The organism is Streptomyces sp. GESEQ-35 (assembly GCF_017948485.1).
GTDB lineage: Bacteria > Actinomycetota > Actinomycetes > Streptomycetales > Streptomycetaceae > Streptomyces.
Genome location: NZ_JAFFSX010000004.1, coordinates 397166 through 454836, shown reverse-complemented (window position 1 = coordinate 454836; position 57671 = coordinate 397166). Strand labels below are relative to the sequence as shown.

49 protein-coding genes and 1 pseudogene (2 of these 50 running past the window's edge) are annotated in these 57671 nt (G+C 69.8%); 25 read left to right on the top strand and 25 right to left on the bottom strand.

Annotated elements, in window-relative coordinates:
• Both KCH87_RS11415 and KCH87_RS11410 read left to right on the top strand, forming a co-directional pair.
• A protein-coding gene (locus tag KCH87_RS11415; RefSeq protein ID WP_308298809.1) for a sigma-70 family RNA polymerase sigma factor crosses the window boundary here: on the top strand, nucleotides 1–297 show its 3' portion. It extends 315 nt beyond the left edge of the window; only the last 297 of its 612 coding nucleotides appear in the window; the start codon falls outside the window, past its left edge; its stop codon occupies nucleotides 295–297.
• On the top strand, nucleotides 294–1055 hold the full coding sequence (locus KCH87_RS11410) for a hypothetical protein (protein WP_210585858.1): 762 nt from the start codon (nucleotides 294–296) through the stop codon (nucleotides 1053–1055). Before KCH87_RS11415 ends, KCH87_RS11410 begins: the two co-directional genes overlap by 4 nt.
• 171 nt (nucleotides 1056–1226) lie before the next feature.
• Here KCH87_RS11410 and KCH87_RS11405 read toward each other — a convergent pair whose 3' ends face one another.
• From KCH87_RS11405 to KCH87_RS11375, 8 genes and pseudogenes are all read right to left on the bottom strand, one after another.
• Nucleotides 1227–2099 carry a hypothetical protein gene (locus KCH87_RS11405; RefSeq protein ID WP_210585857.1) on the bottom strand — a complete coding sequence of 291 codons (873 nt, stop codon included), beginning with the start codon at nucleotides 2097–2099 and terminating at the stop codon, nucleotides 1227–1229.
• Nucleotides 2096–2527, bottom strand: coding sequence for a hypothetical protein (locus tag KCH87_RS11400; protein WP_210585856.1), 432 nt, complete (start codon nucleotides 2525–2527; stop codon nucleotides 2096–2098). Before KCH87_RS11400 ends, KCH87_RS11405 begins: the two co-directional genes overlap by 4 nt.
• A gap of 528 nt (nucleotides 2528–3055) precedes the next feature.
• Nucleotides 3056–3439 carry a hypothetical protein gene (locus KCH87_RS11395; protein ID WP_210585855.1) on the bottom strand — a complete coding sequence of 128 codons (384 nt, stop codon included), beginning with the start codon at nucleotides 3437–3439 and terminating at the stop codon, nucleotides 3056–3058.
• 162 nt (nucleotides 3440–3601) lie between these two features.
• Nucleotides 3602–3823, bottom strand: coding sequence for a hypothetical protein (locus tag KCH87_RS11390; protein WP_210585854.1), 222 nt, complete (start codon nucleotides 3821–3823; stop codon nucleotides 3602–3604).
• Nucleotides 3824–4000: 177 nt separating this feature from the next.
• Nucleotides 4001–4309 (bottom strand): hypothetical protein, encoded by a 309-nt coding sequence (locus KCH87_RS11385; protein WP_210585853.1) that lies wholly within the window; start codon nucleotides 4307–4309, stop codon nucleotides 4001–4003.
• 38 nt (nucleotides 4310–4347) lie between these two features.
• Nucleotides 4348–4536 (bottom strand): annotated as a pseudogene (locus KCH87_RS48985) (hypothetical protein); the annotation flags it as partial.
• Nucleotides 4537–4810: 274 nt separating this feature from the next.
• Entirely contained in the window at nucleotides 4811–5278 is a 468-nt protein-coding gene (locus KCH87_RS11380; RefSeq protein WP_247196022.1) for a DUF5959 family protein, read from the bottom strand.
• A gap of 98 nt (nucleotides 5279–5376) precedes the next feature.
• On the bottom strand, nucleotides 5377–14121 hold the full coding sequence (locus KCH87_RS11375) for a DNRLRE domain-containing protein (RefSeq protein WP_210585852.1): 8745 nt from the start codon (nucleotides 14119–14121) through the stop codon (nucleotides 5377–5379).
• 236 nt (nucleotides 14122–14357) lie between these two features.
• On the opposite strand from KCH87_RS11375, the gene KCH87_RS11370 reads away from it, so the two are divergent.
• Nucleotides 14358–14825, top strand: coding sequence for a hypothetical protein (locus KCH87_RS11370; protein ID WP_247196021.1), 468 nt, complete (start codon nucleotides 14358–14360; stop codon nucleotides 14823–14825).
• A gap of 32 nt (nucleotides 14826–14857) precedes the next feature.
• The gene (locus KCH87_RS11365) at nucleotides 14858–15796 is read left to right on the top strand and encodes a L,D-transpeptidase family protein (protein ID WP_210585851.1); all 939 of its coding nucleotides are present in this window, start codon (nucleotides 14858–14860) and stop codon (nucleotides 15794–15796) included.
• Between the two features lie 144 nt (nucleotides 15797–15940).
• On the opposite strand, the gene KCH87_RS11360 is transcribed toward KCH87_RS11365, so the two are convergent.
• Nucleotides 15941–17137 carry a macrolide family glycosyltransferase gene (locus KCH87_RS11360; protein WP_247196020.1) on the bottom strand — a complete coding sequence of 399 codons (1197 nt, stop codon included), beginning with the start codon at nucleotides 17135–17137 and terminating at the stop codon, nucleotides 15941–15943.
• Nucleotides 17138–17422: 285 nt separating this feature from the next.
• Between KCH87_RS11360 and KCH87_RS11355 the strand changes: the two genes are divergently transcribed.
• Nucleotides 17423–17923, top strand: coding sequence for a CBS domain-containing protein (locus tag KCH87_RS11355; RefSeq protein ID WP_210585850.1), 501 nt, complete (start codon nucleotides 17423–17425; stop codon nucleotides 17921–17923).
• Nucleotides 17924–18037: 114 nt separating this feature from the next.
• A complete protein-coding gene (locus KCH87_RS11350; RefSeq protein ID WP_210585849.1) occupies nucleotides 18038–18778 on the top strand; it encodes a DUF4142 domain-containing protein in 741 nt (246 codons plus the stop codon).
• A 33-nt stretch (nucleotides 18779–18811) separates the two neighbouring features.
• On the opposite strand, the gene KCH87_RS11345 is transcribed toward KCH87_RS11350, so the two are convergent.
• From KCH87_RS11345 to KCH87_RS11330, 4 genes are all read right to left on the bottom strand, one after another.
• Nucleotides 18812–20104, bottom strand: coding sequence for an SLC13 family permease (locus tag KCH87_RS11345; protein WP_210585848.1), 1293 nt, complete (start codon nucleotides 20102–20104; stop codon nucleotides 18812–18814).
• Nucleotides 20105–20231: 127 nt separating this feature from the next.
• Nucleotides 20232–22211: an arabinofuranosyltransferase gene (locus KCH87_RS50405; protein ID WP_210585847.1), complete on the bottom strand. Its 1980-nt coding sequence runs from the start codon at nucleotides 22209–22211 to the stop codon at nucleotides 20232–20234.
• Between the two features lie 92 nt (nucleotides 22212–22303).
• Nucleotides 22304–23695, bottom strand: a complete 1392-nt coding sequence (locus tag KCH87_RS11335; RefSeq protein WP_210585900.1) for a polysialyltransferase family glycosyltransferase — start codon at nucleotides 23693–23695, stop codon at nucleotides 22304–22306.
• A complete protein-coding gene (locus KCH87_RS11330; protein WP_210585846.1) occupies nucleotides 23692–24663 on the bottom strand; it encodes a glycosyltransferase family 2 protein in 972 nt (323 codons plus the stop codon). Before KCH87_RS11330 ends, KCH87_RS11335 begins: the two co-directional genes overlap by 4 nt.
• A 428-nt stretch (nucleotides 24664–25091) precedes the next feature.
• Between KCH87_RS11330 and KCH87_RS11325 the strand changes: the two genes are divergently transcribed.
• Complete coding sequence (locus tag KCH87_RS11325; RefSeq protein WP_210585845.1) at nucleotides 25092–26864, top strand: beta-ketoacyl synthase; 1773 nt, start codon at nucleotides 25092–25094, stop codon at nucleotides 26862–26864.
• A 26-nt stretch (nucleotides 26865–26890) separates the two neighbouring features.
• Nucleotides 26891–27772 carry a non-homologous end-joining DNA ligase gene (ligD, locus tag KCH87_RS11320; RefSeq protein ID WP_210585844.1) on the top strand — a complete coding sequence of 294 codons (882 nt, stop codon included), beginning with the start codon at nucleotides 26891–26893 and terminating at the stop codon, nucleotides 27770–27772.
• Between the two features lie 98 nt (nucleotides 27773–27870).
• Here the strand turns inward: ligD and KCH87_RS11315 are convergent, their stop codons facing one another.
• Entirely contained in the window at nucleotides 27871–28674 is an 804-nt protein-coding gene (locus KCH87_RS11315; protein WP_210585843.1) for a nuclease-related domain-containing protein, read from the bottom strand.
• A 98-nt stretch (nucleotides 28675–28772) separates the two neighbouring features.
• Here KCH87_RS11315 and KCH87_RS11310 point away from each other — a divergent pair, with 98 nt between their 5' ends.
• The 7 genes from KCH87_RS11310 to KCH87_RS11280 all read left to right on the top strand — a co-directional run bounded on the left by KCH87_RS11310 (nucleotide 28773) and on the right by KCH87_RS11280 (nucleotide 35422).
• Nucleotides 28773–29279 (top strand): dual specificity protein phosphatase family protein, encoded by a 507-nt coding sequence (locus KCH87_RS11310; RefSeq protein WP_210585842.1) that lies wholly within the window; start codon nucleotides 28773–28775, stop codon nucleotides 29277–29279.
• Between the two features lie 97 nt (nucleotides 29280–29376).
• Nucleotides 29377–30111, top strand: coding sequence for a hypothetical protein (locus KCH87_RS11305; RefSeq protein WP_210585841.1), 735 nt, complete (start codon nucleotides 29377–29379; stop codon nucleotides 30109–30111).
• Nucleotides 30108–31343, top strand: coding sequence for a HAMP domain-containing sensor histidine kinase (locus KCH87_RS11300; RefSeq protein WP_210585840.1), 1236 nt, complete (start codon nucleotides 30108–30110; stop codon nucleotides 31341–31343). The genes KCH87_RS11305 and KCH87_RS11300 overlap by 4 nt, the downstream gene beginning before the upstream one ends.
• 206 nt (nucleotides 31344–31549) lie before the next feature.
• Nucleotides 31550–31987: an SH3 domain-containing protein gene (locus KCH87_RS11295; RefSeq protein ID WP_210585839.1), complete on the top strand. Its 438-nt coding sequence runs from the start codon at nucleotides 31550–31552 to the stop codon at nucleotides 31985–31987.
• 43 nt (nucleotides 31988–32030) lie between these two features.
• Nucleotides 32031–33395 carry an FtsW/RodA/SpoVE family cell cycle protein gene (locus tag KCH87_RS11290; RefSeq protein WP_210585838.1) on the top strand — a complete coding sequence of 455 codons (1365 nt, stop codon included), beginning with the start codon at nucleotides 32031–32033 and terminating at the stop codon, nucleotides 33393–33395.
• Entirely contained in the window at nucleotides 33392–34849 is a 1458-nt protein-coding gene (locus KCH87_RS11285; RefSeq protein WP_210585837.1) for a penicillin-binding transpeptidase domain-containing protein, read from the top strand. Before KCH87_RS11290 ends, KCH87_RS11285 begins: the two co-directional genes overlap by 4 nt.
• 66 nt (nucleotides 34850–34915) lie before the next feature.
• A complete protein-coding gene (locus KCH87_RS11280; protein ID WP_210585836.1) occupies nucleotides 34916–35422 on the top strand; it encodes a DUF3291 domain-containing protein in 507 nt (168 codons plus the stop codon).
• A gap of 83 nt (nucleotides 35423–35505) precedes the next feature.
• Here KCH87_RS11280 and KCH87_RS11275 read toward each other — a convergent pair whose 3' ends face one another.
• The gene (locus KCH87_RS11275) at nucleotides 35506–36615 is read right to left on the bottom strand and encodes a ferritin-like domain-containing protein (RefSeq protein WP_210585835.1); all 1110 of its coding nucleotides are present in this window, start codon (nucleotides 36613–36615) and stop codon (nucleotides 35506–35508) included.
• Between the two features lie 89 nt (nucleotides 36616–36704).
• Here KCH87_RS11275 and KCH87_RS11270 point away from each other — a divergent pair, with 89 nt between their 5' ends.
• The 4 genes from KCH87_RS11270 to KCH87_RS11255 all read left to right on the top strand — a co-directional run bounded on the left by KCH87_RS11270 (nucleotide 36705) and on the right by KCH87_RS11255 (nucleotide 40011).
• Nucleotides 36705–37643, top strand: coding sequence for a diiron oxygenase (locus tag KCH87_RS11270; RefSeq protein ID WP_210585834.1), 939 nt, complete (start codon nucleotides 36705–36707; stop codon nucleotides 37641–37643).
• Nucleotides 37644–37744: 101 nt separating this feature from the next.
• Nucleotides 37745–38392 carry a TetR/AcrR family transcriptional regulator gene (locus tag KCH87_RS11265; RefSeq protein WP_210585833.1) on the top strand — a complete coding sequence of 216 codons (648 nt, stop codon included), beginning with the start codon at nucleotides 37745–37747 and terminating at the stop codon, nucleotides 38390–38392.
• 10 nt (nucleotides 38393–38402) lie between these two features.
• Nucleotides 38403–38720 (top strand): hypothetical protein, encoded by a 318-nt coding sequence (locus KCH87_RS11260; RefSeq protein WP_308298808.1) that lies wholly within the window; start codon nucleotides 38403–38405, stop codon nucleotides 38718–38720.
• Nucleotides 38721–38823: 103 nt separating this feature from the next.
• On the top strand, nucleotides 38824–40011 hold the full coding sequence (locus KCH87_RS11255; RefSeq protein ID WP_210585831.1) for a C40 family peptidase: 1188 nt from the start codon (nucleotides 38824–38826) through the stop codon (nucleotides 40009–40011).
• Here KCH87_RS11255 and KCH87_RS11250 read toward each other — a convergent pair.
• From KCH87_RS11250 to KCH87_RS11230, 5 genes are read right to left on the bottom strand one after another with little or no spacing between them, the layout of a single operon-like run.
• On the bottom strand, nucleotides 39935–41182 hold the full coding sequence (locus tag KCH87_RS11250; protein ID WP_210585830.1) for a styrene monooxygenase/indole monooxygenase family protein: 1248 nt from the start codon (nucleotides 41180–41182) through the stop codon (nucleotides 39935–39937). The two genes, KCH87_RS11255 and KCH87_RS11250, sit on opposite strands and share 77 nt — an antisense overlap.
• A 14-nt stretch (nucleotides 41183–41196) precedes the next feature.
• Nucleotides 41197–41841 (bottom strand): ATP/GTP-binding protein, encoded by a 645-nt coding sequence (locus KCH87_RS11245; protein WP_210585829.1) that lies wholly within the window; start codon nucleotides 41839–41841, stop codon nucleotides 41197–41199.
• On the bottom strand, nucleotides 41822–42244 hold the full coding sequence (locus tag KCH87_RS11240; protein ID WP_210585828.1) for a DUF742 domain-containing protein: 423 nt from the start codon (nucleotides 42242–42244) through the stop codon (nucleotides 41822–41824). The genes KCH87_RS11245 and KCH87_RS11240 overlap by 20 nt, the downstream gene beginning before the upstream one ends.
• On the bottom strand, nucleotides 42241–42744 hold the full coding sequence (locus KCH87_RS11235; RefSeq protein ID WP_210585827.1) for a roadblock/LC7 domain-containing protein: 504 nt from the start codon (nucleotides 42742–42744) through the stop codon (nucleotides 42241–42243). Before KCH87_RS11235 ends, KCH87_RS11240 begins: the two co-directional genes overlap by 4 nt.
• Nucleotides 42741–45491 carry a nitrate- and nitrite sensing domain-containing protein gene (locus tag KCH87_RS11230; protein WP_308298807.1) on the bottom strand — a complete coding sequence of 917 codons (2751 nt, stop codon included), beginning with the start codon at nucleotides 45489–45491 and terminating at the stop codon, nucleotides 42741–42743. Before KCH87_RS11230 ends, KCH87_RS11235 begins: the two co-directional genes overlap by 4 nt.
• Nucleotides 45492–45884: 393 nt before the next feature.
• Here KCH87_RS11230 and KCH87_RS11225 point away from each other — a divergent pair, with 393 nt between their 5' ends.
• Complete coding sequence (locus tag KCH87_RS11225; protein ID WP_210585825.1) at nucleotides 45885–46670, top strand: protein phosphatase 2C domain-containing protein; 786 nt, start codon at nucleotides 45885–45887, stop codon at nucleotides 46668–46670.
• A gap of 136 nt (nucleotides 46671–46806) precedes the next feature.
• Here KCH87_RS11225 and KCH87_RS11220 read toward each other — a convergent pair whose 3' ends face one another.
• Nucleotides 46807–47298, bottom strand: a complete 492-nt coding sequence (locus KCH87_RS11220; RefSeq protein ID WP_210585824.1) for a MarR family transcriptional regulator — start codon at nucleotides 47296–47298, stop codon at nucleotides 46807–46809.
• A gap of 256 nt (nucleotides 47299–47554) precedes the next feature.
• On the opposite strand from KCH87_RS11220, the gene KCH87_RS11215 reads away from it, so the two are divergent.
• On the top strand, nucleotides 47555–48400 hold the full coding sequence (locus KCH87_RS11215; protein WP_210585823.1) for a lysozyme: 846 nt from the start codon (nucleotides 47555–47557) through the stop codon (nucleotides 48398–48400).
• A 165-nt stretch (nucleotides 48401–48565) separates the two neighbouring features.
• On the opposite strand, the gene lon is transcribed toward KCH87_RS11215, so the two are convergent.
• The 3 genes from lon to KCH87_RS11200 all read right to left on the bottom strand — a co-directional run bounded on the left by lon (nucleotide 48566) and on the right by KCH87_RS11200 (nucleotide 53220).
• Complete coding sequence (gene lon, locus KCH87_RS11210; protein WP_210585822.1) at nucleotides 48566–50980, bottom strand: endopeptidase La; 2415 nt, start codon at nucleotides 50978–50980, stop codon at nucleotides 48566–48568.
• Nucleotides 50981–51172: 192 nt separating this feature from the next.
• Complete coding sequence (locus tag KCH87_RS11205) at nucleotides 51173–52015, bottom strand: hypothetical protein (RefSeq protein WP_210585899.1); 843 nt, start codon at nucleotides 52013–52015, stop codon at nucleotides 51173–51175.
• 452 nt (nucleotides 52016–52467) lie between these two features.
• Complete coding sequence (locus KCH87_RS11200; RefSeq protein WP_210585821.1) at nucleotides 52468–53220, bottom strand: hypothetical protein; 753 nt, start codon at nucleotides 53218–53220, stop codon at nucleotides 52468–52470.
• A 203-nt stretch (nucleotides 53221–53423) separates the two neighbouring features.
• Here KCH87_RS11200 and KCH87_RS11195 point away from each other — a divergent pair, with 203 nt between their 5' ends.
• On the top strand, nucleotides 53424–54896 hold the full coding sequence (locus tag KCH87_RS11195) for a sulfatase (protein ID WP_210585820.1): 1473 nt from the start codon (nucleotides 53424–53426) through the stop codon (nucleotides 54894–54896).
• Nucleotides 54897–54994: 98 nt separating this feature from the next.
• Here the strand turns inward: KCH87_RS11195 and KCH87_RS11190 are convergent, their stop codons facing one another.
• Nucleotides 54995–55711, bottom strand: coding sequence for a rhomboid-like protein (locus KCH87_RS11190; protein ID WP_210585819.1), 717 nt, complete (start codon nucleotides 55709–55711; stop codon nucleotides 54995–54997).
• Between the two features lie 218 nt (nucleotides 55712–55929).
• Between KCH87_RS11190 and KCH87_RS11185 the strand changes: the two genes are divergently transcribed.
• The 3 genes from KCH87_RS11185 to KCH87_RS11175 form a co-directional block, all read left to right on the top strand.
• Nucleotides 55930–56607, top strand: coding sequence for a spermidine synthase (locus tag KCH87_RS11185; RefSeq protein WP_210585818.1), 678 nt, complete (start codon nucleotides 55930–55932; stop codon nucleotides 56605–56607).
• Nucleotides 56608–56731: 124 nt separating this feature from the next.
• Nucleotides 56732–57472 carry a response regulator transcription factor gene (locus tag KCH87_RS11180; protein ID WP_210585817.1) on the top strand — a complete coding sequence of 247 codons (741 nt, stop codon included), beginning with the start codon at nucleotides 56732–56734 and terminating at the stop codon, nucleotides 57470–57472.
• Nucleotides 57469–57671, top strand: partial view of a cell wall metabolism sensor histidine kinase WalK gene (locus tag KCH87_RS11175; RefSeq protein WP_210585816.1) — the start only. It continues 904 nt past the right edge of the window; only the first 203 of its 1107 coding nucleotides appear in the window; it begins with the start codon at nucleotides 57469–57471; its stop codon lies off the right edge, out of view. Before KCH87_RS11180 ends, KCH87_RS11175 begins: the two co-directional genes overlap by 4 nt.

The window sequence follows — 57671 nt, the reverse complement described above, 5'->3', positions numbered from 1 at the left end:
GCAGGAAGTCCCTTGACGCCGCAGGCCGGAGAGCACATCGCCTACACCCTGCCCGGAGCCGCGCTGTCCGCCGCGACGGCCCAGACCCTCATCACCCGGCTGCCCCGCGCCCAGGCCGAGGCGGTCCTCCTGCGCCATGTCGTGCGCCTGGACGAGGCTGCGGTCGCCCGGGTGATGGGCAGGCCCAGCGCCGTCATACGGGTGCTGGCCCGCCGTGGCGTGAGGAACCTGGCCCGTCTGCTCGGCACCGACGATGTGACACACGAGGTCGCGCGGACGCTGGGGGAACCGAGATGAACACCCCTCGAAACGGAGACGAACCGTTGAGCGGCGAGGCCCGCCACCCCAAGGCCGCCCCACGCCCCGGCCACACGACCGAACGTGACGACACGTCCGGCCTGGACAGCATGGCCGTACGGATCGGTGAGGCACTGCGCCGGCAGCCCGTGGACGACCGTGCGGAGCAGGCCGCCCTTGCCGCGTTCCGCAGCGCACGCACAGCGAGCGATGGGGCTCGCCTGCGTACCCGGCGCCGGGACGACTGGCGCCCGAGGACCCGGAAGCAACGCTGGGCGCGCGGCGGCGCACTCACCCTCGCGACGAGCACGCTGCTCGGCGGCATCGCCTTCGCCTCCATCGGCGTGATGGACAGCGGCCGGCCCCGCCCTCCCCAGGCCGACACCAACCACAGCACACCTCGGCCGCCCGCACCCACGCCTGGCGAACAGGGCTCTCCCTTCACCGGGTCCGCCACGGCACCCACCGCCTCTTCCTCACGCCCCGGCACGGCGAAGGACGTCGAGGCACACTGCCGCGCCTACGAGAACGTCAAGGACCGTGGCAACGCCCTGAATGCCACGGCATGGCAGCGCCTCGTCCGCGCCGCGGGCGGTGAACGACAAGTCGCGGCCTACTGCGCCCAGTTGACGGCATCTGCGGGCAAGGCCACGCCAGCGCCGACGAAAACGAACAAGACCGAAAAGACAGTCGAGCCCGGGAAGGGCCAAGGCAAGCCGAGCGCCGAGGCCAAGCCGTCGAAGGGGAAACCAAGGTAGACACCCAGCCGGCGCCGCGGTGCCTGTCTGAAGCACCGCGTGGCCGGAAGAGCGAGCACGACTGTGACAGGTCTGCCCTCCCCGACGCCGGTGTCAGCGGGACTCGTAGCGGACTCGGCCGCACTCGTCGAGGAGGCACAGCCTGGTCTCAGGGACTTGCGTCTCGCCCCCTCACAGGGCGGCTGTCGCCCCTTCCGGCAGCATGACAGCCCCGTTGTACGTCCCCGAGGTCCGCTCGGTCACCTCCTGGTCGTACCGGATGCGCTGCCCGTCGTAGGGGATCTGGAGGCCGAAGGCGAAGCGGTGAGAGGTGATACGGAAGGTGGCGGCGTCCAGGACCAGGACCTCTTCCAGCCGGCCCAGCACGATCTCGCGCTCGCTCGCGGTGACCCCCGCCGCGCGCAGCTGGTCCAACGTCGAGCGGAACTCGCGCGCCGCCTTCTCGAGGGCGGGCTGGTGCCGACGGTCGGACAACCGGCCGGAGGGGATGTGGACGCGCAGTTCGACTTGGCCGTCCCGGCCGTCCTCCGAGGCGGTGAGGGTGACCTCGTCGCCGTATCCCCGGAACGCGTCGAGCGCAGCGAGGGGGTCCTCCACCTTGTCCGCGAAATCCGGGTCGTTGAGGGGCCCGTGTTCCCAGGCGGCCGTGCCCTTCTTGACGTAGGCCGTCCCGTCGGCGACGTAGATCTCCTCGGGCTTGCTCACGCCTTTGCTGAGGGTGGTGCCGGTGGAGTGCAGCGCCCACGGGTCGCCGGTGGTCCGGTGCACGGTGGCCGTGTAGGTCGCCGCATTCTCCTGGCCCCGCAGGACCAGGCCCTCGCGGCCCTTCACCGCGAACGTCCAGCCCTTCTGCCCGGCCATCGCCTCTTCGGCACGGGCGAGGAACTCGGCGGCGGTGCGGGGCTCGGGGTCGGCGGGGACGGCCTGCGGGCTCTGGGCGGTGGGCTGTGCGGACTCGACGGGCTTCCCCTCGTCCGTCGAGTCCGCACAGCCGGTCAACGCGGCGGCGAGGAGCACCGCCGGCACGGCAATGGTCCGTCTCACGCGACAGCCCTCCTGGCCCGGCCGTGCAGCGTCAGATAGAAGGTCTGGAGCGATTCCCCGGGCCCGCCGAGGTCGAAGCGGTTGCAGACCTTGCCGAGCGGGTTCCAGACCCGGCCGTCCGGCATCCGCACCCCGACCGGCTCGCCGAAGTAGGCGCGCTGGTCGGCGTCGAAGTCCACCCACACCGCCCCGGCGCGACGCACGAGCACCTCACCGACGTAGGCGCCGAGCCCGAACAACGGGTCCCGCACCCTCTCGCGCTCGGCCTCGCCCTTGCGCAGCCCGTCGATCAGGAAATCCACCACCCGCAGACTGGCCACGGAGTAGTCCAGCGGCAGCCGATTGCGGGCGGTGACGCGGGCGACGAACCCCCCGGCCCACGACCGCATCTCTCCCGCACACGGGACACGTTCGTCCACTCGACCCATGGGACCCCACCCCTCCGCTCGGTACGTCGGAAGACCTGCGTGTGGCCCTCCCGACCGATCAAGCGGATGCCGCAGCACCAACATCACGGGTTACAGGCGTGTTGATTGACACACAAGAAAGTCACAGCAGACGTACAACCTTTTGCACTTTGGCTAGTTGGTGACGGCGTGACCCGGGAAGCGTCGCCCCCCGAGGGACGGAGCACAGCGGCGGGCGCCACTGTCGAGCTCAGATACGAGCCGGGGCAGCCGGACTGGTCCAGCCTGCCGCGTCGTCGAGCCAGCCGTGGCCGTCGCATTCGATGCCAGAGGTGGAGTTGCCGCCGGTGAAGGCCCTACCGGTTACCTGCGTACGGGTCCGCGCGGCCAGGGTCGTGGTCGCGGAAACCCATGCCGTAGGTGCCGAACTGGGCGTCCCAGCGCTTGGCGTTTAACCGGTGGTGGCTGTATGCCTCCTTCCCGCCGTTGATCCTGCGTCAGCCGGAGGGGGTGCGGATGGAGGTCAGCCGGCGTGGTTCGAGACCGCGATCAGCCCGCCTGCCACATGACGTACGCATCCCGGGTGTCCGGGTCGCCGGTGAAGAAGTAGATCTCCAGGCGGCCCTTCTCGCCATGCCGCGCCTTGAACTGCCAGCGGTATTCCTTGGGGAATTCCTCCGGATTCGGGCTCGGCAGGGGCACGCCGGGGTCATCGGCGGATCTGGGCCTTTCCGCGACGTCGTTCGCTTTGACGGAGACGACGAGGATGTTCTGCTCGTGGCGCCAGGTCCCTTTTCCGGTCATCCGCCAGCCGTCGTCGAAGTCCCAGGACTGCCCGTCGAGCTTTGTCACAGTCGCCCGTCCGCCGGAGACCAGCTCCAGCGCACTCCCCCGCCAGCCCTTCCAGTCTCCTGTCAGCTCGCCCGATTTCACCGGTTCCGGGGCGGGCTCCCGTTCATATCTGGCATCCGGGGCAATACACGCCGTAGTCCCGAGTGTCATGGCGGTCAACAAGGCCATGGCGGCGATTCGAGCAAACCTGACGTACCGCACAATTAACTCCACATCGTGTGAACGGGGCGCCCTGCGCCGAGATTAGCTCAGCGCATCATCCATGTTGATCCAGGTGGACCAGGTCACGATGATCTGGATGGACCGCTGACCGTTCGGGAAATAGCTCTGGAACCTGCCGAACGCCGAGGCCAAGAGGATCTGAAGGAAGCCAGAGAAGAGCCCCTTGCCGAAGACCGCGGCAAGGCGCTTGTAGTCCTCAGGTAGCGACAGACCGACACGTTCTCCGGTCTCACCCCAGGACATCTCCGCCTGACGCGGCCCCCCAATGAGCGACTTCCACCACCGGAAGGGGCGGATTCAGGTAGGGCGCACCGCCCCTTCCGCTAAGGCGTGTTCGGTATTGGGACGGTGTTTCCCGCCCCGTGTCGCCGCTGCACCACGTGACCGTCACGGTGTCCGGAATGTGCGTCCTGGGGAGGATCACTGCAGGAATTCCGCCAACGCATCACGCATCGGAGCTGACAGCCGGTCGGGGTCCAGTTCGCTCAGGGTGAGCCGGAGGGTTTCCGGCCGCACCAACGGAACGGCCGCGCCCAGGAGTTCCTCGCTGCCGAAGCGCGGCTCCACGAACTGGAAGTACGCGGCAGAGCTCACGGACGGGACGGGGTCCAGCAGCAGGGTCTCGGTGATCTCCGCGCACCGGGCGACCAACTCCGTGTCCTTGACCGGCGCCTGGAGCGCCGGGAGGGCGGACATGGTCTCGATGCCGGCCCGGGACTCCGGAACCATGCGCAGCAGCAGTCCGGGAATGCGGCGCCGCCCGCCTGCGCCCCCGCGCGACGCACCAGCACCTCACCGACGTAGGCGCCGAGCCCGAACAACGGGTCCCGCACCCGCTCGCGCTCGGCCCCGCCCTTGCGCAGCCCGTCGATCAGGAAATCCACCACCCGCAGACCGGCCACCGAGCAGTGCAGCGGCAGCCGATTGCGGGCAGCGGATGTCGGCATCACAAACATCACGGGTTACAGGCGTATCGATCCTTTTGCCGCTCACGGAGCGAGACGCACGAAGTCTGGCCGAAGTGGAGGAGCAGGCGAAGGCCATCAGGGAGACGGCGACGGCCTTGCCCGGCCACCGCGCACTGTTCCGGCCGAAGGCCCACCACTACGGCGATGCTGGGTGGGCGGATGTTCTGCCGCTCTTCCCGTGCTCGCGCTCGGGGAGGGAACCCCGCTCACGATGTCCGCCGCATCACGAACGACGTGTGCGAGGCGCCAGTCGGTCCGGGCTTCAGCCGCCTTCGGCCGGAGGCAAGGTCTTCCAGACCTGTTCGAGGCGGTGGTAGGCGTCGTCGAACCAGGAGTCGGCCAGCGGTACCGTCACGGTCACCGTTGTCAGAGTCATCACATTGTCCCTGATGGTGACACGGAGTCGCTCGTCGGCCTCGTCGCGTTCGATCGACAGGGAGGGGCCTCGTGCGGCCTCACGCCAGGTGATGGGCTGTCCGGCATCGAGTGCGTCGAGACATTCCTGCCATTCGGTCAAGTCAGCAGGAAACAACCAGTCATTGAGGGTTCCGCTGATGAACGGCGTGTCGACCACGAACTCGCTCGTCAGCACGTCGGTCGTGCGCGCCCCTCCCCCGGTCTCCCTTCCCGTGACCCGAAGGACGACGCTATTGCCTCCGCCGACCAGGCGGATCAGGTCGATCGGCCCTTGTGCCATCGTTGCCCCTTCCGAGACGTTCGTAGTGGCCAAATTCTATCCCTGCAGGTGGCAGGCAGGCCGGGGGCCAACCAGCGGCCCCCGGCCTGCCGCCGCTTCACGCGGTCACAGTCGCTTCATTCTCGGGTCCTTTACGGGTACACGCCGCTCGGCACGAAGGTCGACGTGGTGTATCCGCTGCTCGTCATCATGAACATATGGACACCGGTCGGGCGAATGGAGCGCACGTTGTAGGCCGGTATGGAGGAGTAGAAGACTCGCTCGTTCTGGGCCAGGCGGTTCTCGATGTCCCTCTCGAACTCCCGCATGCCCACCCGGTTCGCCGTCGGGCTGGTGGGGACGATGTTGATCCTCTCGTGGGTGCCGCCGAACTCCCTGGCTATGAGGTGCGCCCGGTCCATGCCCGCCTCCCAGCCGACCGGATCCTGGGGATCGGTGGTGTTGAACCCCCTGATGGTGGGGTTGAGGCAGGCCCATGCGCCGGTCGCGCGGCCCTTGTCATCGGGGTTGTTGTAGAAGATCGTGCTCGTGGACGAGGTGTCCTTCAGGCACTCGTTGCCTTCCTCCTTGTTGTCCAGGTTCCACTTCTGGTCCTGCGGTGTGTCACCGGCCAGAAGCTGGGACATGGCGATGAGGATTCCGGTCAGTCCGCTTCCACGGCCGCCACCTCGGCCGCCGCCCCCGGTTACCGGGCGGGTTGCGGGGGTGAGCACCCGCAGGGGCGGAGCTGTCGGCGGTGCGAGGAACATCGGGTTGCCGCCGCTCCCGTAGCCGGAGCAGTCCAGCACCACCAACGGGCAGGATTCCGGTCGCCTCGCCTGAACGTCCCAACCTCCGGCGTCGGTCATCGAGCAGGTGTAACCCGACTCGTTGCACTCAGCCGGACGGTGCCCATCCAGTTCCACCATGCTCACGGGGTTGCCCCCGGTGAAGGCATACCGATTGCCGGTGTAGGGGTCGGCGCCGAGCCCCATGTCGGCAAGGGCGCCGTTGTACATGTCCCGGGTCGTGAAGCGGTTCAGGCCCGGGTTGTAGTCGCGGAAGCCCATGTCGTAGGTGCTGGACTGGGCGTCCCAACGCTTGGCGTTGAAGCGGTACGGGTTGTATGCCTCCTTGGTGGGATCGGCCGCGTCCGGCTTGTCGATGCCGGTGAACTCGGAACTGTCGTCCGAACCGTAGGCGGTGTAGCCGTATGTCGCCTTGGTGTCGCCGGTGTCGTTCGTGAGGGTTTCGACGTCGGTGTGGCTGTTGTAGCCGTAGTAGCCGTCCTCGGTCGTGCCGTCGCTGTCGTGCTTGATCTGCGAAAGGCGCTCGCCCCACGGGCTGTACTGGTACGACTTGGTCAGCGCACCCGAGACCTCTTCGTTCAGCACCTCGCTGGACAGACCCAGGTAGTTGAAGGTGGTGGTCTTGCCGTCCGCCGTCTTCGACGTCGTGCGGTCCAGCGGGTCGAAGGCGTACTTCGTCGACTTCATCAGACCTGCGGAGTCCATCTTCTGGGATTCCACGACGTGGTCGAAGCCGTCGTACACGCTCCGCTCGATGACCTGGCCGCCCGACGTAACTGACTCCTGGCGACCGAACGGGTCGTAGGTGTAGTTCGCGGTCACGCCGCCGATGACGGCGCTCAACAGCCGGTTGCGGTCGTAGTTGTACGTGGTGCTCGTGCCGTTGACCGACTGGCTGACGACGTTGGCGTTGTCGTCGTGGACGTAGGTCTCCGTGCCGGCTCCGTTGCCGGTCTTGACCGCCTTGGCCAGCCGGTCGGCCGGGTCGTAGGTGTAGTCCGTGGTGGAGTCGAGGTACGCCGCGTGGTTGTCGGCGTTCATCTTCCTCGCGACGTCCTGCGCCTTGTTGCCGTTCGGGTCGTAGGCGTTGGTGTGCGAGGCGACGAGGGTGCCGTTGCCCTTCTTCTCCACCGAGGTCTTGAGCGCGCCGTCGAGGTAGTAGGTGTGGTCGACGGTGTTGCCGTTGGCCTTGGTCTCCTTCAGCCTCTGGCTGCGGTCGGTGTAGGTGTACGACGTCACCTTCGGCGAGGCGTCGGTGGACGACTTGCCGACCGAGACCGTCTTGACCAGCTCACGCAGGTCGTAGGTGTACTTGGAGAACTGATCGGGGTGCGCGACCGTCTCCGGCTGGCCGTTCGTGTCGTAGGTATATGACGTGGACTTCTTCTCCTGGGCGGCCAGCGCCTCGGTGACCTTCTGGACCTGGTTGAGTCCCGTGTACGTGACCGTGTACGCGTCGATCTTCGCACCGGAGGAGGTGTCGTCGATCGAGGTCAGGTTGCCGTTGACGTCGTACGCGTAGGCGAGGGTCTTCTTCTCGTTGTCGGTCTCGCCCGTGGTATCGCGGACCAGCTTGACGGCGTCGGCGACGGCGATGCCGCCGCTGTTCTGGTCCAGCTTCAGCTCGGTGTCCTCGCCCTGTTCGAGGCTATAGGTGCCGAGGCTGACCCAGGAGCCGGTGTTCGCCGTCTGGTCCTTGGTGGCCGAGGGCTCGGTCGTCGTACCGTGCGTGAGGGTGTACTTCGCCGTCGTCGCGGCGCCCGTCACCTTCGGGTACTTCACGTACGCCGCGTAAGTGCCGTCCTTGGGGACGTTGAGCGTCCATGTGAAAGCGTCCGTACCCGTGCCCGCCGCGTGCGTGACATGGTTGTAGCCCTGCTGACCGGCGATGTCTCCCTTCGTCCAGGTACCGGTCTGCGCGGTGTTCTGGGTGTCGGAGTTGTCCACCAGGACCACCGACTGGCCCACCGGGACGCCGTCGTCCGCGCGGGACTTGAGGCTGCCGTCCGAGTAGTACGACCACGTCATGGTGCGGTTCGACGACCCGTCGGCCGCCGAGATGGTCCGCTTGGTCTGGGAACCGAGGTCGTCGTAGTCGTAGTCGGTGACGATTGCCCACGGATCCGTGGACTTCCTCACCCAGCCAGTGTCGTAGTACTCGTGGGTCGTGTCGTTTCGGACCGTCTCGCCCTCCGAGGGGGGAAGCGAGGTTTTCGCCACCCGGCCCACCTTGTCGTAAGTGGTCTCCGTGTACACGTTCGGGTCGTTGTAGCGCGCGTCAGCAGGGTCGTAGGGCTGGTACTGCTTGACCGGGCGGTTCAGCGCGTCGTACTCGGTGCGCTGCGTGAACGCCGTGGTCGTGCCGGCTGCAACGGCCCGCGGGGTGATCACCTTCGTCGTACTGCCGACCTGGTCGTACTCGTACTTGGTCGTGCGGTACGTGACGGACGTGGTGCCGTCGTGCGGCACCTTGACCTCGGCCTGCTTGCCGCGCTCGTCGTAGGTGATGAGCGTGGCGTTGTTCTCGGCGTCCGTGGCGGTGGTGACCAGCGAGTCCTTGTCGTAGCCCCGCTTGGTGGTCTTGCCGGCCGCGTCCGTGACAACCGTGACCCGGTGGTTCAGGTCATAGTCGGTCTTGGTCGTGTAGTCAGTGGTGTCGGTCGTCGCGTTCTTCTTCGGGTCGATGACCTTGGTGACATTGCCGACGTCGTCGTACTCGTACGAGACCTTGTCGCCCTTCGCGTTGACCACGGAGGTGAGCTGGTGGATCTCGTCGTAGTAGTTCGTCGTGAGGTAGTCGGTCGTGTCCGTCGTCGTCGCCGTGCCCTTGGGCTCAGTCGTCGTCTTCAGGTTGCCGACCTTGTCGTAGGTGTAGGTCGAGGTGCGCGGGGCGGTCTGGTTGTTCGCCGGCGCCGTCGCCGACGTGACCTGATCCCCGTTGTCGTACACCGCCGCCGACACAGCACCGTTGGGCGCCGTCGCCTTGGTGATGTTGTCGTTGGCGTCGTACTCCGGCGCGGGGGTGGTGATCAGGACGCCCGCCGCCTGGTCCTTGGGCACGGTGTTGATCAGTGGACGCCCGAACGTGTCGTACGTCTGCGTGGTCACCTTCTGGTTGGCGTCGGTGACCTTGGTGACCTGGCCGCGCTCGTCGTAGACGAAGGTCGTCGAGTTGGACTTCGCGTCCGTGCTCGTCTTCGGGTAGCCGACCGGGTCGAAGCCGCTGTACGTCGTCGGGTTGCCGTTGGCGTCAGTCACCTTGGTCAACTGACCGTAGGAGTCGTACTCGTACGAGGTGGTGTAGTCCCCCGCAACCGTGGTGGTCGCGACGCCCTTGGGGTCGGTGACCGTCTTCAGGTTGCCGAACGTGTCATACCCGAACTGCCACTTGCGGCCCTCGGGGGAGGTCTTGCGGAACAGGTCCGCTGAATAGCCGTCGGCGCGCGTCTGGTACTCGTACTTCGCGGCGTTGGCCGGCCACTTGGACGTGTCCGTCAGGCAGGTCGTGGTCTGGTCCGGGACCCCGGTCTTGTTGTTCTCCGCGTCGCGCTGCCAGAGCGGGTAGCCCGTCTTCTGGTCGTAGCAGTACGCGGTCTTCGCCCCGTTGTCCTCCTCCAGGTACGTGACGTTGTTGTCTGCGTCCCAGCTCATCTTGGTCGCCTGGGACTTGGCGTTGGTCGTCTGCACGGGGCGGCCGAAGTCGTCCGTCACGTACTTCGTGGCGTGCGCCTCGGCGTCCGAGACGGTGGTGTCAATGAACTTCGTGTTCGTGGTGTTCGCCGCGTACGCGAAGCCGGTGTTGCCCTGCAGACGGTCCGTGATCGTCTTCGTCCACCAGTGGTACTTCGGGTCGTCACCGGTCTGCGGGGCGTAGTACGCCAGCTTGGTGTCGTGGCCGCGCGGGTCGGTGGCGGTGACCAGCTTGACGTTCTTGTTGCCCTGGGTGGCGTCGTAGGTGAACTTGAAGACCTTCGGCTGCGACGAACCGTCACCGTCGGTGAACTGACCCAGCAGACCCTTGGTCGTGTAGAAGAAGGAGACCTTGCGGGTCGGCAGGCCCGTGACGGACCCCGAGATGTCCGTGATCGACTTGACGTGGTCGTAGATCTTGGAGTTGGTCAGGCTGCTGCCGGTGACCTTGGCGCCCGAGTCGTCGATGTACTCGTACGACGCGTCGCCCTTCTTGTAGTACTCGACCCGCATCGACTGGCGGCCGGCCGGGTCGGTGACGTACGTGAGGAACTTGGTCGGCTTGTTGTTGGACTTGCGTTCCTCGTACGTGTACGTCTGCGTGTTGCCGTTCTTGTCCACGACGGACGTCAGGTAGCCGTCGCAGCCGAACAGGAAGCGTGTGCCGTCCGGACGCAGAAGCGTCCAGGCGTCCGGCACCGGGTCCTTGTCCGGGGTGCAGTCCAGGCCCGTCTTCATCGTGACCTTGTAGTGGACGCCCGCCGGGGCCTTCCACGTGCCGTCCTGCTGCTTGGTGAAGACGTGCGTGGTGCCGTCACCGTCCGGCAGCCGGATCTCGGTGGCGTTGGCGTTGGGGTGGAAGTCCAACGGCGCGCCCAGCCGGATCGGACCCGCCAGCTGCGCCGACCAGCCCGCACCCGTCACCGTGTCGGAGGTGTCCAGCGAGTTGTACGCGAACCGCGCGAACGTCGTCAGACCGCGACCCGGGTTGGTGAACGCGTTGTACGACCACACGCTGTTGCCCGAGGCCAGGTTGTTCATCACCGTCGACCCGGCGCCGGTGTTCTTGCCGGTGTAGGAGTAGAACTTCTCCAGGCCGAGGGCGTTGGAGGTGGGGTCTTCGACCGCCACGTTCTGCTTCAGCGACGGTATTCCGCCGGTGCCGGCGGACAGCCAGCTGCCGTCGGAGACCTTCTTGATGTCCCAGCCGAGCACGTAGTCCGTGCGCTTGTTGCCGGAGTCGGAGTTGATCGGTGTCTTGACCTGGGCTTGGATCGTCGCCGACTGACCGGGGGCCAGTGCCGGGACGGCGGTGGAGAGCTGATTGCCGCCGGTTGTGACGTCCGTGCCGTCCGGGAGTTTCCACGTGTACGACAGGGCCCGCTCACCGCTCGCCCACGCGCTCGACGTGGTGTTGGTGACGGTGAAGTCCACCGTGTATGTGGAGTTGGGGGTCATCCGGGACGGGGTCTGCGGGGCGTAGTACGTGTCCTCGGTGGTGGAGTCGACGTAGATCACGCGCAACAGCGGGCCGAGTTGCTGGTCGGACGTTTCCGAGGCCAGGAACACCGTCCGCTCCTGCGGGCCGGTGGCGGTCTCGTCCTTCAGCTTGATCAGGGCGCCCTTGTTGGAGGACGGGGTCTTCACCCAGCCCTGGGTGAGCGACGTGGCGTCCCACCAGTGCCGTCCCACCTCTGAGACCTGCGCGACGGTGTCGGAGACCGTCGCGGAGAAGTCACCGCCGGCGGCCGTCCACGCCGTGCCGGTGGCGGCACTGTTCCAGGTGGCCTGGGCTTCGGAGAAGTCCCTTGTCAGGCCGTGGAGTTCGTAGATCGCGCCGTTGGTGTCGGTGGTGGTCTCCGCGCCCCACATGAACAGCCGGGATTCCAGCACCGTGGCGGTGGTGGGCAGGTCGGCGGTGGGGAACTTCAGGGCGGTGCGGGTCTTGCCGTAGGTGGGTGAGTTGTTGCCCACCGTCAGCCATTTCTGGCCCGCGCCCGCCGAGTCGATGGTGTCCAGGTTGGTGGTCGGGGCCGCGGACGACAGCGTGGTGTCCGTGGCACCGGCCGCGGTGCCCTGGATCAGCTCCATCGTGCGGCCCGCCTTCGGCACGCCCACGATGCGGGTGGGCGAGCCCAGCAGCTGGCCGTCGGCCGTCTTCACCGCGATCTGGTAGTAGTACGACCGCCCGATCTCCGCCGAGGAGGAGTCCGGCGTCGGGGTCGCGGTGGTGTCCGTGTAGGTCGATGCCGCCTTGTCGATCGGGGCCACCAGGGTGGCTGCGGACGGGGTGAACGCCTGCTGCGTGGAGCGGTGCAGCTGGTACTCGGCGATGTTCAGGTCCGCATCGCCCGTGGTGTTGGAGTACGCCTTCCACGACAGCTCCGGGCCCGTGGAGTGGATCACCGTGGGCGAGTTCAGCGTGGTGCCGACCTTGCCGTACGTCACCGTCAGCCGCGGGATCGTGGCGGTCTCGCCACCGTAGTCGGCGTCACCGGCCTCGTAGCGCGGCCCGCCGAGGGGGTTGTTCGCCTCGTCGGTCGCCTTCAGCACGAAGCCGTGGTTCGTGGCGGTGCCGTCGACCCACTTCTGCACCGTGTCGCCGACCGGGAAGCTGTGCCAGCGGTTGTACTGCCCCGCCGACTTGGTGATCTTCGCCGGGTCGACCAGGCGCACCGCGTCCGCGACCAGCGCCTGACTGGTCGCCACCGAGGTGTCCTTCAGCTCGACCTTGTAGGCGCCGCCCTTGTTGAAGCTCAGCTCGTTGGCGTCGCCGCCCAGGGACGTCCACACGCCGCCCGTGCCGGTGGTCTGGTTGACGGTGTAGGTGCTGGTCGCGCCGCCGGCCGCGGTCACCGTGTAGGGGGCGTTGGTGGCCCGGTTGGCGCCCTGCACATAGTGCGCGTCGACCCGGTAGCTGGCCGTCTCCGGCACCCGCACCGGCCAGGTGAAATTGTCGCCGGTGACGGAGTCGAGGTTGTAGCGGAAGGTGTCCCCCACCGCGTTGGCCGTGGCGGCCGAGGTCGGCCACACCCCGACCGCCGCCGTGCCCGCGTCCTCGTCGTCGACCTGCACCGTCGTCGCCGACTGCTCACCCACCAGCGCGCTGGTGTTGGACCAGGTCGCCGTCGTCTCGTCCCAGGCGCCGGTCGCCCGGTAGACGCCGATCTGGGTGCTCGTGGTGGCAGTGGTGTGCGCCTGGTCGAAGTACGTCTCCAGCCGCGCCGAGTCGATCTTCGTTCCCGAGGGGATCTCGTCCAGTGGGAACTTGATCAGCGAGCGGGCGTTCGCCGTGGTGGAGGTGCGGCCCGCGGCCAGCTTCCAGGAGGTGTTGAAGTTGGTCGTCGCCTGGTCCGACAGCACCATCGCGTCCTGGGACTGCGACGGTGACGGCGCGATCGTGATCGTCGGGTCGATCACCACCGGGTACTGGCGGTTCTTCGACGCCAGCCACTTCGCGTCCGGCGTCACGGCCAGCTTCCAGGACGTGCCGTCCCGGGTGAGCTTCTGCGTGACCTCGGTGCTGTAGGTCTTGCCGAAGACGGACGTGTCCGCCTTCTTCGCGTCCGTCATGTACGGCGCCGGGATCACCATCACCGGCGTATTCGGCAGCTCGCCGTACAGCGCGATGGAGCCGTCCTTGCGGGCCTTCGGTATCAGCCCGTCGGTGTCCAGGGTGAAGGTGAACTTCACCGGGCCGTCCGGGCGTTCGGCGAGGGTGATGTTCTCCTTCACCCGGCCCGGACCGACCACGTACTCCAGATCCGCACCCTTGACCGCGTCCTCGTACGTGACCGTGGAGCCCTTGGCCTTCGGCTTGAGGCCCTTGTCCACGCCGTCGAGGCCCAGGGTGACCGAACGGCCGTCCGGCGAGCGGAAGCGCACCAGCCGGTCCGCCTCCGCACCGAACCAGCTCCGGCCCTCGTTCGTCGTGTTGGCGAACTCGAAATCCTTCGCCTGCGACGCGTGAACCGTCGTGTCGATCGACTTCCAAGACGCCTTCTTGCCCGACCCGGAACGATACGACGTCGGCACCGCCGACAATTCCGCTTCGATGCGCCCGTCCGACAGCTGCCAGAATCGCGCGTTTGCTGTTCGTTTACCTGAAAGTTCCCTGACCCGCTTCGCCTTCGGGTCGCTCTTCGGCCAGGAAACCTTCTCCCGATCGGCTATACCCAGCTCGTCATGGGACGGCGGCTTGTCCAATCCCCCGCCGTCATCGCCGTCATCTCCGAACCAGCCCTTGACGGTGTCGACAACCCCCTTGCCATCGCCGTCGTCAGCGGGCGCCGCATACGCGACCTGGGGCAACGCGGTGCTCGTCACCGCAGCCACCACCAAGCACGCCACCAGCCTGCCCAGTCTGGGTCTCACGCCAACCCTTTCCTCATGCGTCATGGCATAAACATGCCGCCGGAATTCACCCCCCACGGGAATACGAACCCATGGGCAGGGGCGCCGGATTTCTATTCATTCCGGTGACGCAATGTCAAGCGTTCGGACAATGCGGACTATTGACGCTGAACAGGTCGCAGGGTGCCCGATATATCCGCTCACTGGCCATCAGCCAACAGCATCGTGTATAACCCGCACGGTTCAATCCCGAGCAGTTCCATTTCGAAGGGGGATCATTCATGGGCGCCAAGACAAAGGAATCCGCAGCGCCGTCACTTTTCCAGCGCGCGGACCGGTCGGGCCTGATCGTGGCCGGCGCGGTGCTGGCCGCATGCACAGGGCTCGTCATGTACGGCGTCGTCGACACCGGCAACAGCGGCGACAACTCCCCGGAGCACCGCACCCCTACCGCCGCGGTGACCTACGAAGTGACCGGCCAAGGCGCCGCCGACATCACCTACCAGGCCCGCGACGAAGCCGGAAAGGCCACCGTCGTCAAAGCCGCCACGCTGCCCTGGCGCAGGACCGTCGACGTCCCCCTCGGCCAGGACCCGATCGTCAGCATCGTGCTCACCGCAAACGGCGGGCAGGCGCGCTGCACCCTCGCCATCCATGGCCGCCATGTCCAAAGCGCCACCGCCACCGGCACGTTCGGCCGCGCCACCTGCACCGGCGACCTGTCCACCACACCCGCGACCGCGAGCTGAACTCGCCATTTCCCTTCCGCAAGGAGTTCCGCGTGCAAGCCTTTCCCCGGCCGGTTCTGATCACCGCCGCAGTCCTCAGCACCCTGGCGACGGCCTCCGCCTGCGCCGGGCATGACGACCAGCGGGCGACGGCCTCGGACTCGATCGAGGTGTCGCGCTCCGCGCAGGACCCCACCGCCGACGCCTCCGGCACCGCGTCGCCCAGCGCCTCCCGCTCCCCCTCCGCCGGCCCCTCCACCTCGGCATCCGACCGCACGTCCGCCTCGGCCTCGGCATCCGTCTCCACCACGGGCAGCGCCGCGAAGGAGACCGGCGGATCCGCGAGCGGCACAGGGTCGGGCTCCGGCGATACGGCGGCCGCCCCAGCCCCTGCCGCCCCCGACTTCCCGGTTCCGGTCGAGGCGGCCGACGCCACCCAGCTGATCACCGTAGAGGCCGGCGGCTCCTACGCCACCGTCACCGCCTGGGCCAAGGGATCCTCCGGCTGGAAGGCACAGTTCAGCACCAGCGCCGCCCGCGTCGGCTCCAACGGCGTGACCGACGGGGCCACCCGCCGGCAGGGCACCTACACCACCCCCACCGGCACCTACACCATCACGGAGGGCTTCGGCGTCGAGGCGGGCGGCACCGCCATGCCGTACCACCGGGTCACCGACGACGACTGGTGGGTGGAGGACCCCGAGTCCAAGTTCTACAACTCCATGCACGGCGAAGCGGGCGCGGACTTCCCGCTCACCGAATCCGGGGACCGCGGCAGCGAGCACCTCATCAACTACCCCACCCAGTACGCCAAGGCCTTGGTCATCAACTTCAACCGGTGGCCCGCCACCCCCGGCCGCGGCGCCGGCATCTTCCTCCACGTCAACGGCAACGGCGCCACCGCCGGCTGCGTCTCCGTGCCCCGAGCCACCATGGACCGCATCATGAGCTGGATCACGCCTTCCGCCCACCCCCGTATCGCCATCGGCTGAGCATCGCCGACGGATTCGACGCCTCGCGACGAGGTGATCTGCGTCGCCGAGACCTCGAACTGCGTGATGCTTCCCCAGCACAGCCCGCCAGTAGGGCGGGCCACCCGCACGGACACCGGTGCCCGAGACGACGAGGCGCACGCGTCATGAGCCCACTCGCTCCTCCACCAACTGCTCCTCGATCAGATCCGCGGCCCGGCGGGTGCCGCCCTCGGCGCGCACCTCGGCCCACAGCCAGGCCGAGCCGGCGGCGACCCGTGGATCGCCGATCAGCTGCATCAGAGCCGTACGCAGCGCCGCCGCCGTGACGTTCGCGGTGTCGATCCGCCGGGCAACGCCCAGTTCGACCAGCCGGTCGGCGTAGAGGCATTGCTCGGCACCGTGCGGTACCGCGATCACCGGCACACCTGCGTACAGGCACTCACTGCTGCTGCCGATGCCGGTGTGCGTCACACAGGCGTCCGCCTGCTCAAGGATCGTCAACGGCGCTGCCCACGGCCGCACTTCGAAGTTGGGCGGAATCCGTTCCCCCAGCTCGGCCGGATCGCTGCCACTGCCGATCTGGAACACCACACGCCAGTCCGGAAGATCCGCGAAGGCCGCGACACACTGCTGGTAGATCTCCTGCGGCCCGGGGTACACCGAGCCCGACAGCGACACCAGCAGCACCTTGTCCGCACCGGCCGGCCGCATCCAGCCGCCCTGCTCCTCGTCGGCGCCGAAGCACGGGCCGACGAACGTCACCGCATCGGCGTCGACCCGGTCCGCATGTGGCTGCATGGCTCGCGGGATCATGGCCAGCGCCCGCCGCGGCCGACCTGTGAACTCTTCCACGTTCGTGGTCACCGCACCGCATCGGGCCAGCCAGGCAGCGAACCGCGCTCGGTAGGCGGGACCTCCGGGCAACCCGGCAAACGCCGCACCGACCTCCTCCTGGGCGCCCTCCCAGGCCATGTGCGTCGGTGACAGCTGGACGATGCCGCGACCCTGCGCCTCAGCCAGCGCGCGGGCCGCGTACGCGCCGATGTCGTAGAGGTAGAGGTCGGCGGGGGCGTCGTCGTACGCGGCGTGCAGCTGCGGCAGTACGGCCATCGCCTCGTCGAGGAAGAGGGAGGCGGCGGCGATGGGGTCCTGCGGCCAGTCACTGTCGGCGACCGGCAGCGTGGAGGCCAAGCGGACCAGCTCGACCCCGGTGTCGGTGATCAGCTCGGCAACGTGGTCGGCGTTGGCGTACGTCACGCGATGGCCGCGGGCCACCAGCTCACGGATGATCTCCAGGCTGGGCAGTACATGGCCGACCACAGGCGTGCCGATCATGGCGATATGGGCAGGACGGGGCATATCGGGACTTCCTTGAATAGAGGTCTACGGCAGGCAAACGCCGAGGGGCGCAACAGAGCAACGAAGCGCGCAGCGCCTGGGGCACTCCTCATCGGCGCCCGCCTGCCGGACTGGTCGGCCAAGGACTTCTGACGAGCGCCGGCGCGCTACGGCAGGCGACACCCCGGCCGCCTCCTGGGGCCTGCCCGCACCGTCCGCGTATGTTTCGTGTCAATGTCCTGGCCCCCGCCCCGCCTGCGTACGACGCTGGGACCAGGAGCTTCGCTCGCAGATGAGGAGCCTGTCGTGCGCGCACGTGACCTGGCGGTCGAATACGAAACGGTGAGCGTCGACAGTGACGCCCTGGAGGCGGCCCGGCTGATGGCCGAGCACAAGCTGCCCGGCCTGCTGGTGCTCGACGAGCGCGGCGAGCCGAAGGCGATCCTGCCCGCCTCCCAGATGATCAAGGTGCTGGTTCCCACGTATGTGCTGGAGGACCCGACACTCGCGGCGGTCGTCGACGAGAAACACGCCGACCGGCTGTGCCAGGCGCTGATCGGCCGTCGCGTCGGTGAATGTCTGCCCGGCAAGGCGGCCCCGCCCCCGATCGCGGACCCCGACGACACCGCGCTGGAGGTGGCCGCGCTGATGGCCCAGGTGCGCAGCCCGGTGGTGGCCGTGGTGCAGAAGACCAAGGCCGGGCCGGGCGGGCGGGAGCGAGGGAGCGGTCAACTGCTGGGCGTCATCACCGCCTCGCACCTGCTCCACGAGCTCCTCGCCACGACCGGCGCTCCCAGCACCCAGTGACGCGTGTGACGCACGCCACGCATTTCATGGGTGACTTTTCTTCGGGACGCTGATTGAACGGCGCCCATCATCCGTACTCCTTGATGTCAGGTCCGGTCACATCAGGAGGCATTGATGCGCCTGTCGCGCAACAGGGTCGGAACCGTCTTCGTCGGCGGCGCGTTGAGTCTGACCCTCGCCGCACTCGCGTATCCCGCGATGCTCGGGATCAACAACACGACCAGTGCGCCGGATCGGATCATCGCGAACACCGAGTACGGCCCGCTCACCGAGGCCGACCGGACCTTCGTGGTCGCGGTGCGCGCGGCCGGGCTGTGGGAGTACCCGCTCGGCATGACGGCGATGGAGCGCGGGACGACCCCGGCGATGAAGGAGGCCGGCGAGCACCTGGTCGTCGGGCACTCCAGGCTTGACGAGCTGTGCCGCAAGATCGCGCCCGAGCTGGGCATCACGCTGCCCAACCAGCCCAGCCCGCAGCAGCAGCAGTTCGTGGCGACCTCCCAGGCCGAGACCGGCAAGCAGTTCGACACCACCGCGGTCAACATCATGCGGACCGCCCATGGGCGGATCTTCCCGGTGGTCGCCGCGACCCGCGCCAACACCAAGAACTCGCTGGTCCGTCAGCTCGCCGACCTGACCAACGACACCGTCCTCGACCACATCTCGGTCCTGGAGAAGACAGAAATGGTCAACTTCGACCAGGCCCTCTTCCAGCAGACCAGCCCGCCGAAGCTCCCCCAGGACCAGACCACCCCGCCGCCGCCCCAGGCGGGCGCACCGATCGTCGCCCTCACGGCGCCCCCCGGACTGGACGTCAACACGTCCTCGCCGACGCCCAGCCCGACCGTGAGGTGACGCCCTCGGCCATCCCCGGCCGAAGCCCTGCCCTCACCCGAAGTACCGCAGCCACACGTACCCCATCGCCACCACCACCGTGACGGCCGTGACGACGAGGCCGTACCTGGTGAACTGCCAGAAGGAGATGGGCTGGCGGTTGCGTTCGGCGATGCCGAGCACGACGACGTTGGCCGAGGCGCCGATGGCGGTGGCGTTGCCGCCGAGGTCGGCGCCGAGCGCGAGGGCCCACCACATGACGTGGTCGCTGTCGCCGCCCATGTTCTGGACGAGGTCGCCGGTGATGGGGGCCATGGTGGCGACGTACGGGATGTTGTCGACGACCCCTGACAGGACGGCGGACGCGCTCAGCATGGTCATGGAGCCGGCGAGTTCGTTCGTGCCGATCACGTCGGCCAGCGCCCGGGACACCTCGTCGACGACACCGGTGTCGATCAGCCCGCCGATCATCACGAACAGGCCCGCGAAGAAGGCCAGCGTGGGCCATTCGACCTCGGTGAGGACGTCGCCGGTCTCGACCGAGGACACCGCGATGAGCAGGCCGGCGCCGAGCAGGGCGACGATGCTGGGCTCGTAGTGCAGTACGGGGTGCAGGACGAACCCGGCGACCACCAGGGCGAGTACGACGAGGCCCTGGATCAGCAGCCGCGGGTCCCTGATGGCCTCCCGCTCCTCCAGCTCCATGATCTCGGCGGCGCGGCCCTCGTCGTACACGAAGGACTTGCGGAACAGCCAACGGCAGAGCAGCAGGAGAAGCAGTATCAGGACCGCGGACAGCGGGGCGAGGTGGATCAGGAAGTCGTTGAAGGTCAGGCCGGCCCGGCTGGCGATGATGATGTTGGGCGGGTCGCCGACCAGGGTCGCCGTGCCGCCGATGTTGGACGCGAACACCTCGGCGATCAGGAACGGCGCGGCGGGCAGGCCGAGTCGTTCGCAGACCAGCAGGGTCACCGGGGCGATGAGCAGGACCGTGGTGACGTTGTCGAGCAGGGCCGAGGCGAACGCGGTGATGACGACGAGCATGGCCATCACCCGGTAGGGGCGGGCGCGTGCCCGCTTCACCGCCCAGATGGCCAGGTACTCGAACATGCCGGTCTTCTTCAGCACACCGACGATCATCATCATGCCCATCAGCAGGAAGATGACGTTCCAGTCGATGCCGGAGTCCTCGGAGTAGAACGCCGAGACATCGTCGGTCGCACCGATCGCCAGCATCAGTCCGGCGCCGCCCAGGGCCACCGCGACCCGGTGGATCTTCTCGCTGATGATCAGGGAGTACGCGCCGACGAACACGACCAACGCCGCCCAGCTGTGCCAGTCGTTCACTGTGCCACCGATCGGAAGACGGACTGCTCCTGTACTCGCCGACCAGACTTCCCGGCACACCGCAGCGAACCCTACCGGCCCTTGACGCTTCTTTAACAGCTTGGCCCTGCACGGCGAGGCCCCTCGATCACCCGGACCAGGCGCCGTACCGCGTGATGACGGTGTACGGCCCGACGTCCTGGCGCAGGAAGCGCTCCGGCGGGAAGAACTCCACCGGGAAGACGACCTGCGCGGACCGGGTCACCGGGACGCGGGGGAAGTTGTGGCGATGCAGGAAGAGGCCGTAGCCGGTGTCGGTCTGCCGCAGGACGAACACGTCCGGCGCCGGAAAGGGCCCTGAGTCCAGCCGTCGCGCGAAGTCGTCCGCGTCCCGGGCGGCGAGCCAGTGCCGTACCTCCCGGTTGCGTTTCTCGTGCAGCGCCTGGGGGTTGGAGTAGCCGGGCGTCATGGCGAGGTACGTCCAGTAGGGCTCGACGGACAGCAGCCGGTGATGGTCCGTCAGGAGGGTCAGGTCGCTCGGCCGCTTGCCGGTGCCGCGGGCGATCGCACGGACCAGGGGGCGGATCCACAGGTCCTCGGTGCCGGGGTGCTTCACGCGCGCCGTGCGGGAGGGGGCGGTGCCGTTGTCCAGGGGGTAGCTCTGGCGGTAGGCGAGGTCGACCTCCCGGCCCAGCGCGCTCTGCGCGTTCTGGGCGGCGGCGACGGCGAAGACCGCCGCGACGGCGGCAACGGTCAGGGTGACCGTCCGGGCGTGCGCGGGGCGGCGGTTGCGCACCGTCCGCACCAGGTCCCACAGGGCGAGGACGCCGGCGCAGTACAGCGCGACGAGCAGTACCGGGTGGACGCGGAAGGAAAGGAGCGTGGTGCCGGCCAGGATGGCCAGCTGCGACAGCACGCACCAGGCGTAGCATCCGGCGACCAGCGCGAGCAGGCCCGCGGCCACGGGCTGGGTCCGGCAGCGGACGACCAGCCAGACGGTCCCGGCCAGGCACAGCAGTCCGCCCGGCCCGATCTCCGTCATCGGCAGCAGATACGTCAGCTGCTGGTACGGGAGGAACTTCAGCGCCGTCGTCGACGGCGACCCGCCGGCGGCGTGTGCGGCCAGTTCGTACGGCAGCAGGACCACGGCCGCCGACGGTGCCGCCGCGATCCCCGCCAGCGCGACCCGCGCCGGCAGAGTGCGCCAACGCCGCGGACTGCGCAGCAGCAGGACCACCACCATCGCGGTGAGCGTGCACACCCAGAAGGCGGCGAGCATCGTGTACGTCAGCACGGCCGCGCCCACCGCGACGCCGAACGCCAGCAGCGGCCACGGGCGGACGGCGGGCTCCCGCAGCAGCTTCAGCGCGATCACCGTGAGCGGCACCAGGGCGGAGCCGACCAGCCAGGCGTACGGCTCGCGGACGCCGAGGGACGGCTCGACGAAGGCGGCCATCGCGGTCGCCGCCGCCAGTGCCACGGCGATCCGTGACGGGACCAGCAGCCGCCACAGCGCCAGCGCCACCGCGGCGGCGAGCGCGGCCGAGGTGATGGACAGCGGCTTGAAGGCGGCCCACGAGTCCCAGCCCAGCTGCGCGGCGATCCGGCCGCCGGTCCAGAACCAGCCGGGCGGGTACAGCGGCGGCAGATCCCGGTAGGCGAAGTCGGCCAGGGCGGGCGAGTCGGTGAAGCGCGTGAGGTACTCGACGCGGAACTGGTTGTCCGAGGCGAGCCCGCCGAGGAACCAGCGGGTGCCGTGCAGCGGGACGGCGACGAGGAGGGTGGGCAGCGCGGCGACCAGCGCATAGCCGGACCAGTGGACGAGCCCGCGTACGGCCATGCCGCCCCGCCCGGACCACAGCGCCGACAGCACGAGGAGCGCCACCACTGCCGCCGTGCTCGCCGTGGTCAGGACGGTCGGCAGCAGGGACGGCTCGGGCAGCGGAAGCCTCGGAACGGCGTACTGGATACCGAGGCTCACCGAGAGCGCGATGCCCGTCCCGAGGACGAGTTCGACGGCGAATCGGCCCGCGGTGGGCCGTCGCCGCCCCGTCCGCGGCGGTGCGGTGGACGGGGCGGGACGCCGCGGCGATCCCTGCCCGCCGATACGGGGCGCAACCGCAGTCACCGGCCCGCCGTCCCGCGCTTCCCGAAACCCTTCCTGACCAGCGGTCACCGGCCCGCCACCCCGCGACTCCTCCACCCCTTCCCGGCGGGCGGTCACCGGCCCACCGCCCCGCGCGCGCTGCGCGCCGCCCGGGCGAGCGTCGCGCGATGCCGGCGGATGAACGGTGTCCTCGCCAGCGGCAGCAGCAGCCACGGCGCCGGGAGCCGGCCCGGCAGGTGCAGTCTGGTCAGCCGGAGCAGCCCCATGTACCGGCCGGCGACGGCCCCGGCGTGCCCGGCGGACAGCAGCTCCTCGGCGGTGGGGCGCAGATGGGCGTAGGCGATGGGCTGCATGCAGAACGCGACGGTGGCGACCAGCCGCTGCACCTCGGCCCCTGCCTCGACGGCTCCGGGCCCGGGCAGCACGCTGTCGGCGATCACCAGCGGGATGCGATTGCTGTTCTCGTACGGTTTGAGGCGGCGCAGGATCAGCTCCGTGCCGATGCGCACGGCGGGGATCCCGTACACGGTGTTGGCGGTGAACAGGGCGGTGGAGAAGCAGCCGAGGACGACATCCGGGCGCAGGCGTTCGTAGAGCACCTCGGCGAGGACCGGGAGGTCGACGACGTGCAGGGTGACGCCGGCGCGTGCGGCTTCCCTGCGGAGGGCCTCGGCGTGCCGGCGGGGTGCGCTGGGATGGGGCTTGAAGAGGATGGCCTCGGCACCGCCCCTTACCGCCTCGCGCACCATGTCCGCGTGCAGGGCGTCCTCCTCGGCGGCGCTGAGGATGCCCGCCTCGGCCAGGTACTGACCCAGCAACAGGGCGCCGCCCCGGGGCAGTTCACGGACCGCCTCCAGTTCGTCCTTGGCCGCGTCGGTCAGGACGGCGAGCGTGCGGCGCAGGGCGTCCGGGGGCAGCGGGTGGTGCTCGGCGCCGGGCCACTCGTCGAGCAGGTGCGGGCGCAGACCGGGGACGAGTGCCGGGTAGACGAACCGGCCGACGCGGCGCAGGATCTGTTGTTCCAGGCGGGTGCGCAGGGGTCCGTAGCTCATCAGGCCGTCGGCGTAGACGTGCAGGGTCGCGTCGGCGAAGACGCGGGCCAGGGTGAGCGAGGGCGGGGCCTGGACCGACTCGGCGACCAGCTCGACGGGGGCGTCAGGGGCGATTCCCCAGGAGCGGCGCAGCGCCTGCTCGAACAGCTGGCGGTCCTCGGGGCGGGGCGACCAGACCGAGGGGTGGTTGGGGAAGATCGTGTCGTTCCAGGAGACGACCGCGTCGAAGTACGTCGTCAGGTGAGCGAAGCCGGGCAGTTCCTGCCACGGGGGCTGGGCCTCGGGGACGTTGGTGTTGGTGGACGTCACCAGGAGCCGCCGGCCGCCCTCCGCGAGCGGCAGCAGGCCCTGTGCGACGGCCGAGCAGACGGTGGCGAGGCCGTAGAGCGTGGAGGCTTCGACGAGCTGGACCGGGACGGGATCACGGGGCTCCGTGGGAACGGGGACGTTCATCGGGGGCACGCGGTCTTCCTCGGACGGTAGAGGGCGGTCAGGTCGGATCGGCGCTGTTCGTCCATGGCGTCGAGGACCTCGCCCAGCAGGTCCTGCGGCAGGGACGCGGCCAGGGCCCGGTACCGCCCGGGGAACTGTCTGGCCACCCGCTTGTCGAGCCGGTCGGTCCGCTTGAGGTGGAAGTGCGTCAGACCGAGCAGGGTCCGTACGGCCTTGCGGTGCACCCTGCGGACCGTGCAGTGGGTGACGGCCTCCTCGATGATCCGCTGCGAGGCCGGGAGGAAGTCGAGCTGCCGGTCGTCACCGACGCTGGTGAGGGAGCCGCCGACGTCCCTGCGGTAGAAGAGACCGGCGAGGCCCACCACCGCGAACGACCGGGTGTGCAGATGCAGCCGCCAGTTCCACAGCCGGTCCTCGCAGGTCCGCAGCGAGGTGTCGAAGTACAGCAGCCCGCTGTCCCGCAGCCCGCTACGGAAGCCGCCCGACCACGCGTTGACGTAGTCGGCCATGGTCTCCCGGTTCTCCTCGCCGATGCCCTCGACGGACGGGATCGGCACCCCGCGCCTGCTCTCGGGCGCCCTTTGCAACGTGCGCTTCCTGCCCTGGGCGCGCAGATGGTCGACGCGGACGAAGTCGACGGCGAGCCGGGTGCAGGCCTCGGCGAGCCGCGGGTAGTAGCCGGGCGCCAGCCAGTCGTCGCCGTCGAGGAAGGTGACGTACTCGCCGCGTGCCACGTCGATCCCGGTGTTGCGGGCGGCGGAGGCGCCCCGGTTCTCCGGGTGGACGATGAGCCGGCTGTTGGGAAGGCGGGCGACGGCCTGCTCCAGCAGGGCGCGGGAGCCGTCGGTGGAGCGGTCGTCGACGAAGACGTACTCGATGTCCGGGGCGGTGTTCCTGCGCAGCGAGCCCAGGCAGTCGGGGAGATAGGCGGCGACGTTGTGGCTGATGACCACGGAGGTGAGTTTCATGGGGCTCTCGGTGGTTCGTCGGCCGGTCAGCAGCTCTGCGCAACACCCGGTTCGGCAGCGCCCCAAAGGGTGGGATCACCGCCGGCACGGATGTCATGAGAGCTCCTTGATTCAAGGGGAGTACTGCCCTCAAACGGCCACCGGAGTGAGCGGGTTACCTCGACTGAGGCATTCGGGGGACCGGGCGGGCCTGGAACACGGCCGGTGATCGTTAGCGGTTGTGACGTTCCACACAGATCGGCATAAGTCGCGGCGAACAACCCAGGTGATTTCGCGGCGAGTTGAGGAAAACCCGACCCGGAGTCACGTTTGCAAGACGTAAGAAACGGGGCAAGTTCCCCTTTCAACCATGGCATTTCAGACATGCATCCAGTTCACTCGGGACGGCTCGGAGCAAGACAGTTCGGACCAACGGAGCGTGTACCCATATGTCCCATTCGCCCGGGACGTCGGAAGTCCCCATCGATCCCCACACAGTTACCGCCGCCGAGGTCATCCCCGGCGACCTCGTCGCCCTCTCCCCACGGGACGCGGACGAGCAGCGGTGGTACGTCGTGCTGCACACGCTGCCCGAGTCGCCGGAGACGATCCGGCTGGCGCTGCGGCCACCGCTCGGCGGCACGGACCACGACGAAGTCCTCGGCCGTGACCGGCGGGTGACCGTCGCCTGCCGGCGCATGGACGTCGACGCGGTGCCCAGTCTGTCCTCGCCGCGGCTCGACACCGTCGAGTTCCGGGACGGCGACCGGGTGAGCTCACTGCGGGCCGTCGATCCGCGGGCGGCCGAGGTGACGTACGTACGGCGCTGGGGTGTCTGGCACCGGGATCTCGACGCGGCCACGGGCGGGACCGCGTCCGACGCCGAGGTGCGGCAGTGGGCCGGGGAGGCCGACCGTGCGGGGAACGTCGTACGGCATCACCCGCGGCCGGCGGCGCAGGCGTCCGTCCCCGTGCCGCGACGTGTCGTCGTCACCGGGCTCGGGGCGGTCACACCGCTCGGGGTCGGGGTGGGCGAGCTGTGGCGGGGGCTGCTCGACGGGCGGCACGGGATACGGGAGCTGGACGGCGAGGAGTTCGCGGAGCTGCCGGTGCGGGTCGCCGGGACGGTGCCGGTGGATCCGGCCGGCTTGCTGCCCCGGCCGGCGGCGCGGCGGATGAACCGGGCCGCGCAGTTCGCGGTGCTGGCCGCGCGGGAGGCGTGGGCGGACGCCGGGTTCACCGAGGGCGGCACCCGTCAGAGCGGGCTCGATCCCGAGCGGGTCGGGGTGAGCCTCGGCGCCATCCTCGGCGACGCCTCCGTGCTCGTCGGCGGCGACCGGAAACTGCGGGACAAGGGGCCGCGCGCGGTCTCGCCGCTCACCACACCGATGACCGTGCCCTCGCAGGCCGCCTCCCAGGTCTCCCTCGATCTGCACATCACCGGCGAGGCCCGCACCGTGACCAGCGCGTGCGCGTCCGGGACCGAGGCGATCGGACAGGCGATCGACCGCATACGGTACGGCCGCGTCGACCTCGCCCTCGCGGGCGGCGCCGAAGCGGTCGTCACGCCGGCGATCATGGCGTCCTTCGCCGCGATGCGGGCGCTGGCCTCGGGGGACCTGTCCGACGGGTCGCCGTCGCGGCCGTTCGCCAAGGACCGGGACGGGTTCGTGAACGGCGAGGGGGCGGGGCTGCTCGTCCTGGAGTCCGAGGAGCACGCCCGGGCCCGTGGGGCGCGGATCTACTGCGAGGCAGCCGGGTGGGGGCTGTCCGCCGACGCCCACCACATGGCCGCGCCCGACCCGTCCGGGGGCGGCGTCGCGCTGGCGCTGCGGCGGGCGGTGCGGGACGCGGGCGGCCATGTCGTCGACATCGTGCACGTGAACGCGCACGCGACCGCCACGGTGGACGGGGACCTCGCCGAGGCGGGCGCGCTGGACGCCGTGCTGGGTCGGCGGTCCGTGCCGGTCACCGCCCTGAAGGGGCACCTCGGGCATCTCCAGGGCGCCGCGGGCGGGGTCGAGGCCGTGGCCGCCGCGCTCACGCTGCATCACGGGGTGGTCCCGCCGACGGTGGGGTGCGCCGAGGTGGACGACGCGGTCGGACTTGATCTCGTACGGGGTGCGCCGCGGGAGCTGCCTCAGGACGGGGATCTGGTGCTGAGCAATTCGTTCGGGTTCGGGGGGCACAACGCGGTGCTGGCGCTGCGCAGGATGCCGTAGGGGTTGCCAGCAGAGAGACTCGTCGTATGGCACCCATCACCGAGGTGGAAGGGCGGCGCGTCGCGCTCAGCAATCTTGAGAAGGTGCTGTATCCGGCCGCCGGGTTCACCAAGGGCGAGGTACTGCACTACTACGCGACCATCGCCGACGTACTGCTGCCGCATCTGCGCGACCGGCCCGTGTCGTTCCTGCGGTATCCGGACGGGCCCGACGGGCAGGTGTTCTTCACCAAGAACGTCCCGCCGGGCACCCCCGAGTGGGTCACCACCGCCGAGGTGCCCAGGGTGGAGGGGCCGGCCCGGATGGTGTTCGTGCAGGATCTGGCGAGTCTGATGTGGGCCGCCAATCTGGTCACCGAGTTCCACACCCCGCAGTGGCTGATCGGGGCGCCCGGCGAGGCGGACCGGCTGGTGTTCGACCTTGATCCGGGGGCGCCGGCGACGGTCGTGGAGTGCTGTGAGGTCGCCCTGTGGCTGCGGGACCGGCTCGCGGCGGACGGGATCGAGGCGCACCCGAAGACGTCCGGGGCGAAGGGGCTGCATCTGCTGGCGGCCGTCCGGTCCGCGTCGTCCGAGCAGGTCTCCGAGTACGCCAAGGAGCTCGCCATGGAGGCGGAGCGGGCGTTGCCCCGGCTGGTCGTGCACCGGATGACGAAGAGCCTGCGGCCCGGGAAGGTGTTCGTCGACTGGAGCCAGAACGCTGCGCGGAAGACCACGGCCACGCCCTACACCCTGCGGGCGCGGGCCCAGCCGCTGGTGTCGGCGCCGGTGACGTGGGAGGAGGTCGAGCAGTGCGGGGCGCCTGGGCGGCTGGCCTTCACCGCGGGTGACCTCGGGCCCCGGTTGCAGGACTATGGCGATCTGATGGCGCCGTTGCTCGATCCGGCGCACGCCGGTGTGTTGCCGTAGTTGCGGTTCGTTCGTCCGCGGGCCCGGTGGGGGCTGGTCGCGCAGTTCCCCGCGCCCCTGACGGGGCGCACAGCCGCGCCCGCGTTTACCGGTTCCGCTCAGACTCGCTCCCACGTGTGCCGGTCCCGTGCCATTGCGTGCAGGGCCTCCACGTCTGCCGGTTTGAGTATGCCGCCGAGGCGGGTGAGGCCCTCGATTTCTGTGTCCTGGAGGATGCGGACCGCGCGGAGAGGGGCGGTGATCCGGACGTCCGCCGGGGCGAAGAGCGCGAGTACCGGGTGAACCTCGGCGGTCAGCGCGTAGGAGGCGCGGTCGGCGTCGGCGCGGACGCGGCGGAGCAAGGGGTCGGGGTTGCGACGGCCCAGGGTGACCATGGGGTCGGCGATCAGCGCCCGCTGCTTGCGTGCGTACACGGTGTGGATCGCGAAGAGGCCGCCGGGGCCGATCGCCAGGTGGTGGACGCGGTCGCCGCCGGGCAGCGGGACGGAGTGCAGGGCGTGCCAGCCCGCGCCGTCCAGCCGCTCCAGCGCCTCCCCCACCGCCTGTTCGGCGGACAGGGCCCGGCGGCGCGGGTCGGCGCGCAGCCGGTGGGCCGGTCCCGGGTCCCGGTCCAGCGCGATCTGGAGAGTCTCGCCGGGGCGGTTGGGCGCCAGGTCGTCGTCCGGGTGGAGGGAGAGCCGGGCCAGCTCCGCGGGGGTCGGCACCGGGGGCGGGCCGACCGTGACGGGGCCGGTCAGGAAGGGTCCGAGGGCTTCGAGTACGCCCTCTCTGTGGTCGTCGGCCAGCAGGTTGACCCGGGCCGCCTCACGGTCGTACCAGGCGATGTTGCGCCCGTCCGTGAGGCAGACGTACAGCCGCTCCTGGCCGTGCCGCCAGGTCGGTATGACGCGCAGTCGGCTCATGCACCATCACCCCATGACCATGGGAACAGGCGGGGTGCTCCAGGGGCAAGAACCCGGTTACCTTTGGGATGAGTTGGCAGGGGCTTGGGGAGGCTCGGTTGCGGACCCGCAGAAACCAACCCGACGTACCCGCTCCGGACAGTCCGTGGAGCGAGATCGTGCCCGGTCTGTGGATGGGCGGGCACGAGTTCAAGGGCGGCTCCGGGCAGGTGGAGTTCGTCGTCGTCCATGATCAGTTCGATCTCGTGCAGACCCTCCTCCGGCTGCCCGGGCACGGGCCGGATCCGGGCGTCGAGCACCACGTGTGGCCGATTCCGGACGGTCCGCTGGACGGAACGCAGCTCGCCGGAGTGATGCGGCTCGCGCAGGCCGCGAGCGAGGCGCTGGACGCGGGCCGCAGCGTTCTCGTCCGCTGCTACCACGGGTACAACCGCTCGGGGCTGGTGGTCGCACACACCCTGGTCCGGCGGGGCTGCTCCACCGAGGAGGCGATCCGGCTGATCCGCACCCGGCGCTCGCCCTGGGCGCTGCACAATGAACTGTTCGTCGAGTACCTGCGGGCCGGGTTGTCGACGGCCCGGCTGCTGGAGGAGCTGGCCGAATAGCGTCTGCCCGCCGGCCGGACAGTCCCTGCGCGCAAAAAGGACGTCCCCGCGAATAAGGTGTACGGGGCCCACGATCGTCCAGGACCACAGGAGTGCCGTGCCCCTCAGCCGCCCCGCGCGTGCCGTCGCTCTTGTCGCCCTGCTCGCGGGCACCACCGCGGCCTGCGGCGACGCCGGCGAGCTGCGCGGCGCGGGCCCGACCCCGACCGCGGTCAGCCCGGCCCGGCTGTGGCCCGAGCTGCGACCGGCGTCCTCCCCCGCCTACGAGATCGGCGAGGTGGAGAACGAGGTGATCAAGGGGATCGCCGTGCCGGGCGGCACCATCCGCAAGGTCGATCCGGTCGCGATCGTACGGGCCGAGATCGCCACGAGCCCCGGCGACTACGAGGGCGGCAAGGCGCCGTATCGCGAGACGGGCGACCGGATGGCCGACTGCGCGGAGGGCGGGGACCGGGCCAGGTGCCCGGTCCTGAGGCCGTACTACCGCGATCTGACCGGCGACGGGCGGGACGATCTGACGCTGGGCTTCCGGCAGCTGCCGGGCACCCTGACGGCCGTACGCGTCTACACCGTCACGAAGGGGCGGCTGGTGCGGGTCATGAGCTGGGAAGACGCGATCAGCGCGGTCGAGCTGGCCGGGCGATCCGTGATCATCCGCTCGCCGTCCGAGGTCGCCGGCTACGAGTACCGCCTCCAGTGGACCTGGGACGCGAACCAGCACACGATGCTGCTCACGCATGACGAGATGCTGCGCACCGGCACCGGAAAGCGGACCGCACGACCGTCGGCATCGGCATCGGCATCGGCTTCCGCTTCGGCGAGTCCTCGATGAGGCTCGGGCTCCCCCGCTGGGCGGGGACGCTCGCCGTGAAGGCCGCCGTGTTCATCACGGTGATGTGCTGCACGCTGGCCGCGCTGCTCGGCGTCCTCGTGCATGTGTCCGTGTCGAACCAGACGGTCGAGCAGGCCCGTGACCTCGCGCTGTCCCGGCTGGACGACGCGACCACGGCGTTCGAGGCCGGGGACAGGCTGATGCCGGGCATGGGCGTCGACCCGGACGGGCTGCCCGAGTCGCTGCGGAAGCTGGCGGCGGCCGGCGAGCGCGGCACGATGGTCGCCGACCACGAGGGCCGCCCGACGATGTGGGCGGCGGGCCCGGCCGACGGCGGGCGGGCGCTTGCCGTGGAGGTCGACTACTCGCAGCAGTCGCGCACCATCAACGACCTCGGCCGGGCGATCATCTGGTCCTCGGGGCTGGCGATCGGGGTGACGCTGCTGGTGGGCGCGTTCGCGGTGACCCGGGTGACGCGCCGGCTGCACACGACCGCGCGAGTCGCCCGGCGGATCAGCGGCGGCGATCTGGACGCTCGCGTCGACGACCCCCGTACGAAGGATCCGACGCGCCCCCAGGACGAGGTGGCCGCGGTCGCCGCCGCGCTGGACTCCATGGCGGCGTCGCTACAGGGCAAGCTTCAGAGCGAGCAGCGGTTCACCGCGGATGTGGCGCACGAGCTGCGTACCCCGCTGACCGGACTGCACGCGGCCGCCGAACTGCTCCCGGCGGGACGGCCCACCGAGCTGGTCCGGGACCGGGTGGCGGCGCTGCGGACGCTGACCGAGGACCTGCTGGAGATCTCCCGGCTCGACACCGGGCGGGAGCGGCTCGACCTGGACACCGAACAGTTGGCGGCGCTGGCCGAGCGGGTGGTGCGGACGGCCGGGAACCACACCGAGGTCAGGGTCGTACGGGACGCGACGGTGGAGACGGACCGGCGGCGCCTGGAGCGGGTGCTCGGCAATCTGGTCGCCAACGCGCACCGGCACGGGCGCCCGCCGTTCGTCGTCACGGTGAACGGGCCGGTGGTCAGCGTGCGGGATCACGGGGACGGCTATCCGGAGTATCTGGTGGAGCACGGGCCGCAGCGGTTCCGTACGGAAGGTGGTGCCAAGGGGCACGGGCTGGGGCTGACGATTGCGCTGGGCCAGGCGGAGGTTCTGGGCGCGCGGCTGTCGTTCGGCAATGCGGAGGATGGTGGGGCCGTCGCCACGCTTGTCCTTCGGTGAGCGGAGCGGCTGATAGCTCGGGGGTGCCGGTTGTTTGCCGACTGCGGGTTGTCTGTGGCTTGTCGCGCAGTTCCCCGCGCCCCCAGGGGCCCGCTGCGCGGCCCCTATAGGCGCTGCTCCTATGGCCCATCAGCACGCGCGACCAGGCGATCTCGCTCCTAATGTGGCGATTAGTCAGCTTCGGCCCATTCATGGAGGTGCCCACCATGTCTCTTCGTATCCGCCTCGTCCGTCGGCTCGCCACAACTGCCGCCGTCGCCGCCCTCGCCACCGCGACCGTCGTTTCGCCCGCCGTCGCGGACGACGAGTTCGGCAGCGGTGGCGACTCGGGGTTCAGCAGCGGTGACTCGGAATTCGGCGGTGGTGACGGATCCGACGAATTCGGTGGCCGGGGCGATCAACGCGACCCGCGCCGCTACCGGGGCGTCGTGACGGTCGACAGACTGGTTCTGCGCAGCGCGCCGACCCGTGGCAGTCGGCCCATCCGGTCGGTCTACCGCGGTGACTACGTGTCCATCTTCTGCAAGACACCGGGCCAGAACATCCTGGGCAACCCACTCTGGTACCTCCTCACGGACGGCACCTGGGCCTGGGGTTCGGCGCGTTTCATCAACAACATCGGGGCCGCGCCACGCTGGTGCTGATACCGGAGGCTCACAAGATGTCCTATTTGGGTAAATTCCGGACATGAGCAAGGCCGGAACCACCCTGGCAGCGACGGCGGACCCGCACGCGACCGCCGTCCGTCTGCCCCGGCGCCGTGGCATCGAACTCGCCCTCATCGTGGTCGCCGTACTCCTGTCGGTGTACGGCTACTGCGATGTCGGCCTGGCGAAGAACGGCTCCGTCCCGCCCGGCGCCGCCGGTTACGGCGCCGGGCTGGGCGTGCTCGCGCTGCTGGCGCATATCGCGGTCCGCCTCCGCGCCCCCTACGCCGACCCGCTCCTGCTGCCGATCGGCGTGCTGCTCAACGGCCTCGGCCTGGTGCTGATCTACCGGCTCGACCTGGAGACCCCGGGCGACCGGGCGGCGCCCACCCAACTCGTCTGGTCGACGCTGGGCGTGGGCCTGTTCATCTTCGTCGTCCTTCTCCTGCGCGACCACCGGGTGCTCCAGCGCTATGCGTATGTGTGTGTCGTCGCCGCCCTCGCCCTCCTCACCCTCCCGATCTTCTTCCCGGCCGTGAACGGCGCCCGGATCTGGATCCGGATCGCCGGATTCTCCATCCAGCCGGGCGAGTTCGCGAAGGTGCTGCTCGCGGTGTTCTTCGCCGCGTATCTCGCCGCCAACCGCAATGCGCTGCGCTACACCGGCCGCCGCATCTGGCGCCTCCAGCTCCCCACCGGCCGGGTCCTCGGCCCGATCGTCGCGATCTGGCTGCTGAGCGTGGGTGTGCTGGTGCTGGAGCGCGATCTCGGCACGTCGCTGCTGTTCTTCGGTCTGTTCGTGGTTCTCCTCTACGTCGCCACCGGGCGCACCGGCTGGATCGCGGTGGGCCTGCTGCTGGCCGCGCTCGGTGCCGTCGCCGTCGGCTGGCTGGAGCCGCATGTGCACAGCAGGGTCGAGGACTGGCTGCACCCGTTCGCGTCGATCGAGGCGGGCCAGGGCGCCAACCAGCTCGCCCAGACCCTCTTCGCCTTCGCGGCGGGCGGCGTGCTCGGCACCGGCCTGGGCCTCGGTCATTCCGTTCTCATCGGCTTCGCCGCCAAGTCGGACTTCATCCTGGCGACGGCGGGCGAGGAGCTGGGCCTGGCCGGTCTGGCCGCGATCTTCCTGTTGTACGGCCTGCTCGTGGAGCGCGGCTACCGGGTGGGCCTGGTCCTGCGTGATCCGTTCGGCCGGCTTCTCGCGGTGGGCCTCGCCTCGATCGTGGCGCTCCAGGTGTTCGTCATCGCGGGCGGGGTGACGGGCCTGATCCCGCTGACCGGTATGGCGATGCCGTTCCTCGCGCAGGGCGGCTCGTCGGTGGTCACCAACTGGGCGATCGTGGCGCTGCTGGTCAGGGTGAGCGACTCGGCACGACGGCAGTACGACGGGGAGGTCGCCCCATGACCCGCTACATCAGACACGCCGCGGTGTTCTGCGCCCTGCTCCTGGTCGCGCTCCTGGTGAACGCCGCCCGCATCCAGGTCGTCCAGGCCCCGTCCTACGACGACAACCCGGCCAACCGCCGTCAGAACATCGCCCGTTACGGCCAGCCGCGCGGCGACATCCTGGCCGGCGGCGCCCCGCTCACCGGCTCGGAGGACACCCGCGAGCAGCTCCGCTACGAACGGTCCTACGCGCACGGCCCGATGTACGCGCCGGTCACCGGCTTCGCCTCGCAGGAGTACGGCACGACGTTCCTGGAGCACGCCGAGGACGACGTCCTGTCCGGCACGGCCCCGATGCTCCGGCCGTTCCCCCTGTGGAACGACTTCACGCGGTCGCAGAACCCGGGCGGCGACGTCGTGACGACCATCGAACCGGCCGCGCAGGAGGCGGCGTACGCGCGGCTCGGCGGGCGCAAGGGCGCGGTGGCCGCCATCGAGCCGGCGACGGGACGGATCCTGGCGCTGGTGTCCACTCCGTCGTACGACCCCGCCGCCCTGTCCGGGAACGGGGCGGCGGCGAAGCAGTCCTGGGAGCGGCTGAACGGCGACCGGGACAAGCCGATGCTCAACCGGGCGGTACGGCAGACGTATCCGCCGGGGTCCACCTTCAAGGTGGTGACCGCGGCGGCGGCGCTGGACGCCGGGGTCATCACGGATCTGGACGAGCCGACGGACTCGCCCGACCCCTACACCCTCCCCGGGACCAGGACCTCGCTGACGAACGAGGCCGACAGCTGCCGGGACGCCTCGCTGCGGGAGGCGTTCGTGTGGTCGTGCAACACGGTGTTCGCGAGGCTGGGCGTGCGGGTGGGTGTGGAGGCCATGGCGCGGACGGCCGAGGCCGTCGGCTTCAACGACACCGAGGCGAGGATCCCGTTCTCGGTGGCGCCGAGCACCTTCGACACCTCGGTGGACAGGGCGCAGCTGGCGCTGTCCTCGATCGGGCAGTACAACACTCGGGCCACGCCCTTGCAGATGGCGATGGTCGCGGCGGCCGTGGCGAACGGCGGGCAGGTGCGGTCGCCGTACCTGGTCGAGCGGACCACGCGGGCGAGCGGTACGACGATGTCGACGGCGGGGTCGCGCCCGCTGCGGCAGATGATGCTCCCGTCGACGGCCGTCCGTATGAAGAAGCTGATGACCGACGTGGTGACGAAGGGCACCGGCCGCAATGCCGCGATCCGCGACGCCACCGTCGGCGGCAAGACCGGCACCGCCCAGCACGGCGTCGACAACTCCGGGACGCCGTACGCCTGGTTCGTCTCCTGGGCGCACGGGGACGGTGACGTCGAGCCGAAGGTGGCGGTCGCGGTGGTGGTGGAGGACGCGTCGGCGCGCCGGGGGGAGATCAGCGGGGGCGGGGACGCGGCGCCGATCGCGCGGGCGGTGATGAGGGCGGTGCTGAACTCGTAGGCGGGCGTGCTCGATTGTTGAGACGGGGGTACCCGTGCCCCCCTCCCCCGACCTACCGTTCGGTACATGACGACATCCGCCGCGTACGAACTTGCCCAGGTGAACATCGGCCGCCTCAAGTTCCCCCTGGACTCCCCGGAGTTGAAGGACTTCGTCGATGCACTCGACCCGGTCAACGCGGATGCGGACGCCGCCGACGGATTCGTCTGGCGACTCCAGTCGGACGACGGCGACGCGACCGACATCCAGGTCTTCGGCGACAAGTGGCTGATCATCAACATGTCGGTGTGGCGGGACGCCGACGCGCTGACCGCGTACATGTACCAGGGGCGGCACCGGGAGATGCTCGCGCGTCGGCGGGAGTGGTTCGAGCGGGTCGCGGAGGCGATGGTGGCGATGTGGTGGGTCCCGGCGGGCCACCGGCCCACGGTCGCGGAGGCCGAGTCCCGCCTGCTGCATCTGCGCACGAACGGGCCGACGCCGTACGCGTTCACCCTGCGCACGTCGTTCCCCGCGGAGGGTGCGCCACCGGTGGCGTTTGAGGTTCCGGACGACCTGGGCTGCCCTGCGTAAGCGCTCCGCTGGGCAGGCGGTTCGATCGCTGCGGGTCGGTGGGGTCTGGTCGCGCAGTTCCCCGCGCCCCTGCGGGGCGCTGCTCAGGCCTCGTCTGCCCCCAGGGCGATGGACTGATCCACCTCCGCGACCCGGTCGTGTTCCTCCGCCGCGAACCGCTCGGCGTCGAGCTTCTCGGCGATCTCCTCGTCCTGCGCCATCAGCAGATCCAGGTTCGAGTCGCCCATCTCGAAGACTCCCATGTCGACATAGGCCTGTTGGAGGCGCTCGCCCCACAGGCCGATGTCCTTCACGCAGGGGACGATGCGGCTGAACAGCAGCTTGCGGAAGAGGGCGAGGAATTCGGACCGTTCGCTGTACTCCTCGGCCTCCGCCTTCGGGATGCCGAAGTTCTCCAGGACCTCCACCCCGCGCAGCCGGTCACGCATCAGGTAGCAGCCCTCGATGACGAACTCCTCGCGCTCACGGAGTTCGGCGTCGCTGAGCTGCCGGTAGTAGTCGCGCAGCGCCATCCGGCCGAAGGCGACGTGCCGGGCCTCGTCCTGCATGACGTACGCCAGGATCTGCTTGGGCAGGGGCTTGTCCGTCGTGTCCCTGATCATGCCGAAGGCGGCCAGCGCGAGGCCCTCGATGAGCACCTGCATGCCGAGATACGGCATGTCCCAGCGCGAGTCCCGCAGCGTGTCGCCCAGCAGGGACTGGAGGTTGTCGTTGATCGGGTAGAGCAGGCCGATCTTCTCGTGCAGGAAACGGCCGTAGATCTCGGCATGCCGGGCCTCGTCCATCGTCTGGGTCGCCGAGTAGAACTTCGCGTCCAGGTCGGGGACCGACTCGACGATCCGGGCCGCACAGATCATCGCGCCCTGCTCACCGTGCAGAAACTGGCTGAACTGCCAGGACGCGAGGTGCCGGCGCAGCTCGCCCTTGTCGCGGTCCGTCATCTTCGCCCAGTACGGGGTCCCGTGGATGCTGATCGACTCGTCGGGCGTGCCGAGCGGGTCGTACGGATCCACCTCCAGATCCCAGTCGATCCGCTTCTGTCCGTCCCACTGCTTGTCCTTGCCCTTCTGGTAGAGGGCGAGGAGGCGGTCGCGCCCGTCGTCGTACTCCCAGTTGAAGCGAGCGGCGCCGGTCGCCGGCACGCGCCAGAGGGAGTCTCCCGGGTCCATGGCGTACAGGTCTTCAGTCGGCATGCACCGCAGGCTCCTACTTGGTAGACGCGCGGTCAACAAGTCGCGCGCGGGGGATTGACGGGCTTGCTGACAAGCGGTCTCATAAGCCCATGACGACCGTGACCGAAGCCGACGCGCTGGACGGGCTGCGCGATGCGCTCGGCCTGCTCAAGGACCGTGAGCAGGTGGCCGAGCGGTTGCTCGCCTCGTCCCTCAAGCACTCCTTCGACCCCGACAAGGAACTGGACTGGGACTCGCCCTTCGAGGAGGGCAAGTGGTTCTGGCCGCCGGAGCTGGTGTCGCTGTACGACACGCCGATGTGGCGGCGGATGAGCGAGGAGCAGCGAATCCTGCTCTCGCAGCACGAGGCCGCCGCGCTCGCCTCACTCGGTATCTGGTTCGAGATCATCCTGATGCAGCTGCTCACCCGGCACATCTACGACAAGGCCGCGACGAGCGCGCATGTGCGCTACGCGCTGACCGAGATCGAGGACGAGTGCCGGCACTCGAAGATGTTCGCCCGGCTGATCTCGCACGGCGGGACACCGTGGTACCCGGTGAGCCGGGCGCACCAGAACCTGGGCCGCCTCTTCAAGACCATCTCCACCACCCCTGGCTCCTTCACCGCGACACTCCTCGGCGAGGAGGTCCTCGACTGGATGCAGCGGCTGACCTTCCCGGACGAGCGGGTACAGCCCCTGATCCGGGGTGTCACGCGGATCCATGTGGTGGAGGAGGCACGTCATGTGCGGTACGCCCGTGAAGAGCTCCGCCGCCAGATGGTGACCGCCCCGAGGTGGTCCCAGGAATTCACCCGGGTCACCTCCGGCGAGTTCGCCCGCATCTTCTCGGTGGCCTTCGTGAACCCCGAGGTCTACACGAACGTAGGCCTGGACAAACGCGAGGCCATGGCACAGATGAAGGCCAGCGGCCACCGCCGGGAGGTCATGCAGACGGGCGCGAAACGACTGACGGACTTCCTGGACGACATAGGGGTGCTGCGGGGAGTAGGGCGGCGCCTGTGGAAGGCGTCGGGCCTCCTGGCATAGGTGACTGGCCCCACCCAGGGGCGCGGGGAACTGCGCGACCAGCCACAACGGGCCCGCAGCCGCCAGCTCCCCGCACCCGCCACGGCGATTAGGCTGCACCCATGACCCCCGCCGCCCCCGCCTACAGGCGCCTGAGCGTCGAGGAGCGACGAAGTCAGCTCCTGGACGCCGCACTGAGCCTCTTCGCCCACCGCGCCCCCGAGGACGTCTCGCTGGACGACGTGGCAGAGGCGGCAGGAGTCTCCCGCCCACTCGTGTACCGGTACTTCCCCGGCGGCAAGCAGCAGCTGTACGAGGCCGCCCTGAGATCCGCCGCGGACGAGCTCCAGCAGTGCTTCGACGAGCCCCGCGAAGGCCCCCGCCTGCCCCGGCTGGTGCGGGCCCTCGACCGCTACCTCGCCTTCGTCGACGAGCACGACGCCGGATTCAGCGCCCTGCTCCAGGGCGGCAGCGTCGTCGGGACGTCCCGTACGACCGCCATCGTGGACGGAGTGCGCCGGGCCGCCGCCGAGCACATCCTCAGCCATCTCGACGTCACCGACCCCGGCCTGCGGCTGCGGATGACCGTACGCATGTGGATCACGGCGGTGGAGGCGGCCTCGCTCATCTGGCTCGACGAGGGCAAGCAACCGCCGCTCGACGAGTTGCGGGAGTGGCTGGTGGAGCAGTTCACGGCCGCGCTGACGGTGACCGGCGCGCGCGATCCGCAGACCGCCGCCCTGGTCGAGGCCCTCGCGGCGGATGACTGAGACTGGTGCCGTGAAGAGCGAAGACACCCCCTTCGAGGGCGGGCCGATGGACGGCCGTGTCCTGCCCGTGCTGCTGGGCGCGACCGGGCATCCGCCCAAGACGTACCGCATCCCCGTCCCGGCCCCCGACGGCGGCCCGCCCACCGTGCTCGTCTACCGGCGGGTGCCGCGCGGGCACAGCAAGCGGCTCGGGCTGACGCAGGGGTGGAAGTACGAGTATGCCGCCGAAGGTGAAAAAGGGGCGGGCGGGCGTGGCAGGGCACTGAAGTGGCCCTGGTCCAAGCCAGACACCACGCCGGGCGGCAAGCGGGATGACGCCGACGAGTGACGGAGTTACGCCGAACCGCGCACACCCGGCGCGCGGGCCCGGCGACCACGTCTGATGCTCACGGTGCGGAGCGGAGGGGCCGCCCCGCACCGGAGGTGATGACATGTCAGGACGCCTTCTGCGTCTGGTCTGTACGGCAACGGTGGCGACCCATGCGGTTCTCGCCGCCGCACCCGCCACGGCCGTACCGGAGCCCGGTGACCGTTCTGTGGCCCGGCTGCTGACGGACCTTCAGCGGCTGTACCGGGAGGCCGAGCAGGCCACCGAGACCTACAACGCCACCGAGGAGCAGCTGAAGAAGCAGCGCACCGAGGTCGACCGGCTGGACCGCGCCCTCACGCGGGCCAGGCTCTCCCTGCACGACAGCAAGGGAGCCGCCGGCCGGCTCGCGCGACAGCAGTACCAGAGCAGCACCGAGATCTCCCCGTACGTACGGCTGCTGCTGGCCCGCGATCCGCAGCACGCGCTCGACCAGGGGCATGTGATCGGGCAGTTGGCGCGGGAGCGGGCCGAGACCGTGACCCGGCTCACCGGAACCGAGCACAAGGCCGACGAGATCGCCCGCAAGGCCCGCACCGCCCTCGACCGTCAACTCTCCCTCGCCGCCCGGCAGAAGAAGCAGCGGGACGAGGTACGCAAGCGGCTCCACGACGTCGAGAAGCTGCTCGCCTCCCTCACTCCCGAACAGCTCACCGCGCTGACCGAGTTCGAGAAGGACGGCACCGACAGGGCACAGCGGACGTTCATGGCCTCCGGCACCCTGAGCGACAACCGCCCGCCCTCCCGAAAGGGCGACCGGGCGCTGCGCTACGCGGTACGTCAGCTCGGAAAGCCCTACGAATGGGGCGCCGAGGGCCCGAAGACGTACGACTGCTCGGGCCTCACCTCCGAGGCCTGGAGCCACGCGGGAACACCCATCCCAAGAACCAGCCAGGAGCAATGGGCCAAGCTCCCGAGAGTCTCACTGAAGGAGCTGCGCCCCGGAGACCTGATCATCTACTTCCGGAAAGCCACACACGTGGCGATCTACCTGGGCGACGGCAAGGTGGTACACGCCCCAAGAACCGGCGAGAAGATCAAGCTCTCCCCCATCGCATCCAACCCGATCCTGGGAGCAGTACGCCCAGACAAACGCGCCCCAAAGGGGCGCGGGGAACGGCGCGATCGGCCACAACGAACCCGCAGCCTCCCGCTCCCCAGCACCCCTACGGCGACTAGGCCACAGAAGCCAGATACGCCCCAGTCTTCTCAGGCTCATAGAAGTAGTTCTCAAAATCGGCCGGATCATTGAACCCGTTGGCAAACCGATCAGCCACCGGCTGAAGCTGCCCCGCCGCCCCGATCAGGTTCAGGATGTGCTCCGGCGGCGGAGCCAACATCGCGTTCGTCCACTTGGTCACGTGCTGCGCCGTGTCCCAGTACCGCTCAAAAGTCCCCCGCATCCACGCCTCGTCGAACTCCTTGTCGCCGTGCTCGAGGATCGAGGCAAGATACGAAGCCGCGCACTTGGACGCCGAGTTGGAGCCCTGTCCGGTGATCGGGTCGTTCGCGACGACGACATCGGCGACACCGAGCACCAGCCCGCCGCCGGGCAGCCGCCCGACCGGATTGCGGACGGTGGGCGCGTATCGCCCGGACAAAACCCCACCCGCGTCCGTCAGTTCGACCTTCGTGGCCCGCGCGTGCTCCCAGGGGACGAACTTCTCCATGAGTTCCAGGGTCAGGGAGAGGTGCTCCACCGGGTCCTTGACGCCGTTGAAGACGTCCAGCGGGCCGCCGGGTATGCCCTCCAAGAACAGGATGTCCGCGCGGCCGGAGGTGGTCAGCGTCGGCATGACGAACAGCTCGCCGACACCGGGCACCAGGTTGCAGCGGACCGCCTCGGACTCCGGGTGCTCCGGGCGCGGGCCCATGCCATGGACGTACGCGACCGCGAGGGCACGCTGCGGCTCGCTGTACGGGGAACGCTCGGGGTCCCGGGCGAACATGGACACGAGTTCGCCCTTGCCCGCCGCGACCAGCACCAGGTCGTACGTGCGGGCGAAGTAGTCCAGGTCGGAGACCGCCGCACCGTGGATGACCAGCTGGCCGCCGCGCTGGGCGAACGTCTCCATCCAGCCGGCCATCTTCACCCGCTGGTCGACCGACTGCGCATACCCGTCGAGATGGCCCAGCCAGTCGATGGCGCGCGCCGCGGGACCCTCGCTCCACGAGCCGGGGGCGGCGACCGAGGCGCCGAGTCCTTCGATCTTCGGGGCCTGGGACTCCCAGAAGTTCAGCTGGAGATCGCGCTCGTGCTGAAGTGCCGTGTGGAACATGCACTGCGTCGACATGACCCGGCCGTTGCGGATCTCGTCCGCCGTCCGGTTGGACATCAGGGTGACCTCGTACCCGTTCGACTGGAGTCCGAGGGCGATCTGGAGACCGGACTGGCCGGCTCCGACGACGAGTATCTTCCGCATCCGGGGCTGTTCTCCTACTCGGGGGTTTCGTCCAGTGCGTGGGCCACCAGACCAAGGAGGGTCTCGATCACCGAGATCCGGCGCCGCGCATCCATGATCATTACAGGTATGCGGGCGGGAATCGTCAGCGCCTCCCGTACGTCCTCCGGCTCGTACCGCTCGCTGCCGTCGAAGTGGTTGACCGCCACGATGTACGGCAGCCCGCAGCTCTCGAAGTAGTCGAGCGCCGGGAAGCAGTCCTTCAGACGGCGGGTGTCGGCCATCACGACGGCACCGATCGCGCCGCGCACCAGGTCGTCCCACATGAACCAGAACCGCTGCTGGCCCGGCGTACCGAACAGGTACAGCACCAGGTCGTCGTCGAGCGTGACCCGGCCGAAGTCCATGGCCACGGTGGTGGTCAGCTTCTCCGGCGTGCCGGTGAGGTCGTCGGTGTCCTCGCTGGCCTGGGTCATCAGCGCCTCCGTCTGGAGGGGCGTGATCTCCGAGACCGCGGTGACCAGCGTGGTCTTGCCGACGCCGAAGCCGCCCGCGACGACGATCTTCGTGGCGATGGGGGCGCGGGTACGGTCCGTCTGCCAGGACCTCAGGTTCTCGTCGGGCTCGGCATCGACGAGCGGGGAGACGCCTCTCGCGGCGTCAGAGACGACGGAGTCCACTCAGCACCCTTTCCAGCAGCGCGCGGTCCGGCCGGCCCGTGCCGTGGCCGGTTCCGGTGCCGTACACACGGATCTTTCCCTGGTCCGCGAGGTCGCTGATGAGCACCCGGACCACGCCGAGCGGCATCTTCAGCAGCGCGGCGATCTCGGCCACCGTGCGCATACGGCGGCACAGTTCGACGATGGCCCGCATCTCCGGCATCACCCGGGTGGTGAGGGAACCATTCGTCAGTTCCTTGCGCTCCTCCGGAGCTTCGAGGGCCGCGGTGCTCGCCACGAACGTCTCCACGAGGAGGACGTGCCCGAAGCGGGTACGGCCGCCGGTGAGCGAGTAGGGGCGTACGCGGGCGGGCTTGCGGTCGCCGCCGCGGACGGGAAGCTTCTTCGGCGTATCGCTGCTCATGGGGCACTCCCCGTCGACTCGGCTTCCAGGGATTTTCGTAGCTCGCTGCGGAGTTCGGGCGTCAGGACGTGTCCGGCACGGCCGACGAACAGCGCCATGTGGTACGCCACGACACTCATGTCACAGTCCGCGGAACCGTGCACCCCGAGCAGCGAGCCGTCGCTGATCGACATCACGAACAGGCTGCCCTCGTCCATCGCGACCATCGTGTGCTTCACCGTGCCGCTCTCCATGAGCTTCGCGGCGCCGATGGTGAGGCTGCCGATGCCGGAGACGACGGTGGCGAGGTCGGCGGAGGAGCCGCGGGGGCCTTTGGGGCGGGTGGCGAGGGCCTCCCGCGCCGCGGCGTTTCTGCCCGGGTCGGAGGAGAGCAGCAGCAGTCCGTCGGAGGAGACCACCGCGACGGACTCGATGCCCGGCACCTCCTCGACGAGATTCGTCAGCAGCCAGTGCAGGTTCTGGGCTTCACTGCTCAATCCGAAGGTACTGGGCGCGGTCAACTGCTTGCCTCCTCGACAGTGCCCCCCGTGGCTTCCTCGGCTTGTGCCTCGTGCGGTGTGGGTGCGGTGGGTACCCGGTTCTCGCCCGTCCGTTCGGCGATCTCCGCCTCCACGTCGCGGTAGCCCGCCTCCGCGCCCCGGCGGAAGCCACCGAGGCGGCGGCGCAGGGCTTCGGCGTCCACGGAGCCGCTGCGCGGGCGGGGCACCGATGTGGGCGTGGTGATCTTGGGGGTGCGCTTGGGCAGGCCCTTGTCGGTGACGCGTTCTTCGGGCTCGTCGGGGGTGCGCTGGTGTTCCGCCTCCGCCTCGGCTTCGCCTTCGGCGGGATTGTTCCCACCCGCACCACCCGTGCTGGTTTCGTGGTCGGGTGCGGGTGGCCCCTGTGGGGCGTCCTCGCCGTCGGCGGCCGCGGGTTCGGCAGCCGGCTGATCGGCCGACGCAGGGTCCGGGACCAGGAGCTCTATCGTCGTCTCGGCCGGGTGTTCCCGCGGCTGTGCCGGGTCCGGTACGGCCTTGTCGGCGTCCCCCGTTTCCCGTACGGCCTTCTCCGCGAGCGCGACCAGCAGGTCGTCGTTCCCCGAACGGCCGGGCAGGACGTTGGAGTTGGCCTCGGCGTACACGCCCGGTGACGACGACGGGACCGCGACGGACGGGGCCGCGGCCAGCAGGCCCTTCGGCAGGACGACGACCGAGGCCACACCGCCCTGCCTCTGCTCGCGCAGCTGGACGCGGATGCCGTGCCGGTGGGCGAGACGGGCCACCACGTACAGGCCGAGGCCGAGACCCTCCTCGCCCTCCTGGTCGTACGTCGCTTCCGGGTCGAAGTCGGCGAGGCGGGCGTTGAGCCTGGACATCCGCTCGGCGGTCATGCCGATGCCCTCGTCCTGCACGGAGAGCATGACCTCGCCGCTCTCCAGCAGCCAGCCGGAGACGTCGACATGCAGGTCGGGCGGCGAGGACGCGGTCGCGTTCTCCATCAGCTCGGCGAGCAGATGGCTCAGGTCGTCCGCGGCGAACCCGGCGATGTGCGCGTGCGGCGGCAGTGCGGCGATACGGACCCGCTCGTAGCGCTCGATCTCGCTCACCGCGGCCCGTACGACATCGATGAGCGGCACGGGCCCGGCGCTCTGCTGGACGTGCTCGGTGCCGGCGAGGACGAGGAGGTTCTCGCTGTGCCGGCGCATGACGGTGGCGAAGTGGTCCAGCTTGAAGAGCGTGGCCAGCCGGTCGGGGTCCTGCTCGCGCTCCTCCAGGCCCTCGATGACGCCGAGTTGGCGTTCGACGAGGCCGAGGGTGCGCAGCGCGAGATTGACGAAGGTGGCGCCGATGCTGTCCCGCAGCCGGTCCAACTGGGCGGCGGAGTCGGCGAGTTCGGTCCGCAGCTGCTCGCGGGCGTCGGCCATCTTCTGCCGCTGGCCGACCAGGTGCTTACGGTCGGCCTCAAGTGTGGCGACCCGCTGATGCAGTTCGACGGCCTGCGCGTGCAGGGCGTTGACGGAGCGGACGGCCTGGGCGAACTCGTCGTTGCGGCCGGTGAAGGTGACGGCCTCCTCGGCGGCGGGATCCTCGGCGTTCGCCAGGCGGGCCGAGCCGCGCTTCAGGACGGACAGCGGGCGGGTGAGCGTACGCGCCATGGCCGTGGCGATGCCGATGGTCAGCAGGACCAGCGCGCCGAGGACGGCGATCCGGATCTCCAGCTCGGTGACGTCGTCGTCGCGCAGCTGGGCCAGGTCCTTGGTGCGGCGGTCGAAGAGCGCGGACTCGGCGCCGCGCATCGCGTCGATTCGGGCGGACAGGGCGGCGTCCGCCTTGTCGGCGCTGGTGCCGAGTTCACCGTCGGAGAGGGTCGGCTGGTCGGTGAGGGAGGCGAGGTACTTCTCCGCGGAGTTGACCTCGGGGCCGGTGACCGTGGAGTCGTACGACGTCCGGGCCGACTCGGGCGCGGTGTCGCGGAACTCGGCGAGCGCCGCGTCGGAGCGCAGCCGGGCCTCCTGGGCGGCGGCGGTGAGGGCGTCGCGCTGCTTGCGGTCGGCGTCCGAGGACTGCGTGACCGTACTGGCCAGACCGGTGATGGGGTCGACGACGACCGTCTGGGTGGTGCGCGGGATGTTGAGCGCGGCGAGTAGCAGTCCGCGGGCGGCGGCGGCCTGCTGGACGGCGGAGTCCAGCTCGGCGAGGGCGTACGCGCCGGAGCCCGCGCGGGCCGGCATCTGCTCGGCCAGCTGCTCGGTGAGCCGGTGGAGTTCGGCGATGGCGGCCGTGTAGGCACGGTGCGTTTCGAGAGCGGTGCTCTTTCCGGTGAGCGCCGCTCTCCGTACGGGCGCGATGCCGTCGAGGTCGGACCGCAGCGAGGCGGGCGTGTCCGTGTCGGCGCGCAACTCCTCGACCTGCCGGTCGACGCGGGCGCTGCGCTGCTCGCTCGGCGCCTTGGACTTGGCCCGGCCGGCCGCGATGTACGTGGTCACCTCGTCCCGCTCGTCGGCGAGCGAGTGGGCGAGCGCAAGGGCGTCCTCGGTCTGTTCCGAGAGCGTCACCAGTTCCTGGGAGTCGCCCAGTTGTCCCGAGGCGGTGATGAGGGAGGGCGCTCCGGCCCCGGCGACGGCGGCGGCCACCACGGCGACGGCGACGATGAGCCGGTTGCGTACGTGGGTCGGACGGCCCTTGCCGGCGAGAGTGTCCGACGTGTGCTCCGCGCCCCCTTGGGAGGCCGTCTGCTTGCCTGTACGACGAGGCCGCGTCTTCTGCACCGGTGCTCGCATTCCTGACTCGTGATACCCATGGGCCCGGGTGGCGCTGCGTCAACTGGTGCTACCAGCCGGTGTGTCCGCCCCGGTACGGTCCCCGACCCTCCCACGCCGGTGGGCAGTGGTCGCGCATCACCTGACCCGCCACCCGAAGGAGTGAACCTCGGTCGGCAGTGGGCGGGCAAGTTCCTGTGGCGCTATCGACAGCGCCTCGCGGCGGGCCGGTTGGACGTCCGCGGCGCACGATGGCACTATGTGCCGCCGCGCCTTCCCGGAGTGAACCATTCCACCCCATTTCAGGCGTCTGACCTGCAAGGGTTCTGCGCGGGTGCGCCAATTCCGCGACCGTTGCAACCCCTTGACGAATCTCGTGAAGAGCTCGTGGAGACTGGCCGAATGCGAACCGAAGTTGTCTGCGAGCCCGGCGACCCGACCCACCCCAACGAGGACTTCGCAAGCGTCGCCGTACCGGCTTCCGGACAGGGCGGCGCCCTGGTCGTCCTGGACGGAGTGACACCCCCGAAAGACGGGACGGGCTGTCTGCATTCCGTCCCCTGGTACACCGCGCGCCTCGGTGGAGCCCTGACCGAACTGACCGTTTCACTCCCCGATGTTCCCCTCGCCGAGGCCCTCGCCGCGGCCATCACACGAACCGCCGAGTCCCACGCGCAAACCTGTGACCTTTCTCACTCACGCACCCCACAGGCAACCGTGGTCCTCGCCCGGTGGTCCGGCGCAACGGTCGAGTACCTGGTCCTCTCCGACTCGGCGCTCCTGGTGGAGTCCACGGACGGCACGGTCACGGCCTTGCTGGACGACCGCCTCTCCCGCCTCCCCCGCACCTCCCTCGCCACCGACACCGTCGCCGACACCACGGTCCGCAACAAGGAGGGCGGCTTCTTCACAGCCGCCGCAGACCCCTCGGTGGCGGCGCGAGCGGTGACGGGGGTTCTGCCACGCGGCGACGTCCGCGCCCTCGCCGCCCTCACCGACGGCGCGACCCGCTGGGTCGAGAAGTTCCACGAGGGCGACTGGGCGGACTGCTTCGACCTCGTACGGAAAGAGGGGGCCGGGGAGCTGGTCGCGCGGGTACGGGCGCTGGAACTGGCGGACACGGAGCGGCGGTTCCTGCGGCGGAGCAAGACACACGACGACGCGACGGTGGTGTACGCGGAGCTGTAGTGGTCCTGCGCGGACCCCTAAGCGGGCCGGGCGAAGTCGGGCGCGGTTCGGCAGCGCCCCAAAGGGGCGCGGGGAACTGCGCGACCAGCCACGACGGACCCGCAGATGACGGACCAGCTCCGCGCAGCGATTCGGCTCAGCTCTCCATCTGCCGGTTCAGCTGATGCAGCAACCGCGCAAGTTCAGCCACCTCACCACGATCCCAGTGGGCCAGCTGATTGACGTACCGCGCCCGGCGCGCCTCCCGCACCTTCCCCACCCGGCCGCGCCCCTCGTCCGTCAGATGGATCAGCCAGGCCCGCCCGTCCGCCGGATCGGGTTCACGGGCGACCAGCCCGAGGTCCTCCAGGGCACGCAGCTGACGCGACATCGTGGCCTTGCCGACACCGATGTAACCGGCGAGTTCCGTGGCCCGCTGGCCGCCGAGTTCGTCCAGACGGACCAACAGGCCGTACGCGGCTGACTCCAGATCGGGGTGGACCTCGCGGGCCATCTCACCCTGGTTGGCGCGGGCCCGCCGCAGCAGCACCGTCAGCTCGCGTTCCAGGGACAGGAATTCCCGGTCCACACCACTCGGCGACGCGTCGGATTCGACTCGACGTCCGTCGCCGTTTCCGTCTTCTTGCACGTCAGCCCCTACCTTGAACTTCCCGGTCCGGAAAGTTTCCGCCAAATGCCGGCATCGCCGCAGCTCCGTCAGTATTTCGCAGGCGTAGACCAACGGCAGCCACCGGACCCCCTTCCCACCCGCTCGTCTACGTGCGTAGCTTCTTTACCAGGAAATTGCTGGCATGCCCACGCCAGCGAACGGCCGGCAGCGACCGGCGACGACCTACCCCCACCGCGTTCCCCACCGAGCACAACCGAGCCCTCGGAGGCACGCTATGACCGTGCACAGACCTGGATCGGTACACCCCCGCCGCCTGTCCCTCGCCGGCATCCTGCTCGCCGCGCTCTCCCTCCTGCCCGCCCTCGCCGCCCCGGCCTCCGCCGCCGACGAGCCGTACAACGACGCCGTCTGGCCCACCCGTGGCTCCGCGTACATGGGCATGGGCGTCCTCGCCCACGACGGCGAACGGGGCCTGCCCCCCGACACCCGCGCCACCCAGACGGAGGGCGTGGACGTCTCCAGCCACCAGGGCAACGTCGCCTGGTCCACCCTGTGGAGCAGCGGGGTCAGGTGGGCCTATACGAAGGCGACCGAGGGGACGTACTACACGAACCCCTCCTTCACCCAGCAGTACAACGGCTCCTACAACGTCGGCATGATCCGCGGCGCCTACCACTTCGCCACCCCGGACACCACGACCGGTGCCACCCAGGCGAACTACTTCGTCGACCACGGCGGCGGCTGGTCCCGCGACGGCAAGACCCTGCCCGGCGCCCTCGACATCGAGTGGAACCCGTACGGCGCAGCCTGCTACGGCAAGACCCAGAGCGCGATGGTCAGCTGGATCCGCAGCTTCGTCACCCAGTACAAGGCCCGCACCGGCCGCGACCCCGTCATCTACACGGCCACCAGCTGGTGGACCCAGTGCACCGGCAACTACGCCGGCTTCGGCACCACCAACCCGCTGTGGATCGCGCGCTATGCGTCGACCGTGGGGACACTGCCGGCGGGCTGGGCGTACCAGACGATGTGGCAGTACACGTCCTCCGGCCCGACGGTCGGGGACCACAACAAGTTCAATGGCGCGCTGGACCGCGTGGTCGCACTCGCCAACGGCTAGGACGGTGCCGCCCCGGCTGAGGGTCCGGGGGTCATCCCCCGGGCAAGCACAGCAATGGCGCGCTGGACCGCGTGGTCGCACTCGCCAACGGTTGACTTCCCGACGCACGGCGAAGGCCCGGGCCTCCCTCACGGGGTCCGGGCCTTGCCTGTCCGATCGCGCCCGTCACGCCGCGACCGGAACCTCCGGGGCCGCGCCGTTCGTGGCCGGCGAAAGGGCCAGTTCCAGGACCTGGCGGACGTCGGTCACGGCGTGGACGTCGAGCTTGTCCAGCACCTCGGCCGGGACGTCGTCCAGGTCGGGCTCGTTGCGCTTGGGGATGACGACCGTCGTCACGCCCGCCCGGTGCGCCGCCAGCAGCTTCTGCTTCACGCCGCCGATCGGGAGGACCCGGCCGGTCAGCGAGACCTCGCCGGTCATCGCCACGTCCGTACGGACCAGACGGCCGGAGAGCAGCGAGGCCAGTGCGGTCGTCATCGTGACGCCCGCGCTCGGGCCGTCCTTCGGCACCGCGCCCGCCGGGAAGTGGATGTGCACGCCCCGGTCCTTCAGGTCGGCCACGGGGAGCTCCAGTTCGGCGCCGTGCGAGCGCAGGAAGGAGAGGGCGATCTGCGCCGATTCCTTCATGACGTCGCCCAGCTGGCCGGTCAGGGTCAGGCCCGCCGCGCCCGTCTCCGGGTCGGCCAGCGACGCCTCGACGAACAGGACGTCACCGCCCGCTCCGGTGACCGCGAGGCCGGTGGCGACACCGGGGACCGCCGTACGGCGCTCCGCCGGGTCCTGCGCGGACTCGGGCACGTGGTGCGGCCTGCCGATCAGACCTCGCAGGTCACCGTCCCCGACCGTGAACGGCAGCTCCCGCTCGCCCAGTTCGTGCTGCGCCGCGACCTTGCGGAGCAGCCGTGCGATGGACCGCTCCAGGGTGCGGACGCCCGCCTCGCGCGTGTACTCGCCGGCGAGCTTGCGCAGCGCGCCCTCGTCGATGACGACCTCGTCCTTGTTCAGGCCGGCCCGCTCCAGCTGGCGCGGGAGCAGGTGGTCGCGGGCGATGACGATCTTCTCGTCCTCGGTGTAGCCGTCGAGGCGGACCAGCTCCATACGGTCGAGCAGGGCCTCCGGGATGGCCTCCAGGACGTTCGCCGTGGCGAGGAAGACGACATCGCTCAGGTCGAGTTCGACCTCCAGGTAGTGATCACGGAACGTGTGGTTCTGGGCCGGGTCCAGGACCTCCAGCAGGGCTGCCGCCGGGTCGCCCCGGAAGTCCGAGCCCACCTTGTCGATCTCGTCCAGCAGGACGACCGGGTTCATCGAACCGGCTTCCTTGATCGCGCGGACGATCCGGCCGGGCAGCGCCCCGACGTACGTACGCCGGTGTCCGCGGATCTCGGCCTCGTCACGGACACCGCCGAGGGCGACACGGACGAACTTGCGACCCATGGCGTGCGCGACCGACTCGCCCAGCGAGGTCTTGCCGACGCCGGGCGGGCCGACGAGCGCGAGCACGGCACCGCCGCGCCGCCCGCCGACCACTCCGAGCCCCCGGTCCGTACGGCGCTTGCGCACCGCCAGGTACTCGGTGATCCGCTCCTTCACGTCCTGAAGGCCCGCGTGCTCGGCGTCGAGGATCGCCTGGGCGCCCTGGATGTCGTACGCGTCCTCAGTCCGCTCGTTCCAGGGCAGTTCCAGGACGGTGTCCAGCCAGGTCCGGATCCAGCTGCCCTCCGGCGACTGGTCGCTGGACCGCTCCAGCTTGTCGACCTCCTTGAGGGCGGCCTCGCGGACCTTCTCGGGCAGGTCGGCGGCCTCGACACGGGTGCGGTAGTCGTCGGACTCCTCGCCGTCCTGCTCGCCGTTGATCTCCCGCAGTTCCTTGCGTACGGCTTCCAGCTGACGGCGGAGCAGGAACTCGCGCTGCTGCTTGTCGACGCCCTCCTGGACGTCCTTGGCGATGGTCTCGGCGACATCCTGCTCGGCGAGGTGGTCGCGCAGTTGCTGGGTGGCGAGCTTCAGGCGGGCCACCGGGTCAATGGTCTCGAGGAGTTCGATCTTCTGATCGGTGGTGAGGTAGGGCGAGTAGCCGGAGTTGTCGGCGAGGGTGGAGACATCGTCGATCGCCTGCACGCGGTCGACGACCTGCCAGGCGCCGCGCTTGCGCAGCCAGGCGGTGGCGAGGGCCTTGTACTCCTTGACCAGTTCGGTGACGTGCCCCGGCAGCGGCTCGGGCACGGCCTCGTCGACCCTGGTTCCCTCGACCCACAGCGCAGCGCCCGGCCCGGTGGTCCCGGCCCCGATCTGCACGCGTCCGCGCCCGCGGATGAGGGCGCCCGGGTCACCGTCGGCGAGCCGGCCGACCTGCTCGACGGTGCCGAGCACACCGGTGCTCGGGTATGCCCCGTCGACGCGCGGCACCAGCAGAACCCTCGGCTTTCCGGGCTCGGATCGGGCGGCGGCCTGTGCAGCCTCCACCGCGGCACGCACGTCGGCGTCATTCAGGTCCAGTGGCACCACCATCCCGGGCAGCACGACCTCGTCGTCGAGCGGCAGCACGGGCAAGGTGAGCGGTGAGGACGTCGAAGCCATGATCTCCCCTTCGGCAGTCAAGTTGAGTTATGCCGACTCAATGCTCGTGAGCCTCCGAATGTTCCCCCGCCTGTGTTCGCTGTCAGCGATCGAGGTGACTGCGCTGGTGGCGGCGTTGGGGCATACGGAGAAGGAGCGTCGTGGCCTGCCTGGGAATTCCCGGCGACTGACGCGGACGGCTGCCGGGGGGGCTCAGTCCTGCTGGGAGTCCTGGCCCGGGGTGTCCGGGATGTGTTCCGGGCCTCCGAAGTCCGGGCTGGAGTAGTCCGGGCTCGTGAAGCTCGGGCGCGGCCCCGGGGTGGGTCCGTCGGGGCTGCCGAAACCCGGGCGGTTGTAGCCGCCGTGCGGGATGTGGCTCGACGGTGCCGTGCGGTGCAGTGCCGTGGCACCGGGGTCGGCCAGTGCCTCTCGCAGGAACGGCAGGATGCCGCGCTCCAGCAGGGCCTCGCGCCAGGCTTCCCTGGCCCTGGCCACCTCCCCGCCCAGCTCCCCGTAAGGGCCTGTGTCGGGCGAGGGCCTGTTGCGCAGGGCGGTGATCAGCAGCCCGACCGCGGCGACAAGGATCGCGGCCGCGGTCACGCCGGAGAGCACCCATCCGGTGGTCAGCATGGTCTGGGCGAAGTCCGGCTCGGGGTCGAGCATCTTCAGGATGTAGCCCACGAGCAGGAAGATCACAGCGGCTGTTCCGGCGAGGACGGGTGCCAGGACCGCGACGACGGCGACGGCGCCCGCGCCGGCTGTCTCGGCGGCCTCACCCATGGTGGCGGCGAGCCCCACCGGGCTCGGATCCCGGCCCTCCCGAGTGGACGAAGCGGTGGACGGCTCCGGTCGGCGCAGTTCCTCGCGGACCTTCACATAGTGCTGGTACTCGGTGGCTGCCGCCGCGGTGATGAGTGCGGAGGCGTTGAGGGCCATGGTGCGCAGCTGTTCCGGGTTGAGCCGCTGTCCGACAGCGGCCAGTTCAGGGCGGTGTGGGGCGGAGCGCAGCGCCTCATCGACGATCCGCTCGTATTCCTGGCGGTCCTCGCTCAGCAGGTGCCGCGGAACGCCGGCCGCCCTGTACGGCGAACGGGGGGCGCTCCCTGACGGGGGGGTCCGCGACGGTTCGGGCCGCGAAGGCTGTGCGGGCACCTGAGGGGCAGCGTCCGGACCCCGGACCTCGGCAGGCAGTGGCGGCCGTGACCCCGGGGCCAGTCTCGGTCTTGGTGAGGGAGGCCTTGGCCCCGCGGGCCTTGGTGACGGAGCCCTGGGAAACGGGGCCGGCGCCGCCACGGGAGCTGGTTCTGCGGCCGACCGCTCGGTCGCGCTCTCCGACGGGACCGGCGCCCGCCCCGCGCCCGGGTTCACCCGCACCCCCAGGACCGCGGCCAGCAGCCGTCGCCCGAACGGGAGTTCACGCCGTGCCGCGATCTCCGTCGGCCCGCGTCGGGGGCGTTCCACGCCGAGCACCGCCGCGGCGAGGCGACGCCGCACCGTGGGCCTGGTGGTCATGGCGTCCCCTCCTCACCGACGACCGGACCGCCGTGCGGCAGCGACGACGTTCCTCGGCTGCCGAGGCCGCGGCCCGGCTCACCCGCTGCATCGGCGGGCCGACCGTTCGGCTGGGGCTGAGGCTGAGGTTGGGGCTGGGGCTGGGGCTGGGGCTGAGGTTGGGGCTGCGGTTGTGACCGTGGCTGTGGCACTTCGGCGTCCGCGCGGAGGACGGGCTCCGGCGCACCGCCGACCGTGGCGGTCGGGGCGGCGGCCTGATCGGCGGAGCCCGCAGCCGCCAACGGCACCACGGACGGCACGGCCTGCACGTCCGGTGCGGCGATCTCGGTTCCGGGCGTCGCCCCCTGCCCACCCGCGACCGCCTCGCTCACGGACTGGACGCGGGCGAGCTGGGTCAGGATCACCGGCGCCGAGATTCCGACGACGATGGCCGCGAAGGGGCCGCTGATCTGCCCGGTGCTGCCCAGAAGCGCCGCCAGCCCGGCACCCAGGACGCTGTGCACGGCGGCCGCAACGAGGTCGACCGCGGGATCGACGTACTCCTGGAACCGGGGTGCCGGAAGCGCTTGAGCCTGTGCCGGCCGCCGATGGGCGTTGCGGGCAGAACGCCAGTTGGCGAACTGGATATAGAAGTCGAGGGCACCCCGCAGCGCACCTCCTGCCGCTCCCAGCAGGATCAGCGTCGGCACGTCCACGTCGCCCCCGAGTCTGACGGACGGCTGGGCCCCCTCGACCGGAACCCACGTCACGAGCCTAGGGCGACCGCGGGGAGCGAGGAAGACGCTTCCGGAAAACCGGTCGCGGACTCACCGCCGTACGACTGCCGCCACAGCACCGCAAGGCCACTGCGACACCCCCGCAATACCGTTCACAGGAACCGTCCGCACACTGCAAGCCCTCTCACAGACTGTGGGAGCGTCGATACGGGGATCAACGGGGACTTGGGGAGCACATGACCGAGGGACAGCGACGTGCGCCGGCACGGCGGGCGGTGATCGCGGGGGCAGCGGTGGCGGCCACGGGGGCGGCGATCCCGATCGTCGCGAAGGCGACGGACGGGGGCAGCGCCCCGGCCTCCGGCCCGGCACACACCGCCCGGCCCGCCGCGGGCAAGGCACCCGCCCCCAGCCGTCGCCCCCGTCCCGGCAACCGCCCCAACATCCTCCTCGTCCTCACCGACGACCAGCCGAAGGAAACGGACTGGGCGATCCGGCAGACCGTCGACTGGCTCGGCGGACAGGGCGTGACCTTCGCGCGGGCGCACGCGAACACGCCCCTGTGCGCGCCGTCCCGCGCCTCGATCATGTCGGGCCGGTACGCCCACAACCACGGGCTCCTGGACACCCGCCACCCGTACCGCCTGGACCAGCACACCACCGTCCAGCGCCAGTTGCACGAGGCCGGCTACCGGACGGGCCTGTTCGGCAAGTTCCTCAACTACTGGCACACCGGCGACAGTCCGCCGCACTTCGACGAGTGGCTGCTCCAGGAACCGGTCCACTACTACAACGGCCACTACAACGACAACGGGACAGTACGGAACATCCCGGGCTACAACACCACGGTCATCAAGGACCGCGCCCTCGCCTTCATCGAGAAGTCCCGCACCGACGACCGCCCCTGGTTCGCGTTCGTCGCCACCCGCAGCGCGCACGAAGTGAACATCCCGGAGCAGAAGTACGCCCGCACCCGCGTGCCCGAGTGGGAGGGCCGGCCCTCCGTGTTCGAGTCGGACAAGGCCGACAAACCGCGCTTCCTGCGGAGGGCCCACCACTCCTTCGCCCAGGGAAAGGCCCTGCGCACCAGCCAGTTGCGCACCCTGCTCTCCGTGGACGACGCGATGCGCGACTTCCGTGACCAGCTGCGGGCGCTGGGACAGCTGGAGAACACGCTCGTGCTGTTCACCAGTGACCACGGCCTGTGCTGGGGCGACCACGGCTGGCTGCGCAAGTCGGTGCCGTACCGCCCGAGTCTGGAGGTGCCGTTCTGGCTGTCCTGGCCGGCCGGCCTGACCGGCGGCACCGACGACCGTCTCACCGGTCACGTCGACATCGCGCCCACCCTCCTCGACGCGGCCGGCATCACCCCGGACACCCCGCACGACGGCCACTCCCTGCTCGACCCAGGCAACGACCGCGACCACCTGCTCGCCGAGTGGTTCTGGAACCGCCAGGACAAGAAGCCGATCCACACCTGGGCGTCGTACATCGGCAAGTACCGGCAGTACACGGAGTACTACCGCGGCCGCCTCGACCCCGAGGGACGGCCCAAGGGCACCGGCGAGGTCGTCTTCCGCGAGTACTACGACCTGGGCACCGACCCCTACCAACTCACCAACCGCCTCCACGGGGCAACGCGGGAGGAGGAACACAGGCTCGGCATCCCGGCACTGGCGAAGGGACTGGCGGCAGCAAGAAGAGCCTGATCGGCGGGACTGGCGAATTACCGGTGCAGTACAGCGCCCCGAAAGGGGCGCGGGGAACTGCGCGACCAGCCCCCACCGACCCGCGGCAAACAAACCACCTACCCAGCGGAGCGCACAGCCGGCCAGAGAGCAATCCCGACCCCCAGCGCAATCAAATGCCCCCAGTTGGACATCGGATCCGCGAACGCGACCAGGTCCTCGACCAGCATCCACCCGAACAGGCAAAGCAACGCCCACCGCAGCCACGGTGAGAGCAGGCCGGCGAGGGCACCGACACTGGTCGCAACACCGAAGCTGATGCCGTAGTCGAGGCGATGGAGGGAGCTGTCGGGCAGATGGCCGACCAACACCGCCAGCCCTATGGGGACTTCCGTCGCGAGCGTGGCCAGCACATGTCCGGCCAGGAACACGCAGGCCGTGCGCGCCCCGCCGATCCGCCGCTCCAGCGCGGTGAGAACGAGCAGGAAGCCGATCGCGTACGGCGACACGAGTCCGCCCGCGACCCACAGCGCGCTGGCCAGCAGCACGAACACGGGCGTTCGGACGAGGTGCGCCACGTCGGTACTGGAGCCCTGGAGGAGGGTGTGGACGAGGGACGGGTCGGCGTATTCGAGGATCAGCGAGGTGCCCGCAAGCACGGCCGCGAACGTGAAGGTGAAGGGGGTTCCCGTGGGGGTGGGCAGGACTCGCCACGGGCGAAGGGCGCGCTTTCGGGGGGCCGCCGGTTCCGGTACCCGCTGGCGCGGCATGCCGTTCAGCAGCCCGGAGACCTCGGGAAGGGCGTCAGGAGGCGTCGTCGGGGCGATCCGTTCCACCGTGAGACGCTCCTTCCGTTTCGCCCCACCCTCTGCGCCCCCGCGTGCCGCTGTCTGTGACGTGCACCACCTCGCAGCCGTTTCACATCCAACTCTCAGGCATCGGCCGGCAGCTCCCCGCGGCCGTGCCGACGCCGACATACCGCACGTTCATGTCCCGTCAACACGATGTCCGTAATTCCATCAACAATTCGTCAGGGAAGTGTCAGGATGGGCCGATGCCCACCGCATACGACATGCCCGAAGTCCTGGACCGTCGTGAGGGCCCGCACGGCGAGGTGGTCCTGCGCCGCCACGGCGAACTGCTCCAGATCATCGCGAACGGCTGCTTCCTGATGGACACCTCCGACGGACGCTCGGAGCGCCGGCTGGTCGACGCGGCACTCGACGCCCTGGACGCGCGTGAGCGGCCGAATGTGCTGATCGGAGGCCTGGGCGTCGGTTTCTCGCTCGCACACGCCGCCGAGAACGACCGCTGGGGCCGCATTACCGTCGTCGAGCGCGAACCGGCCGTCATCGACTGGCACCGCGAGGGCCCCCTGTCCGCGCTGTCCGCGAGGGCCCTCGCGGATCCCCGCACGGAGATCGTCGAAAGTGACGTGATCTCTTACGTCAATGAGATATCCGACACGTACGACGCGCTGTGCCTGGACATCGACAACGGACCCGACTGGACCGTCACCGAGGGCAACGCCGGACTGTACTCGCCGACCGGACTGGCCAGCTGCGCAAGGGCGTTGCGACCTGCGGGCGTGCTGGCCGTGTGGTCGGCCAAGCCCTCTCCGGAATTTGAAGGAACCCTATGGAATGCCGGTTTCCAACGGGTGCGTACCGAAGAGATCCCGGTTGCCCGGGGCGTTCCGGACGTCGTGCATCTTGCTGTCCGGCCTGGATAGCAAATGGTCGGTGACTCCCCGTACTCTGCTTCCCTGGCGCCGATCATTCAAGCGTCAATCGCAGACATGCGCAGTCATAAGGGATCACCCCACGGATTCCGGAAAGCAACTTCAGGGGCGGGCGATGGAGCAGACACACACCTCCCACAACGGCACGGCAACGGCCACCCCGGGCGCACAGCGCCGGGTGCTGGTGGTCGAGGACGACCCCACGATCGTGGACGCCATCGCCACCCGCCTGCGTGCCGAAGGGTTTCTTGTACAGACAGCGGGCGACGGCCCGGCCGCCGTCGACACGGCCGAGGCATGGCAGCCCGACCTGCTGATCCTCGACATCATGCTGCCGGGCTTCGACGGCCTGGAGGTCTGCCGGCGCGTGCAGGCCCAGCGGCCGGTGCCGGTCATGATGCTCACGGCTCGTGACGACGAGACGGACATGCTGGTCGGGCTCGGCGTCGGTGCCGACGACTACATGACCAAGCCGTTCTCGATGCGTGAGCTGGCCGCACGGGTGCACGTGCTGCTGCGCCGGGTGGAGCGGGCCGCGATCGCCGCCTCCACGCCGCGCAGCGGCATCCTGCGGCTCGGCGAGCTGGAGATCGACCACGCGCAGCGCCGGGTGCGGGTCAGGTCGGAGGACGTGCACCTCACGCCCACCGAGTTCGACCTCCTCGTCTGCCTGGCGAACACGCCGCGCGCGGTGCTCTCCCGCGAGCAGTTGCTCGCCGAGGTGTGGGACTGGGCGGACGCCTCCGGCACCCGGACCGTCGACAGCCACATCAAGGCGCTGCGGCGGAAGATCGGCGCCGAGCGGATCCGTACGGTGCACGGCGTGGGCTATGCGCTGGAGACGCCGACGCCATGAGTGACGGGCCGGCCCCGCGGAGAGGCCCCGGGGAGCCCTGGGGCGGACTGAGTCCGTTCTCGATCAAGACCAAGCTCGGTGCGCTCGTCGTCATTTCGGTCCTGATCACCACCGGCCTGATGATGATCGCGATGCGCACCGAGACGGAGCTGCGCTTCATCACGGTCTTCTCGATGATCGCCACACTTCTCATTACGCA

Excerpts from the sequence above, each read along its gene's own strand:
- KCH87_RS11330 (WP_210585846.1), bottom strand. The coding sequence starts at position 24,663 with ATGAAACTCACCTCCGTGGTCATCAGCCACAACGTCGCCGCCTATCTC.
- KCH87_RS11295 (WP_210585839.1), top strand. The coding sequence starts at position 31,550 with ATGTCTCTTCGTATCCGCCTCGTCCGTCGGCTCGCCACAACTGCCGCC.
- KCH87_RS11225 (WP_210585825.1), top strand. The coding sequence starts at position 45,885 with ATGCGAACCGAAGTTGTCTGCGAGCCCGGCGACCCGACCCACCCCAAC.
- KCH87_RS11185 (WP_210585818.1), top strand. The coding sequence starts at position 55,930 with ATGCCCACCGCATACGACATGCCCGAAGTCCTGGACCGTCGTGAGGGC.
- KCH87_RS11350 (WP_210585849.1), top strand. The coding sequence starts at position 18,038 with ATGCGCCTGTCGCGCAACAGGGTCGGAACCGTCTTCGTCGGCGGCGCG.
- KCH87_RS11280 (WP_210585836.1), top strand. The coding sequence starts at position 34,916 with ATGACGACATCCGCCGCGTACGAACTTGCCCAGGTGAACATCGGCCGC.
- KCH87_RS11370 (WP_247196021.1), top strand. The coding sequence starts at position 14,358 with ATGGGCGCCAAGACAAAGGAATCCGCAGCGCCGTCACTTTTCCAGCGC.
- KCH87_RS11410 (WP_210585858.1), top strand. The coding sequence starts at position 294 with ATGAACACCCCTCGAAACGGAGACGAACCGTTGAGCGGCGAGGCCCGC.
- KCH87_RS11250 (WP_210585830.1), bottom strand. The coding sequence starts at position 41,182 with ATGCGGAAGATACTCGTCGTCGGAGCCGGCCAGTCCGGTCTCCAGATC.
- KCH87_RS11215 (WP_210585823.1), top strand. The coding sequence starts at position 47,555 with ATGACCGTGCACAGACCTGGATCGGTACACCCCCGCCGCCTGTCCCTC.
- KCH87_RS11325 (WP_210585845.1), top strand. The coding sequence starts at position 25,092 with ATGTCCCATTCGCCCGGGACGTCGGAAGTCCCCATCGATCCCCACACA.
- KCH87_RS11285 (WP_210585837.1), top strand. The coding sequence starts at position 33,392 with ATGACCCGCTACATCAGACACGCCGCGGTGTTCTGCGCCCTGCTCCTG.
- ligD (WP_210585844.1), top strand. The coding sequence starts at position 26,891 with ATGGCACCCATCACCGAGGTGGAAGGGCGGCGCGTCGCGCTCAGCAAT.
- KCH87_RS11390 (WP_210585854.1), bottom strand. The coding sequence starts at position 3,823 with ATGTCCTGGGGTGAGACCGGAGAACGTGTCGGTCTGTCGCTACCTGAG.
- KCH87_RS11195 (WP_210585820.1), top strand. The coding sequence starts at position 53,424 with ATGACCGAGGGACAGCGACGTGCGCCGGCACGGCGGGCGGTGATCGCG.
- lon (WP_210585822.1), bottom strand. The coding sequence starts at position 50,980 with ATGGCTTCGACGTCCTCACCGCTCACCTTGCCCGTGCTGCCGCTCGAC.
- KCH87_RS11400 (WP_210585856.1), bottom strand. The coding sequence starts at position 2,527 with ATGGGTCGAGTGGACGAACGTGTCCCGTGTGCGGGAGAGATGCGGTCG.
- KCH87_RS11300 (WP_210585840.1), top strand. The coding sequence starts at position 30,108 with ATGAGGCTCGGGCTCCCCCGCTGGGCGGGGACGCTCGCCGTGAAGGCC.
- KCH87_RS11315 (WP_210585843.1), bottom strand. The coding sequence starts at position 28,674 with ATGAGCCGACTGCGCGTCATACCGACCTGGCGGCACGGCCAGGAGCGG.
- KCH87_RS11180 (WP_210585817.1), top strand. The coding sequence starts at position 56,732 with ATGGAGCAGACACACACCTCCCACAACGGCACGGCAACGGCCACCCCG.
- KCH87_RS11265 (WP_210585833.1), top strand. The coding sequence starts at position 37,745 with ATGACCCCCGCCGCCCCCGCCTACAGGCGCCTGAGCGTCGAGGAGCGA.
- KCH87_RS11385 (WP_210585853.1), bottom strand. The coding sequence starts at position 4,309 with ATGGTTCCGGAGTCCCGGGCCGGCATCGAGACCATGTCCGCCCTCCCG.
- KCH87_RS11275 (WP_210585835.1), bottom strand. The coding sequence starts at position 36,615 with ATGCCGACTGAAGACCTGTACGCCATGGACCCGGGAGACTCCCTCTGG.
- KCH87_RS11290 (WP_210585838.1), top strand. The coding sequence starts at position 32,031 with ATGAGCAAGGCCGGAACCACCCTGGCAGCGACGGCGGACCCGCACGCG.
- KCH87_RS11335 (WP_210585900.1), bottom strand. The coding sequence starts at position 23,695 with ATGAACGTCCCCGTTCCCACGGAGCCCCGTGATCCCGTCCCGGTCCAG.
- KCH87_RS11270 (WP_210585834.1), top strand. The coding sequence starts at position 36,705 with ATGACGACCGTGACCGAAGCCGACGCGCTGGACGGGCTGCGCGATGCG.
- KCH87_RS11240 (WP_210585828.1), bottom strand. The coding sequence starts at position 42,244 with ATGAGCAGCGATACGCCGAAGAAGCTTCCCGTCCGCGGCGGCGACCGC.
- KCH87_RS11375 (WP_210585852.1), bottom strand. The coding sequence starts at position 14,121 with ATGACGCATGAGGAAAGGGTTGGCGTGAGACCCAGACTGGGCAGGCTG.
- KCH87_RS11360 (WP_247196020.1), bottom strand. The coding sequence starts at position 17,137 with ATGCCCCGTCCTGCCCATATCGCCATGATCGGCACGCCTGTGGTCGGC.
- KCH87_RS11255 (WP_210585831.1), top strand. The coding sequence starts at position 38,824 with ATGTCAGGACGCCTTCTGCGTCTGGTCTGTACGGCAACGGTGGCGACC.